Origin of the sequence: Citrobacter sp. Cpo147 (genome assembly GCF_030332405.1) — a bacterium.
GTDB lineage: Bacteria > Pseudomonadota > Gammaproteobacteria > Enterobacterales > Enterobacteriaceae > Citrobacter > Citrobacter portucalensis.
Window position 1 is genome coordinate 403,064 of record NZ_JAOWHX010000030.1, and the last position, 57,671, is coordinate 460,734.

56 protein-coding genes, 1 other RNA gene and 1 other annotated feature (2 of these 58 running past the window's edge) are annotated in these 57,671 nt (G+C 51.5%); of the genes, 27 read left to right on the forward strand and 30 right to left on the reverse strand.

All coding sequences use genetic code 11. The annotated features are described in order from the left end of the window. Positions 1 to 133, forward strand: partial view of a tetrathionate reductase subunit TtrA gene (gene ttrA, locus OGY06_RS04535; protein WP_286604831.1) — the 3' portion only. The gene continues 2,933 nt to the left of window position 1, outside the view; the window shows 133 of its 3,066 coding nt (coding positions 2,934-3,066); the start codon falls outside the window, past its left edge; the stop codon is at positions 131 to 133. 94 nt (positions 134 to 227) lie between these two features. On the opposite strand, the gene OGY06_RS04540 is transcribed toward ttrA, so the two are convergent. The 3 genes from OGY06_RS04540 to OGY06_RS04550 are packed head-to-tail and all read right to left on the reverse strand — an operon-like array spanning position 228 to position 2,745. Further along, positions 228 to 1,040 carry a MetQ/NlpA family ABC transporter substrate-binding protein gene (locus tag OGY06_RS04540; protein ID WP_003029358.1) on the reverse strand — a complete coding sequence of 271 codons (813 nt, stop codon included), beginning with the start codon at positions 1,038 to 1,040 and terminating at the stop codon, positions 228 to 230. Between the two features lie 21 nt (positions 1,041 to 1,061). After that, positions 1,062 to 1,730 carry a methionine ABC transporter permease gene (locus tag OGY06_RS04545; RefSeq protein WP_048214308.1) on the reverse strand — a complete coding sequence of 223 codons (669 nt, stop codon included), beginning with the start codon at positions 1,728 to 1,730 and terminating at the stop codon, positions 1,062 to 1,064. Then, positions 1,723 to 2,745 (reverse strand): methionine ABC transporter ATP-binding protein, encoded by a 1,023-nt coding sequence (locus OGY06_RS04550; protein WP_063941515.1) that lies wholly within the window; start codon positions 2,743 to 2,745, stop codon positions 1,723 to 1,725. Before OGY06_RS04550 ends, OGY06_RS04545 begins: the two co-directional genes overlap by 8 nt. 375 nt (positions 2,746 to 3,120) lie before the next feature. Between OGY06_RS04550 and ynhH the strand changes: the two genes are divergently transcribed. From ynhH to lpp, 3 genes are all read left to right on the forward strand, one after another. Then, a complete protein-coding gene (gene ynhH, locus OGY06_RS04555) occupies positions 3,121 to 3,315 on the forward strand; it encodes a protein YnhH (RefSeq protein WP_242637968.1) in 195 nt (64 codons plus the stop codon). Positions 3,316 to 3,322: 7 nt separating this feature from the next. Continuing rightward, entirely contained in the window at positions 3,323 to 4,735 is a 1,413-nt protein-coding gene (pykF, locus tag OGY06_RS04560) for a pyruvate kinase PykF (protein WP_003029366.1), read from the forward strand. A 309-nt stretch (positions 4,736 to 5,044) separates the two neighbouring features. Further along, a complete protein-coding gene (lpp, locus tag OGY06_RS04565; RefSeq protein WP_003029373.1) occupies positions 5,045 to 5,281 on the forward strand; it encodes a murein lipoprotein Lpp in 237 nt (78 codons plus the stop codon). A 68-nt stretch (positions 5,282 to 5,349) separates the two neighbouring features. Here lpp and ldtE read toward each other — a convergent pair whose 3' ends face one another. From ldtE to OGY06_RS04605, 8 genes are all read right to left on the reverse strand, one after another. Further along, positions 5,350 to 6,354 (reverse strand): L,D-transpeptidase LdtE, encoded by a 1,005-nt coding sequence (gene ldtE, locus OGY06_RS04570; protein ID WP_032943210.1) that lies wholly within the window; start codon positions 6,352 to 6,354, stop codon positions 5,350 to 5,352. Positions 6,355 to 6,477: 123 nt separating this feature from the next. Then, a complete protein-coding gene (sufE, locus tag OGY06_RS04575; protein WP_191221551.1) occupies positions 6,478 to 6,894 on the reverse strand; it encodes a cysteine desulfuration protein SufE in 417 nt (138 codons plus the stop codon). A 12-nt stretch (positions 6,895 to 6,906) separates the two neighbouring features. After that, on the reverse strand, positions 6,907 to 8,127 hold the full coding sequence (gene sufS / locus OGY06_RS04580; protein ID WP_008784609.1) for a cysteine desulfurase SufS: 1,221 nt from the start codon (positions 8,125 to 8,127) through the stop codon (positions 6,907 to 6,909). Next, a complete protein-coding gene (gene sufD / locus OGY06_RS04585) occupies positions 8,124 to 9,395 on the reverse strand; it encodes a Fe-S cluster assembly protein SufD (protein ID WP_286604833.1) in 1,272 nt (423 codons plus the stop codon). The genes sufS and sufD overlap by 4 nt, the downstream gene beginning before the upstream one ends. Then, complete coding sequence (gene sufC, locus OGY06_RS04590) at positions 9,370 to 10,116, reverse strand: Fe-S cluster assembly ATPase SufC (RefSeq protein WP_003832649.1); 747 nt, start codon at positions 10,114 to 10,116, stop codon at positions 9,370 to 9,372. The genes sufD and sufC overlap by 26 nt, the downstream gene beginning before the upstream one ends. 16 nt (positions 10,117 to 10,132) lie before the next feature. Beyond that, on the reverse strand, positions 10,133 to 11,620 hold the full coding sequence (gene sufB / locus OGY06_RS04595; RefSeq protein WP_003832647.1) for a Fe-S cluster assembly protein SufB: 1,488 nt from the start codon (positions 11,618 to 11,620) through the stop codon (positions 10,133 to 10,135). 8 nt (positions 11,621 to 11,628) lie between these two features. Next, a complete protein-coding gene (sufA, locus tag OGY06_RS04600; protein WP_003832645.1) occupies positions 11,629 to 11,997 on the reverse strand; it encodes a Fe-S cluster assembly scaffold SufA in 369 nt (122 codons plus the stop codon). Positions 11,998 to 12,485: 488 nt separating this feature from the next. After that, complete coding sequence (locus OGY06_RS04605) at positions 12,486 to 13,361, reverse strand: LysR family transcriptional regulator (RefSeq protein WP_063941511.1); 876 nt, start codon at positions 13,359 to 13,361, stop codon at positions 12,486 to 12,488. 122 nt (positions 13,362 to 13,483) lie between these two features. Between OGY06_RS04605 and OGY06_RS04610 the strand changes: the two genes are divergently transcribed. Next, on the forward strand, positions 13,484 to 14,335 hold the full coding sequence (locus OGY06_RS04610) for a Vmh family MBL fold metallo-hydrolase (RefSeq protein WP_193133950.1): 852 nt from the start codon (positions 13,484 to 13,486) through the stop codon (positions 14,333 to 14,335). A 67-nt stretch (positions 14,336 to 14,402) separates the two neighbouring features. Here OGY06_RS04610 and OGY06_RS04615 read toward each other — a convergent pair whose 3' ends face one another. The 3 genes from OGY06_RS04615 to ydiJ all read right to left on the reverse strand — a co-directional run bounded on the left by OGY06_RS04615 (position 14,403) and on the right by ydiJ (position 18,132). Continuing rightward, the gene (locus tag OGY06_RS04615; protein WP_003030540.1) at positions 14,403 to 14,591 is read right to left on the reverse strand and encodes a YdiH family protein; all 189 of its coding nucleotides are present in this window, start codon (positions 14,589 to 14,591) and stop codon (positions 14,403 to 14,405) included. Positions 14,592 to 14,668: 77 nt separating this feature from the next. After that, complete coding sequence (menI, locus tag OGY06_RS04620; RefSeq protein WP_003030541.1) at positions 14,669 to 15,079, reverse strand: 1,4-dihydroxy-2-naphthoyl-CoA hydrolase; 411 nt, start codon at positions 15,077 to 15,079, stop codon at positions 14,669 to 14,671. Further along, entirely contained in the window at positions 15,076 to 18,132 is a 3,057-nt protein-coding gene (gene ydiJ, locus OGY06_RS04625; protein WP_286604836.1) for a D-2-hydroxyglutarate dehydrogenase YdiJ, read from the reverse strand. Before ydiJ ends, menI begins: the two co-directional genes overlap by 4 nt. A gap of 213 nt (positions 18,133 to 18,345) precedes the next feature. Between ydiJ and ydiK the strand changes: the two genes are divergently transcribed. From ydiK to OGY06_RS04670, 9 genes are all read left to right on the forward strand, one after another. Further along, positions 18,346 to 19,455 (forward strand): AI-2E family transporter YdiK, encoded by a 1,110-nt coding sequence (gene ydiK / locus OGY06_RS04630; protein ID WP_003832632.1) that lies wholly within the window; start codon positions 18,346 to 18,348, stop codon positions 19,453 to 19,455. Positions 19,456 to 19,638: 183 nt separating this feature from the next. Beyond that, positions 19,639 to 19,746, forward strand: an RNA gene (gene rprA / locus OGY06_RS04635) — antisense sRNA RprA. A gap of 157 nt (positions 19,747 to 19,903) precedes the next feature. After that, complete coding sequence (locus tag OGY06_RS04640; protein ID WP_126956230.1) at positions 19,904 to 20,260, forward strand: YdiL family protein; 357 nt, start codon at positions 19,904 to 19,906, stop codon at positions 20,258 to 20,260. 48 nt (positions 20,261 to 20,308) lie between these two features. After that, positions 20,309 to 21,529 (forward strand): MFS transporter, encoded by a 1,221-nt coding sequence (locus tag OGY06_RS04645; protein WP_003832629.1) that lies wholly within the window; start codon positions 20,309 to 20,311, stop codon positions 21,527 to 21,529. A 240-nt stretch (positions 21,530 to 21,769) separates the two neighbouring features. Beyond that, positions 21,770 to 23,005: an MFS transporter gene (locus OGY06_RS04650; RefSeq protein ID WP_003832627.1), complete on the forward strand. Its 1,236-nt coding sequence runs from the start codon at positions 21,770 to 21,772 to the stop codon at positions 23,003 to 23,005. A 21-nt stretch (positions 23,006 to 23,026) separates the two neighbouring features. Next, complete coding sequence (gene ydiB, locus OGY06_RS04655) at positions 23,027 to 23,893, forward strand: quinate/shikimate dehydrogenase (protein ID WP_063941508.1); 867 nt, start codon at positions 23,027 to 23,029, stop codon at positions 23,891 to 23,893. 36 nt (positions 23,894 to 23,929) lie between these two features. Next, positions 23,930 to 24,688 carry a type I 3-dehydroquinate dehydratase gene (gene aroD / locus OGY06_RS04660; protein WP_003832623.1) on the forward strand — a complete coding sequence of 253 codons (759 nt, stop codon included), beginning with the start codon at positions 23,930 to 23,932 and terminating at the stop codon, positions 24,686 to 24,688. A gap of 155 nt (positions 24,689 to 24,843) precedes the next feature. Further along, entirely contained in the window at positions 24,844 to 26,439 is a 1,596-nt protein-coding gene (locus OGY06_RS04665; RefSeq protein ID WP_126318305.1) for an acyl CoA:acetate/3-ketoacid CoA transferase, read from the forward strand. 13 nt (positions 26,440 to 26,452) lie between these two features. Beyond that, positions 26,453 to 27,604: an acyl-CoA dehydrogenase gene (locus tag OGY06_RS04670; protein WP_003832619.1), complete on the forward strand. Its 1,152-nt coding sequence runs from the start codon at positions 26,453 to 26,455 to the stop codon at positions 27,602 to 27,604. A gap of 54 nt (positions 27,605 to 27,658) precedes the next feature. Here the strand turns inward: OGY06_RS04670 and OGY06_RS04675 are convergent, their stop codons facing one another. Further along, positions 27,659 to 28,549, reverse strand: coding sequence for an AraC family transcriptional regulator (locus OGY06_RS04675; RefSeq protein ID WP_126956229.1), 891 nt, complete (start codon positions 28,547 to 28,549; stop codon positions 27,659 to 27,661). A gap of 506 nt (positions 28,550 to 29,055) precedes the next feature. Here OGY06_RS04675 and OGY06_RS04680 point away from each other — a divergent pair. The 5 genes from OGY06_RS04680 (at position 29,056) to fadK (ending at position 34,133) form a co-directional block, all read left to right on the forward strand. Further along, positions 29,056 to 29,820, forward strand: a complete 765-nt coding sequence (locus OGY06_RS04680; RefSeq protein ID WP_003832614.1) for an electron transfer flavoprotein — start codon at positions 29,056 to 29,058, stop codon at positions 29,818 to 29,820. A gap of 21 nt (positions 29,821 to 29,841) precedes the next feature. After that, positions 29,842 to 30,777 carry an electron transfer flavoprotein subunit alpha gene (locus OGY06_RS04685; RefSeq protein ID WP_063941506.1) on the forward strand — a complete coding sequence of 312 codons (936 nt, stop codon included), beginning with the start codon at positions 29,842 to 29,844 and terminating at the stop codon, positions 30,775 to 30,777. Positions 30,778 to 30,833: 56 nt separating this feature from the next. Next, positions 30,834 to 32,123 (forward strand): FAD-dependent oxidoreductase, encoded by a 1,290-nt coding sequence (locus tag OGY06_RS04690; RefSeq protein ID WP_003832610.1) that lies wholly within the window; start codon positions 30,834 to 30,836, stop codon positions 32,121 to 32,123. Next, positions 32,120 to 32,413: a ferredoxin family protein gene (locus tag OGY06_RS04695; protein ID WP_003832609.1), complete on the forward strand. Its 294-nt coding sequence runs from the start codon at positions 32,120 to 32,122 to the stop codon at positions 32,411 to 32,413. Before OGY06_RS04690 ends, OGY06_RS04695 begins: the two co-directional genes overlap by 4 nt. An 82-nt stretch (positions 32,414 to 32,495) precedes the next feature. Then, positions 32,496 to 34,133: a medium-chain fatty-acid--CoA ligase gene (gene fadK / locus OGY06_RS04700; RefSeq protein ID WP_003832607.1), complete on the forward strand. Its 1,638-nt coding sequence runs from the start codon at positions 32,496 to 32,498 to the stop codon at positions 34,131 to 34,133. A 67-nt stretch (positions 34,134 to 34,200) separates the two neighbouring features. On the opposite strand, the gene ppsA is transcribed toward fadK, so the two are convergent. Next, positions 34,201 to 36,579: a phosphoenolpyruvate synthase gene (gene ppsA, locus OGY06_RS04705; RefSeq protein ID WP_003832604.1), complete on the reverse strand. Its 2,379-nt coding sequence runs from the start codon at positions 36,577 to 36,579 to the stop codon at positions 34,201 to 34,203. Between the two features lie 328 nt (positions 36,580 to 36,907). On the opposite strand from ppsA, the gene ppsR reads away from it, so the two are divergent. The 8 genes from ppsR to OGY06_RS04745 all read left to right on the forward strand — a co-directional run bounded on the left by ppsR (position 36,908) and on the right by OGY06_RS04745 (position 44,991). Continuing rightward, positions 36,908 to 37,741 carry a posphoenolpyruvate synthetase regulatory kinase/phosphorylase PpsR gene (ppsR, locus tag OGY06_RS04710; protein WP_003030553.1) on the forward strand — a complete coding sequence of 278 codons (834 nt, stop codon included), beginning with the start codon at positions 36,908 to 36,910 and terminating at the stop codon, positions 37,739 to 37,741. A 126-nt stretch (positions 37,742 to 37,867) separates the two neighbouring features. Then, positions 37,868 to 38,914, forward strand: a complete 1,047-nt coding sequence (gene aroH / locus OGY06_RS04715; protein WP_003832600.1) for a 3-deoxy-7-phosphoheptulonate synthase AroH — start codon at positions 37,868 to 37,870, stop codon at positions 38,912 to 38,914. Positions 38,915 to 39,084: 170 nt separating this feature from the next. Continuing rightward, a complete protein-coding gene (gene hemP, locus OGY06_RS04720; RefSeq protein WP_003832599.1) occupies positions 39,085 to 39,273 on the forward strand; it encodes a hemin uptake protein HemP in 189 nt (62 codons plus the stop codon). 74 nt (positions 39,274 to 39,347) lie between these two features. Then, positions 39,348 to 41,330, forward strand: a complete 1,983-nt coding sequence (locus tag OGY06_RS04725; protein WP_275145815.1) for a TonB-dependent hemoglobin/transferrin/lactoferrin family receptor — start codon at positions 39,348 to 39,350, stop codon at positions 41,328 to 41,330. Positions 41,331 to 41,377: 47 nt separating this feature from the next. Continuing rightward, positions 41,378 to 42,409 (forward strand): hematinate-forming heme oxygenase ChuS, encoded by a 1,032-nt coding sequence (chuS, locus tag OGY06_RS04730; protein WP_003832597.1) that lies wholly within the window; start codon positions 41,378 to 41,380, stop codon positions 42,407 to 42,409. Then, positions 42,406 to 43,227, forward strand: a complete 822-nt coding sequence (locus OGY06_RS04735; RefSeq protein ID WP_286604839.1) for a heme/hemin ABC transporter substrate-binding protein — start codon at positions 42,406 to 42,408, stop codon at positions 43,225 to 43,227. The genes chuS and OGY06_RS04735 overlap by 4 nt, the downstream gene beginning before the upstream one ends. Beyond that, positions 43,227 to 44,219, forward strand: a complete 993-nt coding sequence (locus tag OGY06_RS04740; protein ID WP_003832595.1) for a FecCD family ABC transporter permease — start codon at positions 43,227 to 43,229, stop codon at positions 44,217 to 44,219. The genes OGY06_RS04735 and OGY06_RS04740 overlap by 1 nt, the downstream gene beginning before the upstream one ends. After that, positions 44,212 to 44,991, forward strand: coding sequence for a heme ABC transporter ATP-binding protein (locus tag OGY06_RS04745; RefSeq protein ID WP_286604841.1), 780 nt, complete (start codon positions 44,212 to 44,214; stop codon positions 44,989 to 44,991). Before OGY06_RS04740 ends, OGY06_RS04745 begins: the two co-directional genes overlap by 8 nt. Here the strand turns inward: OGY06_RS04745 and selO are convergent. The 14 genes from selO to thrS all read right to left on the reverse strand — a co-directional run. Further along, a complete protein-coding gene (gene selO / locus OGY06_RS04750) occupies positions 44,988 to 46,430 on the reverse strand; it encodes a protein adenylyltransferase SelO (RefSeq protein ID WP_286604843.1) in 1,443 nt (480 codons plus the stop codon). The genes OGY06_RS04745 and selO overlap by 4 nt on opposite strands. A 61-nt stretch (positions 46,431 to 46,491) precedes the next feature. After that, positions 46,492 to 47,205, reverse strand: a complete 714-nt coding sequence (locus OGY06_RS04755) for an EAL domain-containing protein (protein ID WP_063941497.1) — start codon at positions 47,203 to 47,205, stop codon at positions 46,492 to 46,494. A gap of 318 nt (positions 47,206 to 47,523) precedes the next feature. Beyond that, a complete protein-coding gene (locus OGY06_RS04760; RefSeq protein ID WP_003832591.1) occupies positions 47,524 to 47,988 on the reverse strand; it encodes an NlpC/P60 family protein in 465 nt (154 codons plus the stop codon). A gap of 77 nt (positions 47,989 to 48,065) precedes the next feature. After that, positions 48,066 to 48,815, reverse strand: a complete 750-nt coding sequence (gene btuD / locus OGY06_RS04765; RefSeq protein WP_008784579.1) for a vitamin B12 ABC transporter ATP-binding protein BtuD — start codon at positions 48,813 to 48,815, stop codon at positions 48,066 to 48,068. Continuing rightward, positions 48,815 to 49,366, reverse strand: a complete 552-nt coding sequence (locus OGY06_RS04770) for a glutathione peroxidase (protein ID WP_003832585.1) — start codon at positions 49,364 to 49,366, stop codon at positions 48,815 to 48,817. Before OGY06_RS04770 ends, btuD begins: the two co-directional genes overlap by 1 nt. A 60-nt stretch (positions 49,367 to 49,426) precedes the next feature. Then, on the reverse strand, positions 49,427 to 50,407 hold the full coding sequence (gene btuC, locus OGY06_RS04775; protein ID WP_286604845.1) for a vitamin B12 ABC transporter permease BtuC: 981 nt from the start codon (positions 50,405 to 50,407) through the stop codon (positions 49,427 to 49,429). Between the two features lie 121 nt (positions 50,408 to 50,528). Next, positions 50,529 to 50,828, reverse strand: coding sequence for an integration host factor subunit alpha (gene ihfA / locus OGY06_RS04780; protein ID WP_003030571.1), 300 nt, complete (start codon positions 50,826 to 50,828; stop codon positions 50,529 to 50,531). A 4-nt stretch (positions 50,829 to 50,832) separates the two neighbouring features. Beyond that, positions 50,833 to 53,220, reverse strand: coding sequence for a phenylalanine--tRNA ligase subunit beta (gene pheT, locus OGY06_RS04785; protein ID WP_286604847.1), 2,388 nt, complete (start codon positions 53,218 to 53,220; stop codon positions 50,833 to 50,835). Between the two features lie 15 nt (positions 53,221 to 53,235). Next, entirely contained in the window at positions 53,236 to 54,219 is a 984-nt protein-coding gene (pheS, locus tag OGY06_RS04790; RefSeq protein WP_003832580.1) for a phenylalanine--tRNA ligase subunit alpha, read from the reverse strand. A 124-nt stretch (positions 54,220 to 54,343) separates the two neighbouring features. After that, positions 54,344 to 54,468, reverse strand: a sequence feature (Phe leader region). After that, positions 54,419 to 54,463: a pheST operon leader peptide PheM gene (gene pheM, locus OGY06_RS04795; RefSeq protein WP_001386830.1), complete on the reverse strand. Its 45-nt coding sequence runs from the start codon at positions 54,461 to 54,463 to the stop codon at positions 54,419 to 54,421. It overlaps the preceding feature by 45 nt. 120 nt (positions 54,469 to 54,588) lie before the next feature. Continuing rightward, positions 54,589 to 54,945, reverse strand: coding sequence for a 50S ribosomal protein L20 (gene rplT / locus OGY06_RS04800; protein WP_003030578.1), 357 nt, complete (start codon positions 54,943 to 54,945; stop codon positions 54,589 to 54,591). 55 nt (positions 54,946 to 55,000) lie between these two features. Further along, positions 55,001 to 55,198, reverse strand: coding sequence for a 50S ribosomal protein L35 (gene rpmI / locus OGY06_RS04805; protein ID WP_003030583.1), 198 nt, complete (start codon positions 55,196 to 55,198; stop codon positions 55,001 to 55,003). 96 nt (positions 55,199 to 55,294) lie between these two features. Then, complete coding sequence (infC, locus tag OGY06_RS04810) at positions 55,295 to 55,837, reverse strand: translation initiation factor IF-3 (protein WP_048997935.1); 543 nt, start codon at positions 55,835 to 55,837, stop codon at positions 55,295 to 55,297. Between the two features lie 3 nt (positions 55,838 to 55,840). Continuing rightward, on the reverse strand, positions 55,841 to 57,671 hold the 3' portion of the coding sequence (thrS, locus tag OGY06_RS04815) for a threonine--tRNA ligase (protein WP_003832572.1). Its footprint extends 98 nt past the window's final position; 1,831 of the gene's 1,929 nt are visible here — the last part of the coding sequence; the start codon falls outside the window, past its right edge — the gene reads right to left on this strand; it ends in the stop codon at positions 55,841 to 55,843.

The following is a 57,671-nucleotide window of genomic DNA, read 5'->3' on the forward strand; positions in this document are numbered from 1 at the left end:
GATTAAGTCGGGGATTAATCTCAACGAGTTGGGTTTTGCGGACCCAACCCGACAGGTAGCCAATACCTGGCTTGACTGGGTGTCGGGTGCGTCGGTGCGTCAGGGGTTGCCCGCGAGAATTGAGCGAGTGTAGCTCTGGTGCCGCATGGCATTGCGAACGCGTTTTACCCGGCCTACAGGACATCGTAGGCCGGGTAAAGCACTGCCGCCACCCGGCAAAAAGCGGATTAGTTGTTTACCGGGATCACCGCACCTTTATATTTAGTACGGATCCAGTCCTGGATCTCTTTTGAATGCAGGACATCAACCAGCGCTACGATATCCTTTTTCTTCTCGTCGCCACGATGCACGGTAATGATGTTGGCATACGGGTTGTTTTCACCACTTTCAACGGCAATAGGATCTTTCACTGGATCCAGCCCGGCGTCGATTGCGTAGTTGGCGTTAATCACCACCGCATCACCTTCGTCGTTGTTATACATCTGCGGTAACAGCGCGGCTTCCACGTTTGGCAGGAACTTCAGCTTTTTCGGGTTTTCGACGATATCGCTAATGCGCGCGGTTACTTTATCCACGCCCGGCTTCAGCTTGATCACTCCCTCTTTTTCGAAAATCGACAGAATTCGGCCTTCCTCAGATACCGCATCACGCATGATGACTTTGCCGCCTTCCGGTAGATCTTTAAGCGATTTCACTTTTTTCGAATAGATACCAATCGGCTCAATGTGAATCGCTCCGGCGCTGACGAAGTCATACGTTTTATCGCCTGCATGATCTTTAATCACGCTGTTCAGGTACGGAATATGCTGGAAGTAGTTGGCGTCAATCTCACGGCCAGCCAGCGCAGTGTTCGGCAGAATGTAATCCTGGAACGGTTTAATCTCCAGATCGATCCCCTGCTTCGCCAGAATCGGTTTGGCCTGTTCAAGGATCTCCGCATGCGGCACATTAGACGCGCCAACGGTCAGAGTATCAGCCCAGGAGGCAAAGCTCAGGGCGCTTAAGGTTGCTGCAGCGAGTAACGTCAGTGATTTTTTCATGATAATGGTTTCCGTATTTTATTAGCGTTTATCTAACAGAGAGGTGATCACATCGCCGCAAAGCTGGATGATGAAGACAATGAGCAAAATCGTCACCGTCGCCACCAGCGTGACGTCGCTGTGGTTGCGCTGGAATCCTTCCAGATAGGCCAAATTCCCTAAACCACCGGCACCAATTACCCCTGCCATCGCGCTGTAGCTCACCAGCGCAATTAGCGTCACGGTGATCCCGGACACCAGAGCAGGAGAGGATTCCGGCAGTAAAACTCGAAAAATAAGCGTGCTCAGCCGTGCGCCCATCGAACGCGTCGCTTCAATAACGCCTTTATCCACTTCACGCAGAGCTATTTCGACCAGACGCGCATAAAACGGCGCGGCCCCCACGATCAGCGCAGGCAACGCGGCATTGGCGCCGAGAATGGTGCCTACCATCGCTTTGGTAAACGGGATAAGCAGCACGATCAAAATGATGAATGGGATCGAACGAAAGATATTCACCACCAGTGAAATAGCGCTATATACCGCGCGATTAGGGAATAATCCGCCGCGCGCTGTCAGGAACAACGCCAGGCCAAGCGCGATGCCCAGGATAAAGGTCGCCGCCCCCGAAAGAGCTGTCATATACAGCGTTTCCTGGGTTGCCGCTAACAGTTGATCCCACTTCAGATGGGGAAACAGTTCTTCAGCCATGTTGAATCACCTCGCCTTCAATGTCGCTCTGGCGCAGGTCGGCCAAAATATTGTTCAATTGTTCCTCAGAGGCCACCACGTGCACCCAAAGTTGACCAAACACGCCGTGTGCGGTTTGCGTCATCTTGCCGTGCAAGATGTTGAACGGCAGGCCATAGCGCAGGGTCAATTCCCCAACCACAGGCCGATGGGTACGTTGCCCGGTAAAGGTTAATTTGATAACCACCCCACCCAACTCGCTTGCCAGTTGCGGATTAAACTCGTCTTCTTCGGTGTACTGGCTCACCTGACGAACAAACTGTCGGGTAATAGGCTGCTGAGGATGGGTAAAGACGCTGAGCACATCACCTTCCTCAACGACCTTGCCGTTTTCCATTACCGCGACGCGGTCGCAGATTTTGCGTACTACGTGCATTTCATGAGTGATCAGCACAATGGTCAATTTGAATCGACGGTTAATATCGAGGAGTAAATCGAGGATCTGATCGGTAGTTTGCGGATCCAGCGCCGAGGTGGCTTCGTCACACAGCAGGACATCCGGATTGTTCGCCAGCGCGCGGGCAATTCCTACACGCTGCTTTTGCCCACCGCTGAGCTGGGAAGGATACGCATTTTCACGACCGCTCAGCCCAACCAGCGTAATCAGTTCAGCAACCCGCGCTTTGATGGACGCTTTGGACGCACCGGCGATTTGCATAGAGAAAGCAATATTTTCGCTAACGGTCCGCGACCACAGCAAATTGAAGTGTTGAAACACCATGCTGATTTTCAGTCGCGCCTGGCGTAACGATTCCCCACTGGCGGCAGAGATATCGTGGCCGTTAATCGTCACGCTGCCGGAGGTCGGTTTTTCGAGACCATTGAGCAAACGAATTAAGGTGCTCTTACCTGCCCCGCTGTAACCAATAATTCCGTAAATCTGCCCCTGTTCAACCGTCAGATTGACGTTATCGACAGCGGTGATGGCAAGCCTGCCTGGCGTAAACACTTTCGAAATATTTTTCAGGACAATCATGTCGTTTGGGTATCCGCTGCTGCTTATTGTTCTTCTGCTATCGCTTTTAGCTGTTTAGCAGTATAGATGTCCAAACGAGTGTAATCAGTGGAATTGGCTTTTAGAATGAATTAAAACGAATTTGATATAACTTTTAGAAATATATTACAAGATCAACGTCAACCGTATAAAACATAGTCATCAGGATGTTAAATGCAGTTTGTTGCGCAACAGAACGCAACGCCCGATAACCTCTTTATCCATACCGATGAACAAATTAATGAATATTTATTGTAAAACTGCACAGAAGTGTTTTGAAACGCTGTTTCCATTTTCCTTTTTGATAATTTTCAGCGTATAATGCGCGCCAATTGTCTCTTGAATGGTTTCAGCACATTGACCTGTAAAACTCAACGACTACAAAACTCACCATCCCGTTGGGCTGAAACACAAGCACACATTCCTCTGCACGCTCTTTCGATGTCACCTATCCTTAGAGCGAGGCATCACAACTTTCGTAACTCAGGTTTAGCTTCCCGTCCGTGCGCGGCGGGAGCCAGATTTCCATATCCTTCTCAACTTAAAGACTAAGACTGTCATGAAAAAGACGAAAATTGTTTGCACCATCGGTCCGAAAACCGAATCCGAAGAGATGTTAACCAAAATGCTGGACGCGGGCATGAACGTCATGCGTCTGAACTTCTCCCACGGCGACTACGCAGAACACGGTCAGCGCATCAAGAACTTGCGCAACGTCATGAGCAAAACCGGCAAGAAAGCCGCAATCCTGCTCGACACCAAAGGTCCGGAAATCCGTACCATCAAACTGGAAGGCGGTAACGACGTTTCCCTGAAAGCGGGCCAGACCTTCACCTTCACCACCGACAAATCTGTCGTAGGCAACAACGAAATCGTTGCTGTTACTTATGAAGGCTTCACTAAAGATCTGTCCGTCGGCAACACCGTTCTGGTTGACGATGGTCTGATCGGCATGGAAGTTACCGCTATCGAAGGTAACAAAGTTATCTGTAAAGTGCTGAACAACGGCGACCTGGGCGAAAACAAAGGCGTTAACCTGCCGGGCGTTTCCATCGCGCTGCCAGCACTGGCTGAAAAAGACAAACAAGACCTGATCTTCGGTTGCGAGCAAGGCGTTGACTTCGTTGCAGCGTCCTTTATCCGTAAACGTTCTGACGTCGTTGAAATCCGTGAGCACCTGAAAGCGCACGGCGGCGAAAACATCCAGATCATCTCCAAAATCGAAAACCAGGAAGGCCTGAACAACTTCGACGAAATCCTCGAAGCGTCTGACGGCATCATGGTTGCGCGTGGCGATATGGGCGTTGAGATCCCGGTTGAAGAAGTTATCTTCGCGCAGAAGATGATCATCGAAAAATGTATCCGTGCACGTAAAGTCGTTATCACTGCGACCCAGATGCTGGACTCCATGATCAAAAACCCGCGTCCGACCCGCGCTGAAGCCGGTGACGTAGCGAACGCCATCCTCGACGGTACCGACGCAGTAATGCTGTCTGGCGAGTCTGCAAAAGGTAAATACCCGCTGGAAGCCGTTACCATCATGGCGACCATCTGTGAGCGTACTGACCGTGTGATGACCAGCCGTCTGGACTTCAACAACGACAGCCGCAAACTGCGCATCACCGAAGCCGTTTGCCGTGGCGCGGTTGAAACTGCTGAAAAACTGGACGCGCCGCTGATCGTCGTCGCAACCCAGGGTGGTAAATCTGCTCGCGCAGTACGTAAATACTTCCCGGATGCCACCATCCTGGCGCTGACCACCAACGAAACTACCGCGCGTCAGCTGGTGCTGAGCAAAGGCGTTGTTGCACAGGTGGTTAAAGAAATCAGCTCTACCGATGATTTCTATCGTCTGGGTAAAGAAGTCGCTCTGGAAAGCGGTCTGGCTCAAAAAGGTGACGTTGTGGTTATGGTTTCTGGCGCACTGGTTCCGAGCGGCACCACCAACACCGCATCCGTTCACGTGCTGTAATAATTCCATCGCGAATTAATTTGCTTAAAAAAGCGCCCTGGTGGCGCTTTTTTTATTTTATCGATAGCCACAATTAATAAAAAATCAAATCGGATTTCACTATCTAATCCGTGATTATCTAAGATGAATCCGATGGAAGCTTTCTGTTTTCACTCGGGTTTTTAGCCGTTTTTGCACAATTCGATGCTTCTTTGAGCGAACGATCAAAAATAAGTGCATTCCCATCAAAAAAATATTCTCAACATAAAAAAGTTTGTGTAATACTTGTAACGCTACATGGAGATTAACTCAATCTAGAGGGTATTAATAATGAATCGTACTAAACTGGTACTGGGCGCGGTAATCCTGGGTTCTACTCTGCTGGCAGGTTGCTCCAGCAACGCTAAAATCGATCAGCTGTCTTCTGACGTTCAGACTCTGAACGCTAAAGTTGACCAGCTGAGCAACGACGTGAACGCAATGCGTTCCGACGTTCAGGCTGCTAAAGATGACGCAGCTCGCGCTAACCAGCGTCTGGACAACGCAGCTACTAAATACCGCAAGTAATAGTATCTGTGTAATAAAAATGGCGCACATTGTGCGCCATTTTTTTTGCTCTGAATTCCCCTTCCCTGTTATTGCGTAGCGCGCACCTCAGCATCTCCTCCCGGCACGCCATTTTGCGCAGACTTCACTTCTGGCCCATTGCTCGCGACCGATGCTTGCCCGGCAGTGACGGTGACCGGATAACCTGCACGACGATACAACGCCCTTTCCACCAGACTGTTATCCACCGCTTTATTGTCTTTAAACTGGGTAAAACCGGCTGGCAGCACATACGGCATGGTCTGGACGTTTTGTTCCTCTTCCGGCGACAGCGGTCGATGCACTTCGACATACCTCATGCCGTTCGGCTCAATCGAATATTTTATCGGCTCATTAATCACCCTGACCGGCGTGCCTGTGCGGACCTGAGCAAACAGTGCTTTAATGTCCGGCGCGTTCATGCGAATACAACCAGAACTCACACGCAGGCCCACGCTGTCCGGCGCGCTGGTGCCATGGATCAGATACTCACCGTTTCCATGCGCCAGACGCAGTGCAAAGCGTCCTAACGGGTTATTTGGCCCGGCAGGTACAACAGGCGGTAATGTGATGCCGCGCTCCAGAGAGCGTTTACGGATGCCTGGTGTAGGGGTCCAGGTAGGATTCGGGATTTTCTGCCCAACCCGGGTTTCCATTACCGGCGTTTCCAGCCCCTGCAAACCGATACCAATTGGGAATACCTGAACAATATTCTCTCCCGGCGGGAAGTAATACAGACGCAGTTCCGCCAGATTCACAATAATGCCTTCGCGTGGTGCATCCGGCAGCAGTAATTGTGAGGGAATAGTAATCAGGGTTCCGGGTTTAGGTACGGGGGCAATAGTATTGTTGGCTTCAAGGATCAGCATGGCAGCGGTATCAAACTTACGGGCTATCGCCTGTAGATTTTTATCGCCTTCCTGCACGGTGTAGGTTTGGTTTTGCCCAACAAGGCGGCTATTCGCCTGGGGCAAAGGATAATCGACCGCCCATGCGGCCTGAATAGCGCTGTAAGCGCCGATTAGCATTAACGTAATAACAGACGCGCGTTTCATACTCACTCACCCCCCTGGCGTTCTTGCCGGACCGCGGCGAGCGCCCAATCCGGCTTACGAGTCACTGCGTTGCCTTACACGAACGCTTTCAAGTCGGTCTGAAAGTTAACGTGTTTTATCAGTTTAGCTAAGACTTGCGGCTTTGGCGCGAATAGCCCGAATCATCGCCTCCAGCCCTTGTGAACGAGACGGTGTGAGGTGCTGTGCGAGCGCCATTTTTTCAAACCACGGACGCACATCAAAATTCACAATATCCTGGGCCGTCATGCGATCATACAAAATGAATACCACGGCAATAAGTCCTTTAACAATTGCCGCATCACTGTCGCCCTGTAATTCAATAATCCCTTCGCCATTCTGGTTCATAACAATCCATACCTGACTTTGACATCCCTGGATGCTATTTTCCGGGCAGCGTAGGTCGTCGTTTAATTCCGGCAAACGCTGACCCAGCTCAATAATGTACAGGTATTTCTCTTCCCAATTAGCGCAACGCAGAAAATTACGCAACAACTTTTCTTTATCCGGTAGCGCAGCCATAACGCCTCCCTGTTAGCCCAGTAAATGATGAATACGCTTGAGGCCCGTTACCAGGCGATCCACTTCTTCATGGGTGTTGTACATTGCAATCGACGCCCGGCACATAGCAGGAACGTTATAGTAGGCCATCAGCGGCATAGCGCAGTGATGTCCCGTCCGCACGGCTATTCCATAGTTATCAAGAAAACTGCCGACGTCAAAGGCGTGATGTTTACCAAGGTTAAATGCAATCACACCCAGGCGGTTATCCGGCCCGTAGAGCGTCAAATCAGGTACATCTGCCAGCTGCTCCAATGCATAGCGCATCATGAACTGTTCATATTCGCTGATTTCAGTAAGCCCCAGTGCTGAAACATACTCAATAGCCGCGCCGAGTCCGATAATACCTCCGGTGTTTGGCGTTCCGGCTTCAAAACGCCAGGGGGCTTTGGCCCACGTTGTTCCCTGACTCAAACTCACCGTCGCAATCATTGAACCACCGCCTTCCCAGGGTGGCATCTCCTGCAACAGCGACTCTCTGGCATACAGAACGCCAATACCGGTTGGTCCATAAAGTTTATGCCCGGAGAAAACATAAAAATCGCAATCCAGTGCCTGGACATCCACCTGATGATGCATCACCGCCTGCGCGCCATCCACCAACACTTTTGCGCCGTATTGATGCGCTAGCTCAATCATTTCCGATAACGGGTTCTCGGTACCCAACACGTTAGAAACGTGGGTAATCGCCAGCAGTTGCGTACGATCGTCAAACAGCGTCGGCAGCGTCTCCAGCTGCAACGTACCATCGGCATTGAGCGGAATAACACGCAGCTCTGCCCCTACGCGGGCACACAGCATCTGCCAGGGCACAATATTGGCGTGGTGCTCCATTTCGCTGATGATAATGTTATCGCCCGCTCGCACATTGCTGCTGCCCCAGCTGTTCGCCACCAGATTGATGCCTTCCGTCGTACCACGAACAAACACCAGCTCTTCCGCTGAGCGGGCGTTAATAAACAACGAGGCAAGCTTGCGCACATTTTCCATTTTTTCCGTGGCCTGGGCGCTCAGCGTATGAATACCGCGGTGGACCGCCGCATAGCCGTGACGATAAAACTCGGCCTCGGCATCAATCACCTGATTGGGTTTTTGCGCGCTGGCAGCGCTGTCCAGATACGCCAACGGTAAACCGTTCACTTCACGCGTCAGGACCGGAAAGTCTGCCCGTACTTTTTCAATGGGAAATGTCATGCTGTGCCTCCCGGCAAGCGTTGGGCGATCCGCGCCAGTACCTGTTGTTTCAGCGTTTCATCGCCCAGGGCTTCCGTCAGCTCAGCGGCAAACGCATAGAGAATCATGTGTTGAGCATCCTGCTGGCCGATCCCTCGCGAACGCAGATAGAACATCTGCTCGTCGTCGATCCGTCCTACCGTCGCCCCGTGGCTGCATTTCACATCGTCGGCGTAGATTTCGAGCTGTGGCTTGGTATCCACCTCCGCCAGCTTTCCGAGCAACAAATTATTGTTGGTCATCTGACCGTCGGTTTTGATGGCGTGCTGGGCGACGTTGATCAGACCATTGAAGACCGCTCGTCCCTTATCGCTGACAATCGTTTTATGCAGCTGGCGACTGTTGCAATACCCTTTGTTGTGCTCAAGCCAGGTCCGTGTATCACAGACTTCATTTTTCACCGGCATCGCCAGACTGTTCAGCCGAAGCGTGGTGTTTTCACCGTTAAGCTGCGTACTGGTGTTATGGCGCAATACCGCATCACCAAGCAAGAAACTATGGCTAACGGCAGTCGCATCCGCGCCCAATTGAATGTCATTATGCGCGAAGTGGTGGCTGAGCGGATTTTCGAACGCCAGTTTAATATGGCGCAAATGGGCGTTTGCCGCGACGTTCATCGTTAAGCGTGCGCCAGTGAAATGGCGACGCTCGCTGAGGCTGGCATAGTGTTCAATGACGGTGGCTTCTGCGCCTTCCGCTAGCTCAAGATGGTGGCGATAGTGCGCCGTATTCACCTCGTCGCCCGCCAGCCCCTGGGTTATATGCAGCAGCAGCAGCGGTTTCGCGGGGCGCTGGTTACGCTTCACCTGAATGTGCGTTACGCTACGGGACAGGCTTTCGGTAAGGTGCAAAAACACTTCCGGTTGGATAGCCGCTGGCAGCGCCTGGCGCGCATCGTCAATGGTAATGTCAAAACCGCTACCGTCTGTGCTGTCGCTGAGCGTCGGAGAGAATTGCCCGTCAACAAACACCAGTCGTACAGCATCAATTGTCGGCGACAACGCTGCACATTGGGCTGACGTTATCTCAGCGACATGACTGACAAACTGGCTATTGGTTAATCCCTCCAGCGGCGTGTATTTCCAGTCCTCATGCTTCCGCGTTGGCAGCCCCAGACGCAGCATCTGTTGCAAGTGCTGCTGCGCATGGTGTGAGCGTGTCTCCCCTTGCGTCTCAAACAGATGGTGCCACTGTTGCAGCACGTTACTGCTGTTCGCTAAGCCAGCCATAACCTTGCTCCTCCAGTTGTTTGACCAGCGTAAAATCGCCGGACTTCACAATTCGCCCCTGGTAGAGAACGTGAACAAAATCGGGTTTGATATAGTCCAGGATGCGCTGATAGTGAGTGACGATAATGAATGAGCGTTTCCCGTCACGCAGCGAGTTCACGCCATCCGCAACGATTTTCAGCGCATCAATATCCAGGCCGGAATCTGACTCATCAAGAATGCACAACTGAGGCTCCAGTACGGCCATTTGCAGAATGTCATTACGTTTTTTCTCACCGCCGGAGAAACCGACGTTTACCGAGCGCGTGAGCAAATCTTCCGGCATCTTCAGCAGCGCAATTTTCTCTTCCATCAGGTCCTGGAAGTCGAACCTGTCCAGCGACTCTTCGCCACGGTAACTTCGCACCGCATTCAGCGCCGTTTGCAGGAAAAACTGGTTACTGACGCCAGGGATTTCCACCGGATACTGGAATGCCATGAAGATCCCTTCACCGGCCCGGTCTTCCGGCGACAGTTCCAGTAAATCTTTGCCATTGAACTCTACCGTTCCGCCAGTGACGTCGTAGTCTTCCCGTCCAGCGAGAGTTGCAGAAAGCGTACTTTTCCCTGAACCGTTTGGTCCCATAATGGCGTGAACTTCTCCAGGGCGAACCTCAAGGCTCAACCCACGCAGGATCGCCTTATCTTCCACACTGACCTGTAAATCTTTGATGCTTAACATGTGCTTTCCTTAAAATTTAACCGACGCTGTGCTCAAGACTTATGGCGAGAAGTTTTTGCGCTTCCACGGCAAACTCCAGCGGCAGTTCAGAGAACACGTCTTTACAGAAACCATTCACGATCATAGAAATGGCATCCTCTTCACTGATGCCGCGCTGCAGGCAGTAAAACAACTGGTCTTCACCAATACGCGACGTGGTGGCTTCATGTTCAAGCTGGGCGCTATTGTTACGACACTCCACATACGGGAAGGTGTGTGCCCCGCAATCCGCACCGATCAACATCGAGTCGCATTGGGTAAAGTTGCGGGCGTTAGTAGCGGTCGGCATGATTTTCACTAAGCCGCGATAACTGTTCTGACTGTGTCCGGCGGAGATCCCTTTCGAGATAATGGTCGATTTGGTGTTTTTGCCAATGTGGATCATTTTGGTGCCGGTATCGGCCTGCTGATGTCCACTGGTCAGCGCGACTGAGTAGAATTCGCCGATCGAGTTGTCGCCACGCAAAATGCAGCTTGGGTATTTCCAGGTAATGGCCGAGCCGGTCTCCGACTGCGTCCACGACATTTTGCTGTTTTCGCCTTCGCAGAGTGCGCGCTTGGTGACGAAATTCAAAATACCGCCCGTATTGCCATCGCCGGGAAACCAGTTTTGCACCGTGGAGTATTTCACTTCGGCATCTTTGTGGATGATGACTTCCACCACCGCCGCGTGTAGTTGGTAACTGTCGCGCACCGGGGCTGAACAGCCTTCGATATAGCTGACGTAGCTGCCCTCATCCGCAACCAGAATGGTGCGTTCAAACTGCCCGGTTTTTTCCGCATTGATACGGAAATAGGTCGACAGCTCCATTGGGCAACGCACGCCTTTCGGTACATAAATAAACGTGCCGTCAGATGCCACCGCCGCATTCAGCGCGGCAAAGAAATTGTCATTGCCGGGGACAACCGTGCCCAGGTACTGTTTTACCAGCTCAGGATGATCGTGAATGGCCTCACCGAACGAACAGAAAATAATGCCCTGCTCCGCCAGTTTGTCGCGATAGGTGGTCGCTACCGATACCGAGTCGAAAATAGCATCAACCGCCACTTCTTTGCCTTCACGTACCGGCACGCCAAGCTGTTCGAATGCGTCCTCAACCTCTTTGCTTAAAAATGCATTCGCGCCCGTTTGCTGTACCGCTCCCGGTTCAGACGCACAGGTTTCATCGCAGTTACCGCAGGAAGGTGCGGAGTAATAGCTGTACTCCTGATAATTCAGTTTGTCGTAATGCGCTTTAAGCCAGTGTGGTTCTTCCATGGTCAGCCACGCTTTAAAGGCATTCAGGCGAAATTCCAGCATCCAGTCGGGTTCATTTCGTTTTGCCGAAATCGCGCGCACGACATCTTCATTGATCCCTTTTGCCAGCTCATCGGTTTGCAGTTGGGTGAAGAAGCCCTCTTTGTAATTAAGGTGCCCGCCAGCCCAGGTGTTGACATCGTCAGTTGCTTCAGTATTACGAGACATAGTACCGCCTATACCCCAAAACTTTCGCCACAGCCGCATTCGTTCTGGGCTTTCGGGTTATGAAATTTAAATAACTGGTTTAATCCTTCGCGAACGAAATCGACTTCTGTGCCGTCAATGAACGGCATCGCCTGCAACGGCACATAAAGTCTGGCGCCCTCCGTTTCAAACAGCAGATCGTCTTTTTCAGGTTGGCGGACGGTATCCAGCACGTAGCCGAATCCCGCGCACCCCGTTTGCTTCACGCCTAAACGCACACCCAACATGTCAGGTTGCTTTGCCACCAGCTCACGGATATGCGCCGCAGCCGCTGGCGTTAACGTCAGTCCACGCCAGGCAAAATCGTCCGGGTTAAATGTTCCTGAATGCAATTCCATAGGGTTACCTCGAGTCACTAGCTTTAAAGCTATAACATCATGTTAGTGATAATGATTATCACTTCAACCCCTCAACAGCAGGGGCATTCGGGTTAATCGCCCTTTTTGGCTACTTTTACTAAGCATAGACCCTGCAACGAGGGTTTACAGGGATGGATTATTTTGTTCAATGCATTGATTAATAATGGATTATGAAAATCCAATCGTTCAGTCAGGTCAAATGACAAAAGATGTATAGAAAATGTCTATTTAAGGGATAGGTGGGGATGAAGGTAGGGAAAAACAATTCAAATAATAAACAAGCAACAAAAAACCCTTAAGTCTGCTTGTTGGCAGGCTTAAGGGTTCCGGCCCCATCCGGCGCTTATCTCCGGCACTCATATTGGCTTAGCTCTTGAAGGGGCGATAAGAAGAATCTCATACACTGATTAGTTTTTTTTAACACTAATTGCGGTTTGACTCTTTTATAAACGCGTTCAATCACATATTTAACACTGTGCCTCACTGAGCGTGTCCAGCAGCAGGCGTAGCCCTGCGGGTTGATGTTCACGTGAAAGGTATAAACCATAAATCGGCAGGCATTTAGGCTGAAGTTCTGGCAGTAATCGAATTAGCTTTCCCTGCGCCAGCCCTTCCTGCGCCTCCAGCTCTGGCACCAACGCGATCCCCATTCCTGCCACCGCCGACTCGCAGAGCAGCGAAGAGATCCCTGCACTCAAATTCCCTTTGATTGCAACGGAGACAGACTGCCCCTGAGCATCCACAAAGTGCCAGGATTGTCCGGCAAAACCGCTGTAGTAAAGGCAATTGTGCCGTGTGAGATCGTCGATTGTCTCAGGCGTGCCATGTTGATGCAAATAATCTGCGGACGCGCAAAGTACCGATTTACAGTCGCCCAACCGACGGGCGATGGTTCCTGGCTCGGGATTTTCCGTTATGCGGATCGCCACATCGATGCGTTCCCCCACAAGGCTTACCGGTTGATTATTGATCTCCACCTCAATACGTAATTGCGGATATTGCTCCATAAACGACGGCAGAACCGGAGCAAGAATATGCATGGCAGTAAAATGGGCGCAGGCCACACGTAGCGTGCCGGAGGGAATTTGCGCGCCACTGGCGGCACCTATGTCCAGCGAAAGTTGCGCCAGAGAACGCGTCTTCAGTAATGCCTCTTCACCCGCTGGCGTGATCGTCAAGCGACGCGATGAGCGATGGATAAGCCTTGCACCTGCCCATTTTTCCATCTCGTCAAGGTAACGACTGACCATCGGACGGGAAAGCCCCAGCGCACGCGCGGCAGCGCTCAGACTGCCCAAATCACAGATATGGTTGAATACCGTTGCCGCCATCACTCTGTCCATTGCATCCCATCCGATCGTTTTATGAAACTCAGCATGTCCTAATGAGGGAATTCTAACAGATCCGAATTGCCTTAAAATACGGGAACTATCAAAAGACAATTTCCTGCACAAGGTTACCTGGTATGAAAATTAAAACTCTGGCTCTGCTGTTACCTCTGTTTGCGTCTTCAGCTTTCGCCGCGCCGCTACAGTTGGACGTCTATAATCCGCAGGACAAAGCTATTTTTCCGGTCTCTTCGACGCTGGTTTCTGGCCCAAAAGAGGCGATTTTGTTTGACGCCCAGTTCAGCACCAAAGATGGCGAACAGTTGGTACAGATGATTCGCGCCAGCGGTAAAACGCTGAAGGCTATCGTGATCACTTCCGGCGATCCGGATTTCTATTTTGGTCTGCAACCCATCGTCAAAGCCTTCCCACAGGTAAAAGTCCTGGCAACGCCGCAGGTGGTAGACCATATCCGCGCCACCAAAGAGGCCAAGCTGCAGTTCTGGGGCCCGCAAATGAAGGACGGCGCGCCAACATCGCTCACCGTTCCGCAGGCGACTACGCAAACGCAGTTCACGGTTGATGGCGAAACGCTGGAACTGCGTCACTCCAACGATTATGCAGCGTATATCTGGATCCCGGCGAATCGAGCCATTATTGGCGGCACAGGCGTGGCTTCAGGTATTCACGTCTGGACGGCGGATACACAGTCTGAACAACAACGTAGTGCATGGCGTAGCGTGCTGAGCGAAATGCAGAGCTTACAGCCCACTCAGGTGGTCCCGGGTCATTACATTGGTGAACGCCCAACCGGCGATAAAGCGATCCGCTTCACTCAGGACTATTTGCAGTCGTTTGAGCAGGCGCTAGGGGCGAAGAAAGGATCGGACTATGTGATTAAAACCATGACGGCAGCATGGCCAGATCTGGCGGACGTAAGCTCGCTGGAACTAAGTGCAAAAGTTAATAGCGGCGAGATGAAATGGTAATGAAGTTTTAAGGCAAAAAATAACCCCGAACGCGTGTCGGGGTTTCGTTACGATAAGCATACCGGAATCAATGAACGCCCATGCGCCAGGCAAAATAGATCTCTTCTTTCAGTTCAGTTGAAGAGAGTGCTAACAGATCTGCAAACTCCAGCTCAAGCTGTTTCAGCCTTTTCAGGTACTGAGCCGGTGAAAGATCGGTTTTATCACGACGTAAAAACTCTATTGCCAGTTGGGCCGGGTCTAATTGGGTAGACATATCATCCTCGCTTGTGTTCAAAACCTGCACAGTATAACACCATTCCCTGTGCAGATAATGACCAAAAGCAATATGCATCACAAAATTGCGGTCGTCAGACGCGACGTGCAGCACAATCGTCCCTGCTCATCGAATATTTCTATTTGCCACACCTGGTGACGAGAACCAGTATGTAACGCGCGACATACGCCCCTGACGTGCCCTTCCCGTGCAGAACGGATATGGTTGGCGTTGATCTCCAGGCCCACCACTTTCTGCTCACCCTGAGTACATAAGTAGCCCGCTACCGAACCAATGCTTTCCGCCAGCACCACGGATGCGCCGCCGTGTAACAACCCAAAGGGTTGTTTAGTACGATGGTCCACCGGCATCGTCGCTTCCAGCGTATCGTCGCCAATATGCACAAAACGAATATCGAGCAACCCAACCATATTTCCTTCACCCATGGCATTGAGCGCCTCGAGTGTGACTTCACGTTTCCAGATCATCCTATAATCTCCAGCAGTGCCTGTAATGGGTGGCGAACGCCCGTACCTTCAACGCGTTTAACCTGGCTGCGACAGGAGTACCCTGTAGCCAGACAACGGTTACGCGGCAATCGTTGCATTGCCTGGTGCCATGATAACTCATAGATCCCCAATGAGTTTTGGTGATTTTTCACTTCGTGCCCGTAGGTGCCAGCCATACCACAGCATCCCACGCTGACGTTCTCCAGCTTTGCGCCAAAGCGAGCAAAAATAGTCGCCCACTGTGCAGGCGCGCCCGGCAAAGCCGTCACTTCGGTACAGTGGCCAAAGAAGTACCACGGTTCACCGCCAACAGCGACTGACTGCTGTGTTTCCACAGCTTTCGATAACCATTCGTTGGCCAGCAGCACATGGAAATCACCCCGCAGTTCTCCCAGCACCAGCTCGTATTCATCGCGATAACAAAGCACCAGCGCCGGATCAACTCCCACCATCGGAATATTCAGCTTCGCTACACGGTTAAGAAACTCGGATGTCTTTTTCGCCGTTTTGGCAAAACGGTTTAAAAAGCCTTTAATGTGCTGCGCCTTGCCGTTTGGCGAAAACGGCAGCAGTACCGGCTGCATACCCAGTTTTTCTACCAGACGTATAAAATCAGCGACCACCTGCGCATCGTAATAGCTGGTGAAAGGGTCCTGCACCACCAGCACCGTACGGGCTTTTTGCTCGAGGCTGAGTAATTCGAGCTGTTCCAGCGTCATATTGGCGGAACGATGTCCCACCAGTTGGCGTTGCAGCGATGGCGCAGACAACAGCGGTAAATCAACCATTCCAATGTGCTTTTTAGCCAGATGTCGCACCAGCGGCTGATTGATGAAGAAGTTAAACGTTTTAGGCGCCCGCGCCATTAGCGGTGCATAGCTCTCAACGGTCGCCACCATATGATCGCGCAACGGGCGCAGATAACGCGTGTGGTACAGCTGCAGGAAGCGTGAGCGAAACTCCGGCACATCAATTTTAATCGGACACTGTGTGGAACAGGCTTTACACGCCAGGCACCCTGACATCGCCTCTTTTACTTCGTGCGAGAAATCGTATTCGCCCTTGCGTGCATGCCAGCTGTTGCGGGTACGGGTAATCAGCGTGCGTAAACTGGCGCGTTTCTCCGGTAGCTCTTTTTCCAGTTGCACAGGATCGATCCCGCGATCGGCCAACAGACGCAGCCATTCACGTACCAGCGTAGCTCGCCCTTTCGGAGAATGGATACGGTTAAGGCTGATTTTCATCGACGGACACATGGGGCTTTTCGCATCGAAGTTAAAGCATAACCCGTTGCCATTACACTCCATTGCCCCACGCCACTCCTGGCGTACGGCCAGCGGGATTTGACGGTCATACGTTCCGCGTTTCACCGCGTCCACTTTCATCATCGGCGCATCAACGTCTTCCGGTGGACAGATTTTGCCGGGATTGAGCCGGTTTTGCGGATCAAACACCGATTTCACTTTGCGCAGTTCACGATACAGTTCATCACCGAAAAATGCCGGACTGTATTCCGCACGGAAACCTTTCCCGTGCTCACCCCACAACAGACCGCCATATTTTGCCGTCAGCGCGACGACATCATCAGAAATGCGTTTCATCAGCACTTCCTGCTGCGGGTCGCACATATCCAACGCCGGTCTGACGTGCAGCACCCCAGCATCCACGTGGCCGAACATGCCGTAACTCAGACCATGGCTGTCGAGCAGCGCGCGAAACTCGGCAATATAGTCAGCCAGATGCTCCGGTGGAACGCAGGTATCCTCGGCAAATGGAATTGGCTTCGCTGAACCTTTTGCATTGCCCAGCAGACCGACGGCCTTTTTACGCATGGCGTAAATACGTTCGACACCCGCCAGCTCGGTACACAGCTGCCAGCCAATAACGCCCGCTTCCTGACGAGCGATTAACCCATCCAGGCGTTCGCAGAGTGCGCTGACTTGCGAATTAATCAAGGTTTCGTCGTCACCGGCAAACTCGACAATATTCAGACCCAGCATCTCTTTATCCGCTACATCGGTAATCAGTTCGCTTACCGAGTGCCAGACGATGTCTTCACGCGCCAGATTGAGTACTTTGGAGTCGACGGTTTCTACCGACAGTGCGCGCGCTTCCACCATCACCGGCGCGTTACGCAACGCCGAATCAAACGAATCGTACTTAACGTTAACCAACTGTCTGACTTTGGGCAGTGGCGTGATATCAAGGCGGGCTTCGGTGATAAACGCCAGCGTACCTTCAGAGCCGGTAAGAATGCGGGTTAAATCAAATTCGGTCATCTCATCGTTAAAGACGTGCCGCAGATCGTAACCCGTCAGGAAGCGATTAAGTTTCGGGAATTTATCCATGATCAGCTGTCGGTTATCACGACAACGCTCATAAACGGTCTTATAGATACGGCCAATCGTGGTATTGCTTTTACCCAGCATTTCGGCAAGCTCGACCGGCATGGGCTGGGTATCCAGAATATCACCGCCCATCAGCACCGCACGGATGCCCAACACATGATCGGAAGTTTTACCGTAAACCAACGATCCTTGCCCGGACGCATCGGTGTTGATCATCCCGCCGAGCGTTGCCCGGTTACTGGTGGATAATTCGGGGGCAAAGAAATAGCCGTATGGCTTCAGAAACTGGTTGAGCTGGTCTTTTATCACCCCGGCTTCTACCCGCACCCAACCTTCTTGCGGGTTGATTTCAATAATGCGGCTCATATAGCGGGACATATCAACAATAATGCCCTGATTCAGCGCCTGACCGTTGGTCCCGGTGCCGCCGCCGCGTGGGGTAAAAATCAACGACGAGAAAAGCGGTTCTGCCGCCAGACGGGCGATTAGCGCCACATCTGCGGTTGAACGAGGGAAAACGACAGCATCAGGAAGCAGCTGATAAATACTGTTATCCGTCGACATTGTCAGACGATCGGCATAGCTCGTTGCCGTATCACCCGTGAATCCTTGCTGCTCCAGCGCCTGCAAAAAATTGAGCACCAGTTGAACGACACCTGGCGCCTGAGAAATTTGTGGAATCATTATAGTGACCCTTTCCTGCGGTCTGTGTTGTGAATTTAATCGTTTGCGTGTTGCTTTGTTTGTTGTATCACATTTTTTTCTAATACGCTCAGCAGATTTACAGGCAGAATCCGCCTGTTCAAAACCGCTGAAATTGCTCATCATTACAGGGTGTCATTTAAGTATTCACGTCGCGTCAACGTTCTGGCGCAAAGACAAAGGTGAAAAGTATTTATGGTAAATTTCCGTCAGCCCAGGGATATTGCACAAGTGCTGCTATCGGTGCTGTTTTTAGCCATCCTGATTGTGGCCTGTCTCTGGATTGTTCAGCCCTTTATCCTTGGTTTTGCCTGGGCAGGCACGATTGTCATTGCGACCTGGCCTATCCTGCTACGCTTACAAAAATTGCTCTGGGGACGCCGTTCACTTGCCGTACTGGTGATGACGCTGTTGTTAGTGCTGTTGTTCATCATCCCCATCGCGCTGCTGGTTAACAGTATCGTCGATGGCAGCGGGCCGCTAATCCATGCCGTAACCGCAGGTGATATGACGCTACCGGATCTGGCATGGTTGAACAGCATTCCACTGGTGGGTGCCAAAATGTATGGCGCATGGCACAGCTTACTGGATATGGGCGGCTCGGCCATTATGGCCAAGGTTCGTCCTTATATCGGTACCACCACCACCTGGTTCGTCGGTCAGGCCGCGCATATCGGCCGCTTTATGATGCACTGTGGTCTGATGCTGCTGTTCAGTGCCCTGTTGTACTGGCGCGGTGAACAGGTCGCATTAGGTATTCGTCACTTCGCTTGCCGTCTTGCCTCTAAACGTGGCGATGCTGCCATTTTGCTGGCCGCGCAAGCCATTCGCGCAGTCGCATTAGGCGTTGTGGTCACCGCTCTGGTGCAGGCAGTGCTCGGGGGAATTGGTCTGGCGGTAACCGGCGTGCCTTACGCCACGCTGCTGGCGGTATTGATGATCCTGTCTTGTCTGGTGCAGCTGGGGCCGTTGCCGGTGCTGATTCCGGCCATTATCTGGCTATACTGGACGGGGGATTCCACCTGGGGCACCGTGCTGTTGGTGTGGAGCGGCGTGGTCGGAACACTGGATAACGTGATTCGACCGATGCTGATTCGTATGGGTGCCGATTTGCCACTGATCCTGATTCTCTCCGGGGTCATCGGTGGACTGATTGCCTTCGGCATGATTGGTCTGTTTATCGGCCCAGTGGTACTGGCCGTTTCCTGGCGTCTGTTCTCCGCCTGGGTAAACGAAGCTCCTGCGCCAGGTACCAATCCGGATGAAATCCTCGAAGAAATTGCTGAAATCGAACGCAATAAGTAATCCAACATCAGGCGGCAGCGCCGCCTGATTGTTTAACAATACTAATCAATCCTCCCTCTTGCGGGATTAGACCTAACCTTGTCTTTCTTAAAATAATCATTTGTGTCGCAAATCCTTTACAGTTTTTAAACTATTGAGATGAATCTGATCGACGTAAAAAATCACTATGCCTACTATTAGCCCATGGCTTTAGATCAACACATTGATTTATAAGCATGGAAATCCCCTGAGTGAAACAACGAATTGCTGTGTGTAGTCTTTGCCCATCTCCCACGATGGGCTTTTTTTTATCCTTCGCGCGCCACTCCACCAACCTTAACGCACCAACACATTATCTTCCCCGTCAAGGAACAAATAATATTGCACAAAATACTGTGACTCTCTTCAAGCCGAAATATCCACAGCAATGTTATTACTATTCTAACGTCTTTTATGAAGTGACCAAATAATGAACGCATTAGAGCTACAGGCGATCCGCCATATTTTTGCTATGACGGTGGAAGAAAGCGCGAGGTATATCGCGCGCGATGACAATGTTTCCGCCTGGCAACAATGGGAAAAGGGTGAAAGAGAAATTCCAGACGACATCATCCGCATTTGTTCAGAAATGAAAGCCAGGAGGAAGTTAAGAATTAATGCAATTATCGACAAAATAAATAACCGTATCGGTAATAACACCATGCGTTTTTTCCCCGATCTGAACGCTTTTCAGGCGGTTTATCACCACGATGGTTTTCTCGACTGGAAAATCTATCAGTCGGCTGCTGTTGAACTCTATGCTCACGATCTCGAGCGTATGTGTTAAGAGATTGCAACGCCATACCTATTTAGCCTCTTCGCTGAGTAACACATTATGAAAAACACCTATTTCTCCACTGCGATAGGGCTGTACCTAAATTACCTGGTTCACGGCATGGGGGTCATTCTGATGAGCCTCAATATGTCTTCGCTGGAACAACAGTGGCAAACCAATGCTGCGGGCGTCTCGATTGTTATTTCCTCACTCGGTATCGGCCGCTTAAGCGTTTTATTAGTGGCAGGGATGCTTTCCGATCGCTACGGTCGCAGACCATTTATTATCCTTGGTATGACCTGCTACCTGATTTTCTTTATTGGCATCATAAATACTCACAGTATTGTTCTTGCCTATGCTTTTGGTTTTTTAGCAGGAATGGCAAACAGTTTTCTCGATGCCGGAACCTATCCCAGCCTGATGGAGGCGTTCCCCCGCTCACCCAGCACGGCCAATATTTTGATAAAAGCCTTCGTCTCCAGCGGTCAATTCCTGCTGCCAATGATTATCAGTCTGCTGGTGTGGGCCGAACTTTGGTTTGGCTGGTCCTTCCTGCTGGCTGCAGCCGTTATGGTACTCAACGGCGTATTTTTGTTTCGCTGTCGGTTTCCGCCACACCCCGGGCCTCATACCGTCATCCGGGCTCAACCTGCAGAACGGGAAACCGCACAACCTGAACATCGTTGCTCCCTGCTCGACCTTGCCAGTTACACCCTGTACGGCTACATCGCAATGGCAACATTTTACCTGGTAAGCCAGTGGCTGGCGCAATACGGACAGTTTGTCGCCGGAATGTCCTATACGTTATCTATCAAACTGTTAAGCATTTATACCTGCGGCTCTCTACTGTGTGTGCTGATCACCGCTCCGCTGGCGCGAAAAGCAGAACGCGCGACATCGATGCTGATGCTGTATACGTTTATCTCATTTGTCGCACTGCTGATGGTTTGTCTGCATCCGACACCCTACGTGGTCATTATCTTTGCGTTTGTCATCGGTTTTTCTTCCGCCGGGGGCGTTGTGCAAATCGGTTTAACGCTTATGGCCGCACGCTTTCCGCATGCGAAGGGTAAAGCGACCGGGATTTACTATAGCGCGGGCAGCATTGCGACCTTCACCATTCCATTGATAACAGCAAAACTCTCAGAAACCAGTATTGCTCACATCATGTGGTTTGATACTGGCATAGCTGCTGTCGGGTTCCTGTTGGCGTTGTTTATTGGTTATCGCAGCCACATCGCGTCAAAGCATCAGCTAAAAATGATACAAGCCGTAGAATAGCGTGGATGCAATATTGTTCCCCCCTTCTGCAAAATAATTGGCATATATTTTAAAATATCAGCAAAACACCGGCTGGCAGAGTTCAATTTCACAGTGTGTTATGCAATATACCTGGTAACTTAAACGCCATGCTATGTAGGTTCTGTGGCTGCCGCCCGGTATATTAATTACAAGGTCGCCGCAATTTAAACAATATCGACGAGCACAGAACAATTTTAAAATCCGCAAGGAGTTGTGAAAATGTCTCAAAGCAAGACCTTTAATACGCCATTTCTTTTGGCGATAACCTGTATTTATTTAAGTTATTTCCTACACGGTATTAGCGTCATAACACTGGCGCAAAATATGACCTCTCTTGCAGAAAAGTTTTCCACCGACAATGCAGGAATTGCCTATTTGATTTCAGGCATTGGTCTGGGGCGACTGGTGAGCATCTTATTCTTTGGCGTGCTCTCAGATAAATTTGGTCGTCGGGCTATCATTCTGTTAGGGGCGATTCTTTATATACTGTTCTTCTTCGGTATTCCCGCCAGCCCTAATCTGATGATTGCCTTTATTCTGGCCGTTTGCGTTGGCGTGGCAAACTCGGCACTGGATACCGGTGGGTACCCGGCGTTAATGGAATGCTTCCCTAAAGCCTCTGGCTCAGCCGTTATCCTGGTAAAAGCTATGGTATCGTTTGGGCAGATGATCTATCCCATCGTCGTCAGCACCATGCTGCTCAACCATATCTGGTACGGTTATGCGGTCATTATCCCGGGTGCGTTGTTTGTAGTCATTACCCTGATGCTGCTAAAAAGTCGTTTCCCCAGCCAGATGGTGGATGCTGGCATCGCGAAAGATCTGCCACAGATGAACAGTAAACCGTTGGTCTGGCTGGAAGGTGTGGCATCCGTCATGTTTGGTGTTGCTGCCTTTTCGACTTTTTACGTCATCGTGGTCTGGATGCCGAAATATGCGATGGCCTTTGCCGGTATGGCAGAATCCGACGCCCTGAAAACAATCTCTTACTACAGTATGGGTTCGTTGGTCTGCGTATTTATCTTTGCCGCACTGTTGAAAAAATGGGTACGGCCTATTTGGGCGAATGTATTTAACGCCGGACTGGCAACCATCACCGCAGCCGTCATCTATTTATACCCATCTCCGCTGGTTTGTAACGCCGGTTCATTTCTCATTGGGTTTTCTGCCGCTGGCGGTATTTTACAGCTCGGTGTTTCGGTGATGTCGGAGTTCTTTCCCAGGAGCAAAGCCAAAGTCACCAGTATTTATATGATGATGGGTGGCGTAGCTAACTTTATTATCCCATTAATCACCGGATACCTCTCTAACATTGGTCTGCAATACATTATTTTGCTGGACCTTGCATTTGCTCTGTTGGCTTTTGTCACCGCCATCATCGTCTTTATTCGTTACTACCGCGTATTTGATATCCCCAAAAATGATGTGCGGTTGGGCGAGCGTTATTTTCAATAGATTGTTTAGAAGGAGTATCAAATGGACGTAACTGCAAAATATGAACTGATTGGTTTGATGGCCTACCCTATCAGACACAGTCTGTCGCCTGAAATGCAAAATAAGGCATTAGAAAAAGCGGGATTGCCATTCACTTACATGGCGTTTGAAGTCGATAACTCAACGTTTGCTAATGCCATTGCCGGGCTGAAGGCCTTAAAGATGCGGGGTACCGGGGTCTCAATGCCGAACAAGCAGCTGGCATGTGAATATGTTGATGAATTAACACCTGCAGCCAAGCTGGTCGGCGCAATTAACACTATCGTCAATGATGATGGTTACCTGCGTGGTTACAATACCGATGGCACGGGCCATATTCGTGCAATTAAGGAAAGTGGTTTCGATATCAAAGGTAAAACCATGGTACTGTTGGGCGCAGGCGGTGCGTCGACGGCCATTGGTGCACAGGCAGCGATTGAAGGCATCAAAGAAATTAAACTCTTTAACCGCCAGGATGAATTTTTTACCAAAGCGCAGGAGTTTGCCAAACGCGTCAATGAAAACACCGACTGCGTGGTCACCGTTATCGATCTCGCCGATCGCCAGGCTTTTGCTGACGCACTTGCCAGCGCAGATATTTTGACCAACGGCACTAAAGTCGGCATGAAGCCGCTGGAAAATGAATCTCTCGTGACCGACGCTTCCCTGCTGCGTCCGGAACTGCTGGTAACCGAATGCGTCTACAACCCGCATATGACCAAATTATTGCAGCAGGCACAAAATGCTGGTTGCAAAACAATTGATGGTTACGGCATGTTGTTGTGGCAAGGGGCTGAACAGTTCAAGCTCTGGACCGGGAAAGATTTCCCACTGGATTATGTGAAACAGGTTATGGGTTTTGCCGCCTGACGGGCAAGCATTTGTACAATAGTTAAAGGGTAATCAATGAAAACCGTAACCGTAAGAAACCTCGTTATTGGCGAGGGTGCGCCGAAGATCATTGTCTCGCTGATGGGTAAAGACATCGCAACGGTAAAAAGCGAAGCGCTGGCCTATCGCGAAGCGGATTTCGACATTCTGGAATGGCGCGTAGACCATTTCACCGATGTCTCTTCCATTGAGGCGGTGTTGGAAGCTGCGCGCACCATCCGCGATGTGATGGCTGACAAACCACTGCTTTTCACCTTCCGTAGCGCCAAAGAAGGCGGTGAACAGGCTCTGTCTGTTGAGCACTATATTGCACTTAACCGCGCGGCAGTAGACAGCGGTCTGGTGGATATGATCGATCTGGAACTGTTTACCGGAGACGAACTGGTCAAAGCGACCGTCGAGCATGCGCACGCGAAAAATGTCTTTGTGATTATGTCCAATCACGATTTTCATAAGACACCAGCCGCGGAAGAGATTGTTCAGCGCTTGCGTAAAATGCAGGAACTGGGCGCAGATATCCCGAAAATTGCCTTGATGCCGCAAAATAAAGCGGATGTTCTGACGCTGCTTAGTGCCACGCTGGAAATGCAAGAACGCTATGCCGATCGCCCGATAATCACCATGTCGATGGCTAAAACAGGGGTGATTTCACGTCTGTCTGGTGAGATTTTCGGTTCAGCGGCAACCTTTGGGGCAGTAAAAAAAGCCTCCGCACCAGGACAAATTTCGGTCACCGACCTGCGTACTGTATTGACAATATTGCATCAGGCTTAATTACAGATATATCCATATAAATATCAGTAATGCCCTACCCCAGATATTCGTCTAACCACGGATATCTGGCCGGTAATTAAGCGTTATTATATAACTCACAATATTATTGTCGAATATTGCGACAGGTAGACGCACGCATATAATCTGGAGTTCACATGAAATTTTCAAGGCCAAATCGTATAGATGGTCGGGTACCCGTATTATCCGCTGCAGATGCAGTCAATTATATTCCTGATGAAGCAACTCTTTGTGTATTAGGTGCAGGCGGGGGTATTCTCGAAGCAACAACATTAATTAATGCACTGGCTGAAAAATATAAAAACTCTCAGTCACCACGAAATTTAGCGTTGATTAGTCCTACAGGTCTGGGTGACCGTGCCGACCGGGGAATTAGCCCGCTGGCACAGGAAGGCTTAGTCAAATGGGCATTATGCGGACACTGGGGACAATCACCACGAATCTCCGACCTGGCGGAACAAAATAAAATTGCTGCCTATAACTATCCTCAGGGTGTATTAACCCAAACCCTGCGTGCATCGGCGGCTCACCAGCCAGGTATCCTCAGTGATATCGGCATCGGTACATTTGTTGACCCTCGCCAACAGGGCGGTAAGCTGAATGAAGTGACCACCGAAGATCTGATCAAATTGGTGGAAATTGATAACAAAGAGTACCTGTATTACAAAGCCATTGCGCCAAACATCGCCTTTATTCGCGCCACCACCTGTGACAGTGAAGGTTACGCCACCTTTGAAGATGAAGTTATGTATCTCGATGCGCTGGTGATTGCCCAGGCCGTACACAATAACGGCGGCATTGTTATGATGCAGGTGCAAAAAATGGTGAAGAAAGCCACGTTGCATCCGAAGTCGGTACGTATTCCAGGCTATCTGGTCGATATTGTGGTCATCGACCCCGACCAAACGCAACTGTACGGTGGCGCGCCGGTTAACCGCTTTATCTCTGGCGATTTTGTTCTTGATGACAGCCAGCAAACTTCCCTGCCGCTCAATCAGCGTAAACTGGTGGCCCGACGCGCCCTGTTTGAAATGCGCAAAGGTGCGGTCGGCAACGTTGGTGTAGGCATTGCGGATGGCATTGGTCTCGTCGCGCGCGAAGAAGGCTGTGCTGACGATTTTATTCTGACAGTCGAAACGGGTCCGATTGGCGGCATCACCTCTCAAGGTATTGCTTTCGGTGCCAACGTCAACACCCGCGCCATTCTGGATATGACCTCCCAGTTTGACTTCTATCACGGTGGCGGGCTGGATGTGTGCTATTTAAGTTTTGCCGAAGTGGATCGCCACGGCAACGTCGGCGTACATAAATTCAATGGCAAAATCATGGGTACCGGCGGTTTTATCGATATTAGCGCCACCTCCAAAAAAATTATTTTCTGCGGCACGTTAACTGCCGGAAGTCTGAAAACGGAAGTTGCCGATGGCAAGTTAAATATTGTGCAGGAAGGTCGGGTGAAAAAATTCGTCAACGAATTACCTGAAGTAACTTTCAGCGGAAAAATTGCTCTCGAACGTGGACTTGATGTGCGTTACATCACTGAACGCGCTGTATTTACGTTAAAAGCAGATGGTCTTCATTTAATCGAAATTGCACCGGGAGTCTCTTTACAGGAAGACATCCTGGACAAGATGGATTTCACGCCAATTATTTCGCCAAATCTGAAGTTGATGGACGAAAGATTATTTATCGATGCCTCGATGGGTTTTGTATTACCCGACGCCGCCAATTAAAAGGAGTACCATGATGGACTTTTCTTTAACTGAAGAACAAGAACTGCTACTTGCCAGTATTCGAGAACTGATTACCAGCAATTTCCCGGAAGAATATTTCCGTACCTGTGATCAGACGGCGACCTACCCGAAAGAGTTTATGCGTGCCCTGGCGGACAACGGTATTTCGATGCTGGGCGTTCCGGAAGAGTTTGGTGGCATCCCGGCGGATTACGTCACACAGATGCTGGCGCTGATGGAAGTTTCAAAATGCGGCGCACCCGCTTTTTTGATCACTAACGGTCAGTGCATTCACAGTATGCGTCGTTTTGGATCCGCCGAACAGCTGCGTAAGACCGCAGAAAGCACCATGGAAACTGGCGATCCAGCGTATGCGCTGGCATTAACCGAACCGGGAGCGGGTTCCGACAACAACAGCGCGACCACCAGTTACACTCGCAAAAACGGTAAGGTCTATCTCAACGGGCAGAAAACCTTTATCACCGGCGCGAAAGAGTATCCATATATGCTGGTACTGGCCCGCGATCCAGAACCAAAAGATCCGAAAAAAGCCTTTACGCTGTGGTGGGTCGATTCGAAGAAACCCGGCATTAAGGTTAATCCGCTGCACAAAATCGGTTGGCATATGCTCAGCACATGCGAAGTCTATCTTGATGACGTTGAAGTGGATGAAAGTGATATGGTCGGAGAGGAAGGCATGGGTTTCCTCAACGTCATGTACAACTTCGAGATGGAACGTTTGATCAACGCTGCGCGCAGTACCGGTTTTGCTGAATGCGCCTTCGAAGATGCCGCCCGTTACGCCAACCAGCGCATCGCATTCGGTAAGCCAATTGGTCACAATCAGATGATCCAGGAAAAACTGGCGCTGATGGCGATTAAAATCGATAACATGCGCAATATGGTGTTAAAAGTCGCCTGGCAGGCCGATCAGGAACAGTCTCTGCGCACCAGTGCAGCGCTGGCAAAACTGTATTGTGCACGTACTGCAATGGAAGTGATTGATGACGCCATTCAGATTATGGGTGGGCTGGGTTACACCGACGAAGCACGCGTTTCCCGCTTCTGGCGTGATGTCCGCTGTGAACGCATTGGCGGTGGTACAGATGAAATCATGATTTACGTCGCGGGTCGCCAAATCCTGAAAGATTATCAGAATAAGTAAGCAGTAATACTTGCCGGATAGCGCAAATGCGTTATCCGGCACGTGCCAGGTGAATCATATTTCTGGCATCAGACATTCCTGTTCTACAAGGTTATTTTTAAACTGCTTACGATAATCGCTGGGGGTACAACCCACATGCCGCTGAAAGAGTTTGGCAAAGTGATCGACGTTTTCATACCCTACCCGCCAGGAAATTTCTGCCAACGAGGACTCCGTATTCGTCAGGGCAAATTTTGCCTCTGTCATTCGCCGCTGAATCACATAATTAATCGGCGAAATACGATACTCCTTAGTAAACTCGTGACAGATATAGCTCACGCTGGCACGAAATTTCTTAGACAACTGTTCCAGCGTAATTTTCTCTCGGAAATTGTTATTTAAATAAACCAACACATCTTTAATTAAAATATCTTTTTTAATATATCCCTGCTCAGAACGATAAGCATTTTTAAAGTTTTCGTAATATAAAACGGTTAATGCATAAGCGAAGGCGTCATAAGCGGAAGACGTCAGGTTATTCTTGCTCTGCGGGAGCATAACACTCAGTTCATTAAAGATACTTTTAATAACCTCTTTGCCCTGGCTGACGCTAATAACCGGACACGAGTGCATCTGCAAGAGTTGGTTCTCCTGCCAGTCGTTGAAACGAAAGCCGTAGAGCGCACAGGTGTAAGTGGTTGCAGGTGCGCTGCTATCTGAAGCAACCGCATGTAACCGCCCTTGTTCTATCACCACGATATCACCCGCATGCGCGACATACAGCGAAGAGTCGATAATTAGTCTTGCGACACCCTTTTTTACATAGATAAGCTCTGTTTCATTGTCATGAACATGATGGCCCGACTCCCAGTTAGGATCATCACTGATGACGAATCGCGAAAATCTCGGGGTTTTCCCCTGTTCAAAAAGGGTCTCCATGGCATTATCAAAACAGCGTTGATACATGACAACCTCCACCGAAAGGCAGTTATTTTGCGGATAATTAATATCGAAAAGTAAAAACGATGATGACGTTATACAACGTTATTCTGTCAAGGCTAAACAAAATTATTTGCGTCGTCTGCAAGATGACACCTCCAACTCCAGCACGCTGCTCGTGCAAATTGTTTTTATTTTAAAATAATAGGAAAGTATAAATGTTATTAAGTCAGCAATAATAATTTACACACCAGAAACAAAGTGCGTGCAGAATCGCATAAAAATATGATCCATTTCTCAAAAAAGCGCCTCGATTTTATTTCCATGTTTATCACTTTAACACCCGACGTCTTCTTTACGTTCATAAACTCAGCATTCCTAAAGTCCTTTTTTTTGCAAGATTGTTGGGAATGAAAACAGATTGCCCCGTCGAAAACAGTCTCCCTCTGCCGCACACTATTTTCAGTCAATTTTCCCTACTGTTGATGATGGCACTCCCCGTCATCATCCACACGAGAATCACTGGAGATGCCATGAAACTAATAACCTGCTTTAAGTTGGTGCCTGAAGAACAGGACATTGTTGTTACCCCACAACGTTCGCTTAACTTTGACCGGGCCGATGCCAAAATCAGTCAGTTTGATTTGAATGCAATAGAGGCCGCGACGCAACTTAGTGCGGAAGGTGATGAAATTGTCGCCTTAACGGTTGGCGGCTCGCTACTGCAAAACTCCAAAGTGCGTAAAGACGTACTGTCCCGCGGGCCGGACAGTTTGTTTATGGTGCAGGATCCCCAACTGGAGCATTCATTACCGCGAGACACGGCTCAGGCGCTGGCCTGCGCGGCCAAAAACATTGAATTCGACCTGATGCTGTTCGGCGAAGGGTCTGGAGACATCTACGCCCAGCAGGTTGGCTTACTGGTTGGCGAACTCTTACAACTTCCGGTGATTAACGCCGTCAGCAACATCCAACGTAACGGCGATCGCATTGTGGTTGAACGTACGCTGGAAGACGAAGTTGAAGTGATTGAACTGTCGCTCCCCGCCGTGCTGTGCGTAACCTCGGATATCAACACGCCACGTATTCCCTCGATGAAAGCCATTCTGGGCGCAGGTAAAAAACCGGTCACACCGTGGCAAGCCAGCGATATTGGCTGGACACCTGCCTCACCGTTAGCAGAACTGGTGAGCCTCACCGTTCCGCCACAAACAGAACGTAAGCACATCATTCTGGAAAATGACTCAGCAGAAGCCATCGCCGAGCTGGCTGAACATCTGAAAAAAGCCCTGAACTAAGCCCAACGGAGAGAAATTATCATGAGTAAATTAGCTAACGTATGGGTGTTCAGCGATAACGTAGAACGCTATGCAGAATTAATGTCCGGCGCACGCCTGTGGGGTGAACAGGTACACCTTATTGTACAAGGCAACGAACAGGCCAATCAGGTTAAACCTCTGGGTGCCGATGAGATTGTCGTGCTTGAAACAACGTCTGGTTTACAGCGTGTTGAAAATTTTGCCGAGACCATCGCCGCCCTGATACAAGAACATACCGGGCTATTGCTGATGCCAGCTACTAAACGCGCTAAATCCCTTGGTGCACGGTTAAGTATTCAACTCAATGCAGCGATGGTAAATGACGCCACGTCGGTAACGCTTGATGATGGCTCACTGTTCGCAGAACACCGTATGTACGGTGGCCTGGCATTCGGCAAAGAAAAAATCAAAACAACTCAGGCAATTATCACTCTTGCCCCAGGCGTACTTGAACCGGTAGAGGCTAATGCTTCACATACCTGCCCTGTTGTCTCTGCACCTTACATCGCACCGCACCATGAAATTATGTGCCAGGAACGTCGCGCCAAATCCGTGAGCAGTGTGGATCTCAGCAAAGCCAAACGTGTGGTGGGTGTGGGCCGCGGCCTGGTTGCGCAAAACGATCTGGAGATGGTGCACCAGTTGGCATCTGTACTGGGTGCAGAAGTGGGTTGTTCACGACCGATTGCCGAAGGCGAAAACTGGATGGAACGCGAACGCTACATCGGCGTTTCTGGCGTGTTACTGAAATCGGACCTTTACCTCACCCTCGGCATTTCAGGACAAATTCAGCATATGGTCGGCGGTAACGGCGCGAAAGTCATTGTCGCCATCAACAAAGATAAGAAAGCCCCTATTTTCAATTACGCCGATTACGGACTGGTCGGCGACATCTACAAAGTCGTTCCGGCTCTTATCGAGCATCTCAGCCGCTAACCCCACTTTTAACGCACATATCCCGCTGCCCTCGCAGCGGGAAGGGAGCATAAAGCATGTCAGATGAAAAATTTGATGCCATTGTGGTCGGTGCTGGCGTGGCGGGTACGGTTGCAGGCTACGTGATGGCTCAGGCCGGACTGGACGTGCTGGTTATCGAGCGCGGAAACAGTGCAGGTAGTAAAAATATGACCGGCGGAAGACTCTATGCACATAGTCTTGAGCGCATCATGCCGGGGTTCGCGCAGGAAGCGCCGCTCGAGCGTAAAGTCACCCGCGAAAAAATCTCCTTTCTGACCGAAGAAAGCGCCGTCACTCTCGACTTTCATCGTGAAAAGGCTGACGCACCAACGCAGGATTCGTATACCGTTTTGCGCAACAGACTTGACCCATGGCTAATGGAAAAAGCGGAACAAGCTGGCGTGCAGTTCATTCCCGGCGTGCGCGTCGATGCCCTGATCCGCGAAGGAAATAAGGTTACCGGAGTTCAGGCCGGCGACGATATCCTGGAAGCCAATATTGTCATCCTTGCCGATGGCGTCAACTCTATGCTGGGGCGTTCCCTGGGGATGGTTCCGCCCTCTTCTGCACATCACTATGCCGTTGGCGTAAAAGAGCTGATCGGCTTACCTCCAGCGGTCATTGCAGATCGCTTCAATCTTTCAGGTAATGAAGGCGCGGCCTGGCTGTTTGCAGGCTCACCGTCTGATGGGTTGATGGGAGGCGGATTTTTGTATACCAACCAGGACTCCATCTCTCTGGGTCTGGTGTGTGGTCTGGGGGATATTGCTCATGCCACAAAAAGTATTCCACAAATGCTGGAAGACTTTAAGCAACATCCAACTATTCGGCCATTGATTGCCGGTGGAGAACTACTGGAATATTCCGCGCATATGGTTCCGGAAGGCGGTCTGGCAATGGTTCCAAAGCTGGTCGATGACGGTGTGATGATCGTGGGCGATGCCGCCGGTTTCTGTTTGAACCTGGGTTTCACGGTGCGAGGTATGGATTTGGCCATCGCTTCCGCAGAAGCCGCTGCCCAAACAGCCATTGCAGCAAAAGAACGCCAGGATTTCTCTGCCAACAGCCTGATGGACTACAAGCGCGCGCTCGAACAGGGCTGTGTAATGCGTGATTTACAGCATTTTCGCAAGATCCCGGCGCTAATGGAAAACCCACGGCTGTTCACCCAGTATCCGCGTATGGTGGCCGACATCATGAGCGATATGTTCACCGTTGACGGACGTCCAAATCAACCGGTTCGCAAGATGATTATGTCCCACGCAAAACAAATCGGGCTGATGAACTTACTGAAAGACGGTATCAAGGGGGCAACTGCACTATGAATCAGGACAATACCGTTAACGTTGACGTCAAACTGGGCGTCAATAAATTCAATGTCGATGAAGGCCACCCGCACATTATCCTGGCCGAACATCCAGACCTTAATGAATTTCGCAAGCTGCTGAAAGCCTGCCCCGCCGGGCTGTATAAGCAGGATGAGAGTGGAAACATTCATTTTGATTCTGCTGGTTGCCTGGAGTGCGGAACGTGTCGAGTACTGTGCGGCGACACGATCCTCGACCAATGGGAATATCCGGTCGGAACATTTGGCGTTGATTTTCGCTACGGCTAATGGATTTTGCCTGTAGTACACCGGATCGGCCACGCCGGCCATCCGGTCAGATGTATGCCGAAATCATCCTGGGAATAACTTCATGAGTATCACACTAACGTTTAACGCCGAACGTCGCGAAGTCTGGCGACAACAGGGTTTATGGGGAGATGCTTCGCTTGGCGATTACTGGAACCAAACTGCCAGAGCCATGCCAGATAAAATCGCCGTGGTTGATAACCATGGCGCTTCATACACCTATGCTGCACTCGACAGCGCGGCCAGCAGTCTGGCAACCTGGTTTTTAGCCTGCGGTATTCAACCCGGCGATCGCATTGCCTTCCAGTTACCGGGCTGGTGCGAGTTTACGATTATCTACCTGGCCTGCCTGAAAACCGGGGCCGTTTCCGTACCGCTGCTGCCAGCGTGGCGTGAAGCAGAGCTGGTATGGGTGCTGAATAAGTGTAAAGCGAAGATTTTTTTCGCACCGACACTGTTTAAACAGACCCGACCGGTCGATCTGATCCTCCCCTTACAAAACCAGTTGCCGCATCTGCAACAGATCGTTGCCGTGGATAAACTGGCTCCGGCAACTACCTCGCTGGCGCTCAGTCAACTGCTTTTAGCTCCGCCTTTAACCCAGACGATTAATGTTCACGCCGATGAATTGGCGGCGGTGTTGTTTACCTCCGGTACCGAGGGAATGCCAAAAGGCGTAATGCTGACCCACAACAACATCCTTGCCAGCGAGCGTGCCTACTGTGCCCGCCTCAATCTCACCTGGCAGGATGTGTTTTTGATGCCCGCACCACTGGGACATGCTACCGGTTTTCTGCATGGCGTTACTGCACCGTTTTTAATCGGCGCACGCAGCGTATTGTTAGATATTTTCACCCCAACCGCCTGTCTTGATCTGCTGGAGCAACAGCGCTGTACCTGTGTGCTCGGCGCAACACCCTTCGTCTACGACATGTTGTGTAGCATGGAAAAGCGGTCAAGCGATATCTCATCACTACGCTTTTTCTTATGTGGGGGCACAACCATTCCCCAGAAGATTGCCCATGACTGCCAGCAGCTCGGCATAAAATTATTAAGCATTTATGGCTCGACTGAGAGTTCACCACATGCGCTGGTCAATCTCGATGATTCGCTTTCTCGCATGATGAATACGGACGGATATGCCGCTGCAGGTGTTGAAATTAAAGTCGTCGATGAAGCGCGCAATACGTTGCCCGCGGGGGTAGAAGGTGAAGAAGCTTCGCGTGGTCCCAATGTGTTTATGGGCTACCTCGATGAACCCGAACTCACCGCCCGCGCGCTGGATCAAGACGGCTGGTATTACAGCGGCGACTTATGCCGAATGGACGATGCGGGGTACATCAAAATCACCGGGCGGAAAAAAGATATCATTGTCCGTGGTGGAGAAAACATCAGCAGCCGCGAAGTTGAGGATATTTTATTGCAGCATCCTCGCATTCACGATGCTTGTGTTGTCGCGATGCCGGACGAACGCTTAGGTGAAAGGTCGTGTGCTTACGTGGTCCTAAAACCTCCGCATCATTCGTTGTCGCTGGAATCAGTGGTGGCCTTTTTTAGCCGCAAGCGGGTGGCAAAGTACAAATACCCTGAGCACATTGTGATCGTGGAGAAATTACCGCGCACGGCGTCCGGTAAAGTACAAAAATACCAGCTTCGTCAGGATATTATTCAGCGTTTGAGCGTGGAGAGTATTACAGGATAAAGCGCCGGATGGCGATGCTAACGCATCTTATCCGGCCTACGTTGAATAGGCCGGATAAGGCATGATATTACTTGTTCAGTTCAGCCAGACTCAGCCAGGTTTGTACGACGGTGTCCGGGTTCAGCGACAGGCTGTCGATCCCCTCTTCCATCAGCCAGGCCGCGAAGTCTTCATGGTCAGATGGACCCTGGCCGCAAATACCCACGTATTTGCCCTGTTTCTTGGCTGCACGAATCGCCATCGACAGCAGTGCTTTCACCGCGTCGTTACGCTCATCAAACAGTTCAGAAACCACACCAGAGTCACGATCCAGACCCAGCGCCAACTGCGTCATGTCGTTTGAGCCGATGGAGAAGCCGTCGAAGTACTCGAGGAACTGCTCGGCCAGCAAGGCGTTAGACGGGATCTCACACATCATGATGATCTTCAGTCCGTTCTCGCCGCGTTTCAGCCCCTGGCGTGCCAGCTCTTCCACCACCGCTTTCGCCTGAGCAACGGTACGTACAAACGGTACCATCACTTCAACGTTAGTCAGGCCCATGTCGTTACGGACACGTTTTACTGCGTCGCATTCCAGCGCAAAGCAGTCGCGGAAGCTATCGGCAACATAACGGCCCGCCCCACGGAAGCCCAGCATCGGGTTCTCTTCATGCGGTTCATAACGCTCACCGCCGACCAGGTTGGCATATTCGTTGGACTTAAAGTCCGACATACGCACGATGACGCGTTTTGGATAAAACGCCGCACCCAGCGTCGCGATCCCTTCCGTCAGACGACCTACGTAGAATTCACGCGGAGAATCGAAACCTTTCATCATGGCGCGGATTTCATTTTGCAGCTCAGGCGTTTGGTCATCAAACTCCAGCAACGCACGCGGGTGCACGCCAATCATACGGTTGATGATAAATTCCAGACGCGCCAGGCCGACGCCTTCGTTTGGCAGACAGGCGAAGTCGAAAGCCCGATCCGGGTTACCGACGTTCATCATCACCTTCAACGGCAGATCCGGCATGGTCTCCACGCTGGAACTCTTCACGCTAAAGTCGAGCATGTCAGCGTAGACATAACCGGTGTCACCTTCGGCACAGGAGACGGTTACCTTCTCACCGTCTTTCATGCGCTCGGTCGCATCACCACAGCCCACCACGGCCGGGATCCCCAGTTCACGGGCAATAATCGCCGCGTGACAGGTACGGCCGCCACGGTTAGTGACAATTGCTGCTGCTTTCTTCATGATCGGTTCCCAGTCCGGGTCGGTCATGTCGGTAACCAGTACGTCACCTGGTTCGATACGGTTCATTTCGCTGATGTCATGAATGACTTTGACCGGACCCGCGCCAATGCGGTGGCCGATGGCGCGACCTTCAGCAATAATTTTACCCTGAGCATGCAGCGTATAACGCTCCATCACCTGGCCGCGAGAACGCACGGTTTCTGGACGCGCCTGAACAATGAACAGCTTGCCGGTATGACCGTCTTTCGCCCATTCGATGTCCATTGGACGACCGTAGTGCTTCTCGATTTGTACCGCCTGCTTCGCCAGTTCCTGCACTTCTTCGTTAGTCAGGGAGAAAATGTCACGTTGTTCCTGCGGGACATCTTCAATGGTCACCTGCTTACCGTGTTCCTGGGTCGGCGCGTAAATCATGCGGATTTTTTTCGAACCCATTGTGCGACGGACGATCGCCGGACGGTTAGCCGCCAGGGTCGGTTTGTGCACGTAGAATTCATCCGGGTTAACGGCGCCCTGCACGACCATTTCGCCCAGACCCCAGGCAGACGTAATAAAGACGACCTGGTCGAAACCGGATTCGGTATCGATGGAGAACATTACGCCTGAGGATGCGAGGTCAGAACGCACCATCCGCTGAACGCCAGCAGAGAGCGCTACGCCACGGTGGTCATAGCCCTGGTGAACACGATAAGAGATCGCGCGGTCGTTAAACAGCGAGGCAAATACGTGTTTGATGGCAACCAGTACGGCATCAAATCCCTGGACGTTGAGGAAGGTTTCCTGCTGACCGGCAAATGACGCATCTGGCATATCTTCTGCGGTAGCGGAAGAACGCACGGCAAAAGAGGCATTGGCATCGTCCGCTGACAGCTGCGCGTAGGCATCACGGACGGCATTTTCCAGCTCTGGCTGGAAAGGAGTGTCGATAATCCACTGGCGGATCTGCGCCCCGGCTTTCGCAAGCTCGGTGACATCGTCGATATCCGTTTTATCCAGCAGCTCATAAATGCGCTGGTTTACACCGCTCTGGTCCAGAAACTGGTTAAACGCATCGGCGGTCGTTGCAAAACCATTCGGTACGGAAACACCCATACCTGAAAGGTTAGTAATCATTTCACCCAGGGAGGCATTTTTGCCTCCAACTCTGTCTACATCATTCATGCCGAGTTGGTTATACCAAAGCACCAGCGGTGACGAGCCATTGTTGGACATCGAACAATCCTTATATATGAACGAGGTTAGGAAACTCAATTTTGCGTAATTATCTTGGCATATTTACTCCGTCGAAAAAAACGGTGAATCGTTCAAGCAACTTTATTTTTTATTTTTTCAGATTGTTTCCGCATTTGCGCAAACCCGCGAACCACACGGGATCACCACAAAAACGACCGGTATAAACATTTGTTCCGAAAAATGAAATGTACTTTTCAGTAAATATAAAAATACCGTTTCATTTTATAAAATAGATGCAGCAATATTCGCTTCTGGCAAATTTTAATTTATGCTTTCAGAGAATTATATCTGCCCCAGGATGAGCAAAATGGATAATGCTGTTGATCGTCACGTATTTTATATTTCTGATGGTACGGCCATCACCGCCGAGGTATTGGGTCACGCGGTGATGTCGCAATTTCCTGTCACGATCAGCAGTATTACGCTGCCGTTTGTGGAAAATGAGAGTCGTGCGCGCGCGGTTAAAGACCAGATTGACGCGATCTATCAACAAACTGGTGTGCGCCCTTTGGTGTTTTACTCCATCGTCCTGCCGGAAATTCGCTCGATCATTCTGCAAAGCGAAGGATTTTGTCAGGATATCGTGCAGGCGCTGGTTGCCCCACTGCAACACGAGATGAAACTCGACCCTACGCCTATCGCCCATCGCACGCACGGTCTGAATCCCGGTAACCTCAACAAGTACGACGCGCGCATCGCCGCCATTGACTACACCCTCGCCCACGACGACGGTATTTCGTTGCGCAACCTCGATCAGGCGCAGGTGATCCTGCTCGGCGTTTCCCGTTGCGGCAAAACGCCGACCAGTCTTTATCTGGCCATGCAGTTTGGTATCCGCGCGGCCAACTACCCCTTTATTGCCGATGATATGGATAATCTGGTGCTGCCAGCATCCCTTAAGCCGTTGCAGCATAAATTATTCGGCCTGACCATCGACCCTGAGCGCCTGGCAGCCATCCGCGAAGAGCGTCGTGAGAACAGTCGTTACGCCTCGCTGCGTCAGTGCCGTATGGAAGTCGCTGAGGTAGAAGCGCTGTACCGGAAAAACCAGATCCCCTGGCTGAACAGTACCAATTATTCGGTAGAAGAGATTGCTACCAAGATCCTCGATATCATGGGACTAAATCGCCGCATGTACTAGAATGCTAGTGCATTGGTTCGATTTTTTGTTATTATGCTCGCCACCAGGCAGGATGAGTGTGATATTGTGATGTACATCACTTCCCGGTAGTCCTGCCGTTGAAGCAACAAATTTCTGAGACAAGTAATGAACAGAACCGATGAACTCCGTACTGCGCGTATTGACAACCTGGTCACTCCAGCAGAGCTTGCGCAACGGCATCCTGTTTCGTCCTCCGTCGCCCGTCATGTTACGGACTCCCGACGTCGGATAGAAAAAATTTTAAATGGTGAAGACCCCCGTTTACTGGTGATCGTAGGTCCCTGCTCGATTCACGATCTTGATGCCGCGATGGAATACGCGACACGATTACAGGCGCTGCGCACTAAGCACCAGGCGCGTCTGGAAATCGTGATGCGTACCTATTTTGAAAAACCACGCACCGTCGTAGGCTGGAAAGGCCTGATTTCCGACCCGGATTTGAACGGCAGTTATCGTGTAAACCACGGTATTGAACTGGCGCGAAAACTGCTGTTGCAGGTCAACGAACTGGGCGTCCCCACGGCGACTGAATTCCTCGACATGGTGACCGGCCAGTTTATTGCCGATTTAATCAGTTGGGGAGCTATTGGCGCGCGCACCACCGAAAGTCAGATCCATCGTGAAATGGCCTCCGCGCTCTCCTGCCCGGTCGGCTTTAAGAACGGAACGGATGGCAACACGCGCATCGCCGTCGATGCGATTCGCGCCTCCCGCGCCAGTCACATGTTCCTCTCGCCGGATAAAACCGGTCAGATGACCATTTATCAGACCAGCGGTAACCCTTACGGGCATATCATCATGCGCGGCGGTAAAAAGCCGAATTATTATGCTGAAGATATTGCTGCCGCCTGCGATACCCTGCACGAATTTTCTCTGCCTGAGCATCTGGTGGTCGATTTTAGCCACGGTAATTGCCAGAAGCAGCATCGCCGTCAGTTGGAGGTTTGTGATGACGTGTGCCAGCAAATTCGTAACGGTTCAACGGCAATAGCCGGGATCATGGCGGAGAGTTTCCTGCGTGAAGGCACGCAAAAAATCGTTAGCGGCCAGCCGCTGGTTTACGGTCAGTCCATTACCGACCCATGCCTGAACTGGGAAGATACTGAACTGTTGGTTGAAAAACTCGCCTCTGCAGTTGATAGCCGTTTTTAATGCTGTTCGCCGGGCAATATCACTTTGCCCGGCGCTAATCCCTTGTTTTTCCCTTGATTGTTGTGCAAAAAACGTTCTCGTCACAATTATTTCACAAAAACGCTTGCCGCAAATTTGCAGTTTGATGATAATGATTATCATTGTTACATTGATTGTTATTTTTAAACACTATGTCACGTATGGATAACACAACGGCAACGCCTGCAAAAGACAAAACACCGCCTTCCGTCGCGCCAAACGACCGACGAATTGACAGTAAAACCCTGCTGGGTAACGAAGGACGCGTGATCATAGAACATGATGGTCAGCACTACCTGCTGCGCCAGACCCAAGCCGGAAAACTCATTCTGACTAAATAAACAACACATTTCGCCAGCCACCCAGGTCATACCCAGGCAGCCAGCGCTTTTCGATTTCCTAATGGAGAGTTGCTATGCCTTACCTGCACACCGCTTCCCTGCGCCCATCGCTGTTGGCGCTGGCGATTGTCAGTAACCTGCCCGCCGTCGCCTATGCGGCGGCCGAGGATATGACCGTTACCGCCACCGGCAATGCCCGTAGCGCCTTTGAAGCACCGATGATGGTCAGCGTCATTGACGCCACCGCCCCAGAAAACCAAACCGCCAGCTCAGCTGCCGACCTGTTACGTAGGGTTCCAGGCCTGACCCTTGACGGTACGGGCCGTACCAACGGCCAGGACGTGAATCTGCGCGGGTACGATCGACGCGGCGTTCTGGTGCTGGTTGACGGCGTTCGCCAGGGAACCGACACCGGACACCTGAACAGTACCTTCCTCGACCCGGCGCTTATCAAACGCATCGAAGTCGTGCGTGGTCCTTCCGCACTACTGTACGGTAGCGGCGCGCTAGGCGGCGTGATCGCCTATGACACTGCAGATGCCAAAGATCTACTGGAAGTCGGGCAAAACAGCGGTTATCGCGTGTTCGGTACCGCGGCGACCGGCGATCACAGTCTCGGCATGGGCGCCAGCACGTATGGCCGTACCGATACGCTGGACGGACTGTTTGCCTGGTCCAGCCGCGATCGCGGTGATTTACGCCAGAGTGACGGTACTACTGCGCCGAATGACGAAGCAATTAACAATATGCTGGCGAAAGGTAGCTGGAAAATTAACAGCGCCCAGACGCTGGCCGGTTCGCTGCGTTACTACAACAATGACGCCCGGGAACCTAAAAACCCGCAGACCAGCACGGCGGATGCCAGCAACCCGATGACCAACCGTTCAACGATCCAGCGTGATGCGCAACTGACCTACTCGCTCGCTCCGGCGGACAATGACTGGCTGAACGCTGACGCCCGTATCTACTGGTCCGAAGCGCGCATTAATGCTCAGAATGCAGATAACACTAGCGAATTTCGCAAGCAAACCACCAAAGGCGGGAAGATCGACAACCGCAGCCGCCTGTTTACCGACTCTTTTGCATCTCACCTGTTGACCTACGGCGGTGAATACTATCGTCAGGAACAACAGCCTGGAGGAGCAACAACTGGCTTCCCGGAGGCAAAGATCGATTTCAGCTCCGGCTGGCTACAGGATGAAATCACCCTGCGCGACCTGCCGATTACGCTGCTGGGCGGTACCCGTTATGACTCTTATCGCGGCAGCAGCGACGGCTATGAAGATGTCGATGCCGATAAATGGTCATCCCGCGCCGGATTAACAGTTGCGCCAACTGACTGGCTGATGCTGTTCGGTTCATACGCTCAGGCTTTCCGTGCCCCGACTATGGGCGAGATGTATAACGATGCGAAACACTTCTCGATTGGTCGTTTTTACACCAACTACTGGGTACCTAACCCTAACCTGCGCCCGGAAACCAACGAAACACAGGAATACGGATTTGGCCTGCGCTTTGACGATCTTCTGATGGCGAGCGACGCGCTCGAATTTAAAGCCAGCTATTTCGACACCAAAGCGAAAGATTACATCTCCACCAGCGTCGATTTCGCCGCTGCGACAACCACGTCCTATAACGTACCCAATGCCAAAATCTGGGGCTGGGACGTGATGGCGAAATATTCCACCGACCTGTTCAGCCTCGACATGGCCTATAACCGCACACGCGGAAAAGATACTGACACAGGTGAATACATTTCCAGCATTAACCCGGATACCGTCACCAGCAAACTGAATGTGCCGGTTGCGCACAGCGGTTTCTCTGTCGGCTGGATAGGGACATTTGCTGACCGTTCCACGCATATCAGCAACAGCTACACTAAACAGCCTGGCTATGCGGTAAACGATTTCTACGTGAGCTATCAGGGCCAACAAGCGCTGAAAGGCATGACCACCACGCTGGTACTGGGCAACGCCTTCGACAAAGAGTACTGGTCGCCGCAAGGCATTCCGCAGGATGGTCGTAATGGCAAAATTTTCGTGAGTTATCAGTGGTAATCACTTTTCCCCGGTTCGCCGGGGCCGCAATCTGGAAGGAAGAGACAATGAATCATTACACACGCTGGCTGGAACTGAAGAAAGAAAATCCTGGCAAATACGCACGTGATATTGCGGGGTTGATGAATATTAGCGAAGCCGAACTGACCTTTGCACGTGTCGGTCACGACGCCTGGCGCTTACGTGGCGAAGTGCGTGAAATTCTCAGCGCACTGGAAACAGTGGGCGAAACCAAATGTATTTGCCGCAATGAATACGCAGTACATGAGCAGGTGGGTGCTTTTACCAATCAGCACCTCAACGGCCATGCTGGGCTGGTTCTCAATCCGCGCGCCCTCGATCTGCGTCTGTTCCTGAATCAATGGGCCAGCACCTTTCATATCAGCGAAACAACCGCCCATGGTGAGCGTCAGAGCATTCAGTTCTTCGACCATCAGGGAGACGCGCTGCTGAAGGTCTATACCACGCAAAATACCCTCGTTGAGGAATGGGCGGCGTTGCTGACCCGTTTCATCTTTGCAGAAAATCCGCCGCTGGTGCTGCAACCCGCCAACAATTCTGCGCCTGCCGCCGTCACGGTCGATGCACAGACCGTTGATCAAGAGTGGCGAGCGATGACCGATGTCCACCAGTTCTTCGGTCTGCTGAAACGCCATGAACTCACCCGCCAACAGGCATTTAATCTGGTGGGCGACGATCTGGCCTGTAAGGTTTCTAATAGTGCACTGGCGCAGTTACTCGATACCGCGCGTCAGGATGGCAACGAAATTATGGTTTTTGTGGGTAATCGCGGCTGCGTACAGATTTTTACCGGCGTGATTGAAAAACTGGTACCGATGAAAGGCTGGCTTAACATCTTCAACCCAACCTTTACCCTGCATCTGCTGGAAGAGAGCGTGGCCGAAACGTGGGTGACGCGCAAACCGACCGCCGATGGTCACGTCACCAGTCTGGAACTGTTTGCTGCCGACGGTACGCAAATCGCACAACTGTATGGTCAACGTACGGAAGGCGAGCCGGAACAGACGCAATGGCGCACACAGATTGACGCGCTAACGCCGAAAGGACTGGCCGCATGAAAAAACTGCTGGCCCTGATCGCGCTTCTGCCCTTCGCCGCACTTGCTGCGCCTGAGGAGCGAGTTGTTGCCCTCGGTGGCGATGTCACCGAGATCGTATACGCACTGGGAGCACAACCCTCCCTTGTGGCGAGAGACAGCACCAGCCAGTGGCCTGTTGCGGCAACCGCGTTACCTGATGTTGGTTATTTGCGCCAGCTCAACGCCGAAGGGATCCTTGCCACACGCCCTACGCTGGTCCTTGCCAGCGCGCAGGCGCAGCCCTCTCTGGTGTTAAAACAGATCGAGCAGAGCAATGTCAGGGTTGTCACGATCCCGGCAAGCAACGATCTTAACGTGATTGATGAAAAAGTTCGGGTTATCGCCGAGGCTACCCATCGGGAGGCCAACGGCGAAACGCTGCACGCAACGTTACGCCAGGAACTGGCGACGCTCCCGTCGTCTGAACTTAATAAACGTGTGCTGTTTATTCTCAATCATGGCGGGATGACCGCGATGGCTGCGGGCCAGCAAACCGGAGCCGATGCAGCGATTCGTGCCGCAGGTCTACGCAACGCGATGCAGGGCGTTAATCGCTATCAACCGCTGTCACAAGAAGGTGTCATTGCCAGCCAACCCGATTTGGTGGTGATTTCACAAGAAGGTGTTAAGGCGATGGGTGGCGAAGATAATCTGTGGACGCTACCAGGACTTGCGCAAACACCTGCCGGCAGGAATAAACAGGTATTGCAGGTTGACGATATGGCGCTGTTGGGCTTCAGCGTTCGCACACCACAGGCAATTTTGCAGCTTCGTGCTAAAGCGGAGCAATTGCCCTGATGTCCCGGCGGATCACCTGTTCGTTGTGGATGTTGGCATTGATGCTGGTTGTAATGACGGTTCTGGCTACCGGTTTTGGCGCGTTGCGCCTGCCGGTAAGTCTGCTCTGGCGTGATGGCGATGAGGCACTGCGTCAAATCTGGCTCACGATTCGTCTGCCCCGCGTCCTGCTGGCGCTGGTGATTGGCGGCTCTCTGGCGCTCGCTGGCTGCGTGATGCAGGGGCTGTTTCGCAATCCACTTGCAGACCCTGGATTACTGGGAATAAGCAGTGGTGCCGCCTGCGCTGTGGCCCTGTGGGTGGTGCTGCCTGTCTCCTTGCCCGCGCTGCTGATGTTGTATGCTCCAATGCTGGCCGCTTTTTTCGGCGCGCTGGCGGCAACCGTAGTGATTTTTATCCTTAGCCAACAGCGCGACGGTTCACTCTCACGCCTGCTGCTGGTCGGCATTGCCATTAACGCGCTCTGTGGGGCGGCGGTTGGCGTTTTGTCGTGGGTCAGTAATGATGCGCAACTGCGCCAGCTGTCGCTATGGGGAATGGGAAGTCTGGGGGCCGCGCAGTGGTCCACACTGTTGGCTGTCACTTCACTGACAATCCCGACAGTGCTGATCATCTGGCGACTTGCTCCGGCGCTGAATCTTCTGCAGCTGGGTGAGGAAGAGGCGCATTATCTCGGCGTTGATGTGCGTACAATCCAGCGTATTTTGCTGCTTTGTAGCGCACTACTGGTTGCCTCAGCCGTGGCGGTAAGCGGCGTGATTGGCTTTATCGGGTTGGTCATCCCACATTTAATACGTATGTGGCTCGGCTCAGACCATCGGGCCGTTATTCCGGGTTCCGTGCTGGCGGGCGCGTTTTTATTGCTGATTGCCGACACACTGGCCCGTACGGCGGTTGCGCCTGCGGAGATGCCGGTCGGTCTGTTGACCAGTCTTCTCGGCGCACCGTGGTTTTTATGGCTTATTTTTCGTCAGCGAGGACCGCATGGCTGAACATTTCATCGCTGAAGGGCTTCACTATCACGTAGCTGGCAGAGCGGTAATTGACAATGTATCACTCGCCCTTACAAAAGGTGAACTGGTGGCGCTCATCGGCCCAAACGGTGCGGGGAAATCCACTCTGCTACGCTTGCTGACCGGTTTTCTGAAACCGGCTACCGGGCGCTGCGTGCTGGCGGGCAAACCGCTGGAGGAGTGGCCTACCCAAATGCTGTCGCGACACCGGGCGGTAATGCGTCAGCAAACGCAACTGGGATTTGACTGGCCGGTAGAGGCCGTCATCGCGATGGGTCGCGCGCCCTGGACCCAACGACCGGAACCTAAGCTTATTGCACAGGTAATGGAGATGACCGGATGTACGCCTCTGGCAGGCCGGCAATACGCCGCGATTTCCGGCGGCGAGCAACAGCGAGTGCAGTTAGCCCGTGCGCTGGCGCAACTCTGGTGCGACGGTGCGCCTCGCGGTTGGTTATTCCTTGATGAACCGACCTCCGCGCTGGATCTTTACCACCAGCAGCATCTGTTGCGCATGCTAAAAACGCTAACCGCTTCGGGTGAGCTGCATGTGTGCATTGTGCTTCACGATCTGAACCTCGCCGCACTGTGGGCAGACAGAATAGTGCTGCTGCACAACGGCAGGCTGGTGTCGCAGGGAACACCGGAAACTGTGTTACAGGCCGATGATCTGAAGCGCTGGTACGGTGCTCAGGTACACGTTGGCCAGCATCCAGCCAACGCCTCCCCGCAGGTATTTCTGGCCCCTTAGCTTGAACAACTCACTTCCAGCCGTTTGCCCCAGTCAGGTGGACGGCTGGCATAGTCATCATCGCGATCGGCAAACGGGGTACGCAACGCCTGGTGCAACCGGTGCAGTTCGGCGTAATCCCCCTGCTCTGCCTGGCTAATCGCCCGTTGTGCCAGCCAGTTACGTAATACCATCGCCGGATTTGCCGCCTTCATCTGTGTTTGTCTGACTGCATCGGCAATATTGTCTTGCTGAAGGCGCGAGCGATACCGCGTGAACCAGTCGTCAAATGCTGCGCGGTCGATAAACTCATCGCGCAACGGAGATTGCGCACTGTGCTGCTCCGTTTCGCTGAGCATGCGAAACGTTCGCGTATAGTCGCTTCTTTCTCGCGCCATCAGGCTAAACAGTTCGCTAAGCAGTTCGTTATCATCTTTCTGCTCGCTAAAGAAGCCGAGCTTTTGCCGCATCCGCTGACCATAGCGAGTTAACAGCGCCAGCTGGTAACTGTCCAGCGCATCATTGAGCGCCTCGACCGGGATAAATGGCGACAGGGTTTGCGCCAGACGTTGCAGGTTCCACAACGCGGCGGCCGGTTGGTTATCGAAACTGTATCGCCCCTGGTTGTCAGAGTGGTTGCAGATATAATCGGGCACGTAATCATCAAGAAAACCGAATGGACCGTAATCCATCGTCAGACCCAGAATCGACATGTTGTCCGTGTTCATAACACCATGCGCAAATCCTACCGCCTGCCAGTCAGCGATTAACGTCGCAGTACGCGTGACAACATCGTTAAACCACAGCAGATACTTATCGGCTTCTTCCTGCCATTGCGGCCAGTAATGGCGAATCGCAAAGTCAGCCAACTCACGCACTTTTTCCGGCTCTCGGCGATAGTAAAAATGCTCAAAGTGGCCAAACCGCATATGGCTTTGCGCCACGCGAATGAGCATCGCCCCTGCTTCGACCGTTTCGCGATAAACCGGCGTGTCACTGGTGACAATCGACAATGCCCGCGTGGTCGGTATTCCCAGGTAGTACATCGCTTCACTGGCCAGGCTTTCACGAATGGTCGAGCGCAACACGGCACGCCCATCACCCATGCGGGAATACGGCGTGAGTCCGGCGCCTTTCAGGTGCCAGTCAAACGTTGAACCATCCGCGAGCTGTTGTTCGCCCAGCAGGATCCCTCGTCCGTCACCAAGCTGACCAGCCCAGACGCCGAACTGATGCCCACTATAAACCTGGGCTAAAGGCGACATCCCGGGAAGCAACGATTCGCCGCCCCAAACGCCTGCACCAGTCGGAATATCAAATAGCGCCGCAGGAATTGCTAATTGCTCCGCCAGCGCATCGTTATGGCAGATAAGGCGCGCGTTTTTCAGAGGGGTGGGTGAAAGCGCGGTATAGGTTGCTGGTAGTTCATCACGCCAGCGAGTGGTAAAAGACAGGGTCATAGGGCCTCCTGCCTCTAGTGTAGACTGTTAATAGGCTGTTAAACACCAGCAAATAAAAGGGTTATATCTTAGCGAGCGAAATTATCTGCGCAGGAGGCACCGCAGGCCACAATCCTCCCTGCATGGCACTGAATCCCACAGGCAAGACGCGCTCCAGCATCTCTTGTGTATCAATTCCGCTAATGATTATTGACTCACAGCTGGGCGATAGTTGCGCCAGAATAGCCCGCATAAACGGTTCAAACGAAATATGTGCAATCCTTTGTTGAACAAAGTTTTTATCCAGCACGACGCGTTTGAACAGGCCGTCAAAAATTGCCCGGGTTGATATACCGCCAGAACCATAGTTTGTCAGGACTAATGGAAATCGCGCAGCAAGTGCGGCCAATATTGGATTATCTTTACCTTTGTTTAACTCCGGATAGCTTTCATTAATAGTCAGCTCCAGAAATGAAAATCGTTCAACTTGTGAAGCAAGTTCAGTATCTGATAATAAAGTATTAGCAACTGCTGGCGTTAAATTAATCCAGGCGGATACTTTTCGCTGAATAAAAAAATGTTGGCACGTTTCGATTAATTCTAGTTTTTCTACAAATAAACGACATTGTTCGTCGTCTGACATCCGAGGTAGGACCAGCTCGGTGGGTATACGCACATCCCCATGCGCACTGGCGAAACTGGTGATGATATCGACGAATTCAAGATCGCCTTTTTCGCTTCTCGCAGGAAGAAAAGAGAACTCAGAATGGTAAAGATTATCCAGTGAAACAATCATCGTGCCAGCCCCGCTGCATGGGTGTTATCCGGCATCCTGTAGCAAAGGATGGAGAAATACGTTACTGCTGATGCAAGTAGAGGCCCTTTCATTTTTCCCTTTTTAGCCGGTAAATCGAATCCTTTTTTTTAGCTTATCCTGATTATAAGCGAATATCCAGCTTTGCACTTTTTAATATCTCGGAATAAATCATATTTTTAGCAAGATACGCTCTTAATGTTCAGGGGTATTGTCTAACCAAAAGCAGAAATAAAAGTTAACTTTCAAATGGTGATGTTAAGGCTGCGCACTCGATGGCAGCCTCGGAGTTACGGGGGATTAAATACGTCGTGCCTGCCAAAAGTTTTTACGCCAGTAAACGTTATCCAGAGACGAGCGCATCACGCCACGGCTGGTTGAAGCATGAATAAACTGATTATTGGTATCGTAAATACCAACATGCAGACCGCTTTCCCCAGACCCGGTTTTAAAGAAAACCAGATCGCCTGGCAGCAAATCATCTTTATCAATTTCGGTACCAATCTTTGATTGCGTACGCGTATCGCGCGGAAGTTGCAGGTCGAATTTATCGCGCATCGTCATCAAAACAAATCCAGAACAATCCACCCCACTACGACTCATACCGCCATAACGATAGGGTGTGCCATGCCAGGTTTGGAGCTGATCATTAAGACCGGCGATAACGGCAATAGAATCCGACAAGCGGGCATTTGGCGCAGGCGCACGATGGCTGCTGCAGCCCGCCAAAAACAATGCTGTGATGAAAAGGAGCCAAAAGCGCATTCAGTACGAATCCTCTGAATTTTATTTTTATGCCAATTTAGCGTGGAAATTATATGATTTTCAAGAACCCATTTCACTTAAGTGGTTGATATGAGCATTCTGTGCCCTTCAATATCCAAACGTCGGAAGTTGACGCCATAGGCCGCAGACAGATTGGCCGGTGTCAGTACCGCATCTCGTGAACCACTGGCAAGCAGTTTCCCGCGTTTGAGTAGCCAGGCTTTATGCGCATGGCGTAAGGTGTGATTAAGGTCGTGGCTACTCATCACAATCGCTATGCCCTGCAAACACAGCTGACTCAACAAGCGGTCCAGTGCGTTTTGTTGCGCGACATCCAGACTGTTCATCGGCTCATCCAGCAGTAAAAGCTGACCTAATGGATTCGCTTGTGGGCAAATCTGCAGGATAACCGCAGCCAGGCGCACACGCTGCCACTCACCGCCGGAAAGTTGGTTCACACCGCGCCCCAGTTTATCTCCCAGGCCGAGCGCATCGGCGATCTCCTGTAACAGATCGGTGCGTGCTTTGTCGGGTTGATGCAGCGTCAGAAAATGCCAGACCGGCATGGCAAACGGCGGATTTTGCTGTTGCGCAAGATAGGCGCGATATTGCGCCAGCCTGGCGGCCGGCCATTCCTCCAACGGCATATCACCAAAAGTGATACTGCCCTCTCCGTTTGTCAGACCCGCCATACGCGCCAACAGCGTACTTTTTCCGGCACCGTTTGGTCCCACTAAATGCAAGATCTCTCCTGCTTTTATCTCACCAGAAAGCGGGCCGAGACGGGTCGATTCCGCGACGTCCTGTAGCTGCATCAATCGAGACATTAGTTTGCCAGCGCCTGCTTGATGGTTTGCACCAGGATGGGATCCTCAGGCGTCATATCCGGTGAGAATCGTTGCAGCACTTTTCCATCGCGACCCACTAAAAACTTCTCGAAATTCCACAGGATATCGTCCGGGTAGAGCGGCGCACGGCCTTTGCTCGCCATTCGCTCGTAGAACCCACTGTCCGCAGGCGCAACGGCCGTTGGCGCGGCATCAATCAGCTTCTGATACAGCGGGTGGCGTCCCTCGCCGTTGACGTCAATTTTGCTGAACATCGGGAAAGTTACGCCCCATGTGGTACTGCAGTACGTTTTTATTTCCTCTTCGCTGCCCGGCTCCTGGCCCAGAAACTGATTGCAAGGGAAACCAAGAACGCTGAAGCCCTGTTGGTGCCAGGCTTTCTGCAGATTCTCCAGTTGCTCGTACTGCGGCGTCAGCCCACATTTTGAAGCAACGTTGACGATTAACAGCACATTCCCGGAATACGGCTGCAGTGAGGTAACCTCGCCGTCGATGGTCGTCACTTCTGTATCGAGGATAGTGTTTTGCATAGCATCTCCAGAACAACAGGTGGATTTTCAGTTTTTAATCATAGACCGAACCAACGCGTTCTAGCGCGCGGCTTTTAACAATAGCCAGATAAATACCGGCGCACCCATAGTGGCCGTTACCACGCCGATAGGTAACTCAGCCGAGGCCAGCACCAAACGCGCGACAACATCAGCAAACAATAATGCGATTGCGCCAGCCAACGCACAACCTGGCAGTAAAACACGGTGATCGGTGAGGCCGCACAGTCGCAAAATATGCGGGATCACAAGCCCAATAAAACCAATCGCCCCTGCCAGAGCCACGCTCACGCCAACCATCCAGCCTGTGGCAACCACCAGCAGGTTGCGCCAGAACCATAATGGCAGTCCCAGCTGACGCGCAGAAGTCTCTCCTAACGCCAGCATATTCATCGGCTGCGACTGACAGCAGATCCACACCAGTACCGGAATCAACGCCACCATGAACCAAGCCTGATGCCAGTCTACGCCACCGAAGCCCCCCATCATCCAGTACATCAGCTGTCGTAAGTCAAACGAGGTAGAGAAGTAGATAGCCCATGTCATCAGCGCGCTACAGATTATCCCCAGCGCCACCCCCGCCAGCAGCAGACGGCTGGTAGACAGATGTCGACGGGCGAAACGTAGCAAAATAAGCGTGATAATCAGCGCCCCGGCAATGGCGCAAAGGCCCAACGCCCAGCCGGGGAGTTGCCCCTGCCCCAGCAGCACCGCCGCGATAAGCCCGACTCCCGCGCCGTTAGATACGCCCAGTAATCCAGGCTCTGCGAGCGGGTTTTCAAACAGAGCTTGCATCACTGCGCCAGATAAGGCCAATGCAGCGCCTACCAGCAAAACGGCAAGAGTACGGGGAAGTCGAATTTGCCAGACGAACAGATCGCCGCGGGCGCTGAACCAGTCGCCGGGAGCGATCCATTGTTCTCCTGCGCACAAGCTTAGAATCGTTGCCAGTAGCATAAGTACTGACAGTGACAGTATCCAGCGTACGTTTCGACGCTGCTGTTGATGGGCGAAAGTCAGCATGTTTTCCATTCTGCTGAAAAGAGATGGAGGTGATTCTACGGTGCTGATTCGGTAGTGAAAAGGAAAAAGGCCGCATAGCGGCCTTTTTAGTTATACGCGTCATACTCTGCGTATCGTTAAATCACTCTTCTTTGGGCGTTGCGTTTTCAACCCGGCTTTTTAACTTCTGTCCGGGTCTGAAGGTCACCACGCGCCGTGCTGTAATGGGAATATCTTCGCCCGTTTTCGGGTTACGGCCCGGACGTTGATTCTTATCACGCAGATCGAAGTTACCAAAACCAGAGAGTTTTACCTGCTCACCATTTTCCAGAGCACGACGGATCTCTTCGAAAAACAGCTCGACCAGTTCTTTGGCATCCCGCTTGCTAAGCCCAAGCTTATCAAACAGATATTCTGACATTTCAGCTTTTGTAAGCGCCATAGGTTCAATCCCTCAATGATGCCTGGAATCGCTCTTTTAATGCCTCTACACATTTGGCGACGGTAGCGGCAATCTCCTCTTCTTCAAGTGTACGGCTGGTATCCTGAAGGATCAGGCTGATAGCGAGGCTCTTATAGCCCTCCGCAACACCCTTACCGCGGTACACGTCAAATAAGTTTACGCCAACTACCTGATTTACGCCAACTTTCTTACACTCGGATAAAATATCCGCAGCGGGAACGTTTTCTGCCACAACGACTGCGATATCGCGACGGTTCGCTGGGAAGCGAGAAACTTCACGCGCCTGAGGCACCACGCGGTCTGCGAGCTTATTCCACTCCAGTTCAAACACCAAAGTGCGACCGTTCAGATCCAGTTTACGTTCCAGTTCAGGATGAACAACCCCAATGAAACCAATACGTTCACCTTTCAGATAAATCGCCGCAGACTGACCCGGATGCAGTGCTGGATTCGCTTCAGCTTTGAACTGAATGTCCCCCAGTTTTCCGGTCAGGTCGAGAACTGCTTCCAGATCGCCTTTCAGATCATAGAAATCAACGGTCTCTTTTGCCAGATTCCAGTGCTCATCATGACGGTTACCGCAGATCACGCCAGCCAGCATCAGATCCTGACGGATCCCGAGGTTGGCCTGCGTATCTGGCACGAAACGTAAACCCGTTTCGAAAATACGTACGCGGTTCTGCTGACGATTCTGGTTATACACTACCGTAGACAGCAAGCCGGTCCACAGGGACAAACGCATTGCCGACATATCAATAGAGATTGGGCTTGGCAGCAGCAGCGCTTCTTCACCCGGGTGCAGCAGCGACTGGACTTTCGGGTCGACGAAGCTATAGGTAATGACTTCCTGATAGCCTTTGTCATTCAGCATGGTTTTTACACGTTTCAGCGACAAATCCGCTTCACGATGCGTACCCATGATAAGACCCGCCTGGATCGGCGTGTTCGGGATATTGTCATAACCGTATACGCGGGCGACTTCTTCGACCAGGTCTTCTTCGATTTCCATATCGAAACGCCAGCTCGGCGCGACCGCTTTCCACTCATCCTGCCCTTCCGTCACGTCACAACCCAGACGACGCAGAATGTCGCTCACCTGCTCATCGGCAATATGGTGTCCGATCAGACGATCCAGTTTGCTACGACGAAGCGTAATGGTTGCGCGTTTTGGCAGCGTGGCTTCGTTCGTCACGTCAATGACTGGGCCCGCTTCACCGCCGCAGATATCAATCAGCAGGCGCGTTGCACGTTCCATGGCCTTATGCTGCAGAGCCGGATCGACACCACGCTCATAGCGGTGAGATGCATCGGTGTGCAGACCGTGACGACGCGCGCGACCGGTAATAGACAGCGGGCTGAAGAATGCACATTCCAGCAGGACGTTTTGCGTTTCATCATTCACGCCGGAATGTTCACCACCAAAGATGCCGCCCATCGCCAGCGCTTTGTTATGGTCCGCAATCACCAGCGTATCCGCATTCAGCTTCGCTTCGCTGTTGTCCAGCAATACCAGGGTCTCACCCTCTTTTGCCATACGGACAACTATTCCGCCTTCAATGCGGTCCTTGTCGAACGCGTGCATCGGCTGGCCCAGTTCGAGCAGCACATAGTTAGTCACGTCGACCACGGCATCGATAGAACGAATACCGCAACGGCGCAGTTTTTCTTTCATCCACAGCGGGGTCGGCGCTTTAACATTGATGCCTTTCACCACGCGGCCCAGATAGCGTGGGCAGGCTTCCACGGCTTCGACCTGAATCGGCAGGACGTCGCTAATGGTCGCAGCTACTGGCGCGATTTCCGGCTCAACCAGCGGGGCTTTGTTCAGTACGGCAACGTCACGCGCTACACCGATGATGCCTAAGCAGTCGGCGCGGTTCGGCGTGACGCTGATTTCGATGGTGTTGTCGTCAAGCTTCAGGTATTCACGGATATCGGTGCCAATTGGCGCATCGGCAGGCAGTTCGATAATCCCGTTATGATCGTCGGAAATACCCAGCTCGGAGAACGAACACAGCATGCCTTCAGATGGTTCACCGCGCAGTTTCGCGGCTTTAATTTTGAAATCGCCCGGCAGAACGGCACCAACGGTTGCCACAGCCACTTTCAACCCCTGACGGCAGTTTGGCGCACCGCAGACGATATCCAGCAGGCGGTCGCCGCCTACATTCACTTTGGTGACACGCAGTTTGTCAGCGTTAGGGTGTTGGCCGCATTCAACCACTTCACCTACCACAACGCCGTTAAACGCGCCGGAAACAGGTTCCACACCGTCAACTTCCAGACCCGCCATCGTGATTTGGTTTGACAGCGCATCGCTATCAATCGCCGGATTTACCCATTCGCGTAACCACAGTTCACTGAATTTCATTGTTTTATCCTGCCTTTATTTAAACTGTTTGAGGAAACGCAGATCGTTTTCGAAGAAAGAACGCAGATCGGTAACGCCGTAACGCAGCATGGTCAGACGCTCCATACCCATACCGAATGCAAAGCCGGAATAGATTTCCGGATCGATGCCAACATTACGCAACACGTTCGGGTGAACCATCCCGCAGCCCAGCACTTCCAGCCATTTGCCGTTTTTGCCCATCACGTCAACTTCCGCAGATGGTTCAGTGAACGGGAAGTAGGAAGGACGGAAACGAACCTGCAGGTCTTCTTCAAAGAAGTTGCGCAGGAAATCGTGCAGCGTGCCTTTCAGGTTGGTGAAGTTGATGTTGGTATCAACAATCAGCCCTTCCATCTGGTGGAACATTGGGGTGTGAGTCTGATCGTAATCGTTACGATATACGCGGCCCGGGGCGATAATACGGATCGGCGGCTGTTTTTCTTTCATGGTGCGGATCTGCACGCCGGAAGTCTGCGTGCGCAGCAGACGCGTCGCGTCAAACCAGAAAGTGTCGTGGTCAGCACGCGCCGGGTGATGGCCAGGAATGTTGAGCGCATCGAAGTTATGATAGTCATCTTCGATTTCCGGACCGGTCGCTACGGTAAAGCCCAGCTCACCGAAGAAACTTTCAATCCTGTCGATTGTACGCGTTACAGGATGCAGACCGCCGTTTTCGATACGACGCCCAGGAAGGGAGATATCGATCGTTTCTTCAGCCAGACGAGCATTCAGTGCAGCGCTTTCTAATTCGGCCTTACGTGCGTTCAGCGCTTGCTGTACCTGCTCTTTAGCTTCGTTAATCACCGCACCTGCTGCCGGGCGCTCTTCTGGCGGCAGTTCGCGCAGGGTTGTCATCTGAAGGGTCAAGTGCCCTTTCTTGCCCAAATATTCGACGCGGACATTGTCTAACGCGGCAACATCTGAAGCCTGGTTAATGGCGGCCGTTGCACTGGCAACCAGCTCTGCGAGATGTGACATGGTTTTCCTCGTTATGTTGCGATATTCACTAGTCGCTCGTATATACGCAAAATCATTCAAGTTGTATCAACGCGGCCAAAGAGCGAATGCAGCCAATATAGAGACAACTTGAAGGATGACGCGTATAAAAAAAGCCTCCACCAGGGAGGCTTTTAGGCGCTGTTTTCCGTTTCTTCTTTCACGCGCAAGCCTCCTGAGTTCAGGTGCTAAAGTAAAAGAAGAAGCGGAAAATAGCAGCATTCATGCTTGCGTTACCTTGTGTGGTAAAAACCGGACAACCTTTATTGAAAAGGCTTACGGATAAATTGTCAACTAATTGATTGCTCTACAAATAAAAGAGAGGGAGCCAGGCTCCCTCTTTTCACCGGCTTATGCCAGAGCTGCTTTCGCTTTTTCGACCAGAGCGGTGAACGCTACTTTGTCGAATACTGCGATGTCAGCCAGGATCTTACGGTCGATTTCAACAGAGGCTTTTTTCAGGCCGTTGATGAATTTGCTGTAAGAAATACCGTTCTGACGTGCTGCTGCGTTGATACGCGCAATCCACAGTTGACGGAACTGACGCTTTTTCTGACGACGGTCACGATAAGCGTACTGACCAGCTTTGATAACAGCCTGGAAGGCAACGCGGTATACGCGAGAACGCGCACCGTAGTAGCCTTTAGCTTGTTTCAAAATTTTCTTGTGACGTGCACGGGCAACTACACCACGTTTTACGCGAGCCATATGTGCTCTCCTGTATCTATATTCTTAGTAAAAAAATGAATTAAACGTTAACGGCTTATGCGTACGGCAGGCACGCGATAACCAGACCCAGATCGCCTTTAGACACGAGGCCTTTTGGACGCAGGTGACGTTTACGCTTAGTAGATTTTTTGGTCAGAATATGACGCAGGTTTGCGTGCTTACGCTTAAATCCACCACCACCGGTTTTTTTGAAACGCTTAGCAGCACCGCGTACGGTCTTAATTTTTGGCATTTTAATAACTTCCACTTCGCATTGTTAATAAACGAAACGTAGGCGAACAACGGCTGCGGAACCCGTAGGCTCCACAGACATTGCTACTTGAAGGCCTTACTGTTTCTTCTTAGGAGCGAGCACCATGATCATCTGGCGGCCTTCGATCTTCGTAGGGAAGGATTCGACTACTGCCAGTTCACTCAGATCGTCACGGACGCGGTTGAGCACTTCCATACCGATCTGTTGGTGGGCCATCTCACGACCGCGAAAACGCAGCGTGATCTTAGCCTTATCGCCATCTTCCAGAAAGCGTACCAGGCTGCGGAGTTTTACCTGGTAATCGCCATCGTCGGTGCCAGGACGGAATTTAATTTCCTTAACCTGGATAACTTTTTGCTTTTTCTTCTGTTCCTTAGAAGACTTACTCTTTTCATAAAGGAACTTGCCGTAGTCCATAATACGACAAACTGGCGGTTCGGCGTTAGGGCTGATTTCAACTAAATCTACTCCAGCTTCTTCAGCTTTTTCGATCGCTTCTCTCAGACTCACAATACCCAAAGCTTCGCCTTCCAGACCTGTTAAGCGAACTTCCAGGGCGCGAATCTCGCCATTGATACGATTCGGACGTGCCGTTTGAACTCGTTTTCCGCCTTTAATACCTTATTCCTCCAGTTGTTGAAGACTGCGGCTGCGAATCTCTTGTTGCAGCTTCTCAATCACTTCATTTACGTCCAGGCTGCCCAAGTCTTTGCCACGACGGGTGCGCACGGCAACTTTGCCTGCTTCTACCTCTTTGTCGCCACAGACCAACATGTAAGGGACACGACGTAAAGTGTGCTCGCGGATTTTAAAGCCAATCTTCTCATTTCTCAAGTCTGCTTTTACACGAATACCCGCATTTTGTAGTTTCTGCGTTAATTCGTTAACGTATTCAGACTGAGAATCGGTGATGTTCATGACCACAACCTGAACCGGCGCGAGCCAGGTCGGGAAGAAGCCAGCGAACTCTTCGGTCAGGATACCGATGAAACGTTCCATCGACCCAAGAATTGCACGGTGAATCATAACCGGAACCTGACGCTCGTTGTTTTCGCCAACGTAAGAGGCGCTTAAACGGGACGGCAGGGAGAAGTCCAGCTGTACAGTACCGCACTGCCATGCACGATCGAGGCAGTCATACAGGGTAAATTCAATTTTCGGACCGTAGAACGCGCCCTCACCCAGTTGGAACTCAAACGGGATGTTGTTTTCTTCCAGCGCAACGGCCAGGTCAGCTTCAGCACGGTCCCACATTTCATCGCTACCGATACGTTTTTCGGGGCGAGTGGACAGTTTGACGACGATTTTCTCGAAGCCAAAGGTGCTGTACATATCGTAGACCATACGAATGCACGCGTTAACTTCATCACGAATCTGCTCTTCAGTACAGAAGATATGTGCATCATCTTGAGTGAAGCCACGAACACGCATCAGGCCATGCAGCGCACCTGACGGTTCATTACGGTGGCAGCTACCAAACTCAGCCATACGCAGCGGCAGATCGCGATAGGATTTCAGACCCTGATTAAAGATCTGCACGTGGCCTGGGCAGTTCATTGGCTTAATGCAGTATTCACGGTTCTCAGAAGAGGTGGTGAACATTGCATCTTTGTAGTTGTCCCAGTGACCTGTTTTTTCCCACAGCACACGGTCCATCATGAACGGACCTTTCACTTCCTGATACTGGTATTCTTTCAGTTTTGAGCGAACGAATACTTCCAGTTCACGGAAGATAGTCCAGCCATCGTTGTGCCAGAACACCATACCCGGTGCTTCTTCCTGCATATGATACAGGTCAAGCTGTTTACCGATTTTACGGTGATCGCGTTTGGCCGCTTCTTCCAGACGTTGCAGGTAGGCATTCAGGGCTTTTTTATCTGCCCATGCAGTACCATAAATACGCTGCAGCATCTTGTTATTGCTGTCGCCACGCCAGTATGCCCCTGCAGTCTTCATCAGTTTGAAATGATGGCAGAAACGCATGTTCGGCACGTGCGGGCCACGGCACATATCGACATATTCTTCATGATGGTACAAGCCAGGCTTGTCATCATGGGCAATGTTTTCATCAAGAATGGAGACTTTATAGGTCTCGCCACGCTTCACGAAGGTTTCACGCGCTTCGTACCAGCTGACTTTCTTCTTAATGACATCGTAGTTTTTCTCAGCGAGCTCGTGCATCCGCTTCTCGAGCGCGTCGACATCTTCCTGGGTTAACGTACGGTCAAGATCGATATCGTAGTAAAAACCGTTATCAACAACCGGTCCGATCGCCATTTTGGTGTGCGGCCAGAGTTGTTTGATCGCGTGCCCTAACAAGTGCGCACAGGAGTGACGAATGATCTCCAGACCTTCTTCATCCTTCGCGGTAATGATGGAGAGCTTCGCATCATGCTCAATCAGATCGGAAGCATCTACGAGCTCACCGTCAACACGGCCAGCAATAGTGGCT

Bases quoted from the DNA above. Each gene is read 5' to 3' on its own strand.
- OGY06_RS04540 (WP_003029358.1), bottom strand. From the start codon at position 1,040: ATGAAAAAATCACTGACGTTACTCGCTGCAGCAACCTTAAGCGCCCTG.
- OGY06_RS04545 (WP_048214308.1), bottom strand. From the start codon at position 1,730: ATGGCTGAAGAACTGTTTCCCCATCTGAAGTGGGATCAACTGTTAGCG.
- OGY06_RS04550 (WP_063941515.1), bottom strand. From the start codon at position 2,745: ATGATTGTCCTGAAAAATATTTCGAAAGTGTTTACGCCAGGCAGGCTT.
- pykF (WP_003029366.1), top strand. From the start codon at position 3,323: ATGAAAAAGACGAAAATTGTTTGCACCATCGGTCCGAAAACCGAATCC.
- lpp (WP_003029373.1), top strand. From the start codon at position 5,045: ATGAATCGTACTAAACTGGTACTGGGCGCGGTAATCCTGGGTTCTACT.
- ldtE (WP_032943210.1), bottom strand. From the start codon at position 6,354: ATGAAACGCGCGTCTGTTATTACGTTAATGCTAATCGGCGCTTACAGC.
- sufE (WP_191221551.1), bottom strand. From the start codon at position 6,894: ATGGCTGCGCTACCGGATAAAGAAAAGTTGTTGCGTAATTTTCTGCGT.
- sufS (WP_008784609.1), bottom strand. From the start codon at position 8,127: ATGACATTTCCCATTGAAAAAGTACGGGCAGACTTTCCGGTCCTGACG.
- sufD (WP_286604833.1), bottom strand. From the start codon at position 9,395: ATGGCTGGCTTAGCGAACAGCAGTAACGTGCTGCAACAGTGGCACCAT.
- sufC (WP_003832649.1), bottom strand. From the start codon at position 10,116: ATGTTAAGCATCAAAGATTTACAGGTCAGTGTGGAAGATAAGGCGATC.
- sufB (WP_003832647.1), bottom strand. From the start codon at position 11,620: ATGTCTCGTAATACTGAAGCAACTGACGATGTCAACACCTGGGCTGGC.
- sufA (WP_003832645.1), bottom strand. From the start codon at position 11,997: ATGGAATTGCATTCAGGAACATTTAACCCGGACGATTTTGCCTGGCGT.
- OGY06_RS04605 (WP_063941511.1), bottom strand. From the start codon at position 13,361: ATGGACAGAGTGATGGCGGCAACGGTATTCAACCATATCTGTGATTTG.
- OGY06_RS04610 (WP_193133950.1), top strand. From the start codon at position 13,484: ATGAAAATTAAAACTCTGGCTCTGCTGTTACCTCTGTTTGCGTCTTCA.
- OGY06_RS04615 (WP_003030540.1), bottom strand. From the start codon at position 14,591: ATGTCTACCCAATTAGACCCGGCCCAACTGGCAATAGAGTTTTTACGT.
- menI (WP_003030541.1), bottom strand. From the start codon at position 15,079: ATGATCTGGAAACGTGAAGTCACACTCGAGGCGCTCAATGCCATGGGT.
- ydiJ (WP_286604836.1), bottom strand. From the start codon at position 18,132: ATGATTCCACAAATTTCTCAGGCGCCAGGTGTCGTTCAACTGGTGCTC.
- ydiK (WP_003832632.1), top strand. From the start codon at position 18,346: ATGGTAAATTTCCGTCAGCCCAGGGATATTGCACAAGTGCTGCTATCG.
- OGY06_RS04640 (WP_126956230.1), top strand. From the start codon at position 19,904: ATGAACGCATTAGAGCTACAGGCGATCCGCCATATTTTTGCTATGACG.
- OGY06_RS04645 (WP_003832629.1), top strand. From the start codon at position 20,309: ATGAAAAACACCTATTTCTCCACTGCGATAGGGCTGTACCTAAATTAC.
- OGY06_RS04650 (WP_003832627.1), top strand. From the start codon at position 21,770: ATGTCTCAAAGCAAGACCTTTAATACGCCATTTCTTTTGGCGATAACC.
- ydiB (WP_063941508.1), top strand. From the start codon at position 23,027: ATGGACGTAACTGCAAAATATGAACTGATTGGTTTGATGGCCTACCCT.
- aroD (WP_003832623.1), top strand. From the start codon at position 23,930: ATGAAAACCGTAACCGTAAGAAACCTCGTTATTGGCGAGGGTGCGCCG.
- OGY06_RS04665 (WP_126318305.1), top strand. From the start codon at position 24,844: ATGAAATTTTCAAGGCCAAATCGTATAGATGGTCGGGTACCCGTATTA.
- OGY06_RS04670 (WP_003832619.1), top strand. From the start codon at position 26,453: ATGGACTTTTCTTTAACTGAAGAACAAGAACTGCTACTTGCCAGTATT.
- OGY06_RS04675 (WP_126956229.1), bottom strand. From the start codon at position 28,549: ATGTATCAACGCTGTTTTGATAATGCCATGGAGACCCTTTTTGAACAG.
- OGY06_RS04680 (WP_003832614.1), top strand. From the start codon at position 29,056: ATGAAACTAATAACCTGCTTTAAGTTGGTGCCTGAAGAACAGGACATT.
- OGY06_RS04685 (WP_063941506.1), top strand. From the start codon at position 29,842: ATGAGTAAATTAGCTAACGTATGGGTGTTCAGCGATAACGTAGAACGC.
- OGY06_RS04690 (WP_003832610.1), top strand. From the start codon at position 30,834: ATGTCAGATGAAAAATTTGATGCCATTGTGGTCGGTGCTGGCGTGGCG.
- OGY06_RS04695 (WP_003832609.1), top strand. From the start codon at position 32,120: ATGAATCAGGACAATACCGTTAACGTTGACGTCAAACTGGGCGTCAAT.
- fadK (WP_003832607.1), top strand. From the start codon at position 32,496: ATGAGTATCACACTAACGTTTAACGCCGAACGTCGCGAAGTCTGGCGA.
- ppsA (WP_003832604.1), bottom strand. From the start codon at position 36,579: ATGTCCAACAATGGCTCGTCACCGCTGGTGCTTTGGTATAACCAACTC.
- ppsR (WP_003030553.1), top strand. From the start codon at position 36,908: ATGGATAATGCTGTTGATCGTCACGTATTTTATATTTCTGATGGTACG.
- aroH (WP_003832600.1), top strand. From the start codon at position 37,868: ATGAACAGAACCGATGAACTCCGTACTGCGCGTATTGACAACCTGGTC.
- hemP (WP_003832599.1), top strand. From the start codon at position 39,085: ATGTCACGTATGGATAACACAACGGCAACGCCTGCAAAAGACAAAACA.
- OGY06_RS04725 (WP_275145815.1), top strand. From the start codon at position 39,348: ATGCCTTACCTGCACACCGCTTCCCTGCGCCCATCGCTGTTGGCGCTG.
- chuS (WP_003832597.1), top strand. From the start codon at position 41,378: ATGAATCATTACACACGCTGGCTGGAACTGAAGAAAGAAAATCCTGGC.
- OGY06_RS04735 (WP_286604839.1), top strand. From the start codon at position 42,406: ATGAAAAAACTGCTGGCCCTGATCGCGCTTCTGCCCTTCGCCGCACTT.
- OGY06_RS04740 (WP_003832595.1), top strand. From the start codon at position 43,227: ATGTCCCGGCGGATCACCTGTTCGTTGTGGATGTTGGCATTGATGCTG.
- OGY06_RS04745 (WP_286604841.1), top strand. From the start codon at position 44,212: ATGGCTGAACATTTCATCGCTGAAGGGCTTCACTATCACGTAGCTGGC.
- selO (WP_286604843.1), bottom strand. From the start codon at position 46,430: ATGACCCTGTCTTTTACCACTCGCTGGCGTGATGAACTACCAGCAACC.
- OGY06_RS04755 (WP_063941497.1), bottom strand. From the start codon at position 47,205: ATGATTGTTTCACTGGATAATCTTTACCATTCTGAGTTCTCTTTTCTT.
- OGY06_RS04760 (WP_003832591.1), bottom strand. From the start codon at position 47,988: ATGCGCTTTTGGCTCCTTTTCATCACAGCATTGTTTTTGGCGGGCTGC.
- btuD (WP_008784579.1), bottom strand. From the start codon at position 48,815: ATGTCTCGATTGATGCAGCTACAGGACGTCGCGGAATCGACCCGTCTC.
- OGY06_RS04770 (WP_003832585.1), bottom strand. From the start codon at position 49,366: ATGCAAAACACTATCCTCGATACAGAAGTGACGACCATCGACGGCGAG.
- btuC (WP_286604845.1), bottom strand. From the start codon at position 50,407: ATGCTGACTTTCGCCCATCAACAGCAGCGTCGAAACGTACGCTGGATA.
- ihfA (WP_003030571.1), bottom strand. From the start codon at position 50,828: ATGGCGCTTACAAAAGCTGAAATGTCAGAATATCTGTTTGATAAGCTT.
- pheT (WP_286604847.1), bottom strand. From the start codon at position 53,220: ATGAAATTCAGTGAACTGTGGTTACGCGAATGGGTAAATCCGGCGATT.
- pheS (WP_003832580.1), bottom strand. From the start codon at position 54,219: ATGTCACATCTCGCAGAGCTGGTTGCCAGTGCAACGGCCGCCATTAAC.
- rplT (WP_003030578.1), bottom strand. From the start codon at position 54,945: ATGGCTCGCGTAAAACGTGGTGTAGTTGCCCGTGCACGTCACAAGAAA.
- rpmI (WP_003030583.1), bottom strand. From the start codon at position 55,198: ATGCCAAAAATTAAGACCGTACGCGGTGCTGCTAAGCGTTTCAAAAAA.